Here is a 46,773-nt window from a genome sequence, read left to right as displayed (position 1 = left end):
GGGATGTGGGCTGAGGGCGCGGTTTTACAGGGATGTTACCTCGCGCCCGACCCGAAAGCCGCAAGGCATAAGCTGAGGGAACCGCGCAGCGGCGATTCTGCCGCCAGAGCGCGGGGGTGCAGGGGGCGGAGGCAATTGTCCGCCCCCTGCGCGCTCCTTGCGCCATTCAGATTATAGGGCGAGAGATAAATCAGGAGCGCAACCGGCTGGAAAGCTGAACGAAATATCACTTAACCAACTGGCATTACGGCATCTGCAGGTTGTTGTTAAAACATCGACTTGGTAGTCCACACCCGGCTACGCCAACGCCGATACATCAGCATTGCCCGCAGCCCCTCATCAATAATATAGGCCAGCCACACCCCGACCAGCCCTATCCCCAAATGTAGCCCCAGCAGCCATGAAAACGGCAGGCTAACAATCCACATCACGATAATGCCGCAGATAAAAGGAAAGCGAACGTCGCCGGTAGCATTCAGGCTGCTGATGACAATGATATTGGTCGCCCGCCCTAGTTCCAGCAAGATAGAGAACATAAACAGCCGTTTGGTAAGGGCGATAACATCCTGATTGGCGGTAAACAGTTGCATAATTGGCACAGCGCACAGGTAAATAGCGACGCTTATCGTCAACGCCACCATCAGCCCCAAACGCCAGCTTCTGATCCCCTGCTGATAGGCGGCATCAATTTCCCGCGCCCCCACCGCCCTGCCAATAATAATCTGCGAAGCCTGACCGATGGAGATGGCAAACAGCGCCACAAACTGGCTGATCGTCGAGGCGTAAACTTTAGTGGTGAGCGCTTCTGTCCCCAGCAGGGCGATAATGACGGTCACCACCAGCTGTGACCCGGCGTAAGAGAGGTTTTCTCCCGCCGACGGCAGCCCATAGCGTAAAATCGCCCCCAGCATTTTGCGTGAACACTGCCGCAGTTTTTGCCAGCGAAACGTGTAGCCAATATATTTTCGCAACATCCACGCCGAGATAAGCATCCCCGCCACGTTCGCAATACAGACAGAAATCCCCACGCCGGTGACACCAAGCCCGAGATAGCTCAGCTTGCCGTACAGAAACTGGTAGTTGAGAACGACGTTAATCACGCTGACCGTAATCGGCACCACCATCGCCTGGCGTACGAAACCGTGGGTACGAAGAATAGGTAGAATGGAAGAATAAAGGGCGATCACCACCGAAATACCGCCAATGATGCGGATAAACGGCGATCCCACGGTGACCAGCGCCTCGCTCAAACCGAGCCAGCGCAGGAAAGTGTCGCCGAGAAGGATAAAAATTAGGCTCATCGCCACGCCGAGGAAGAATGCGACCACCAATCCGTTGGTAATGACCCGCTCCACCCGCTTGAAGCGTTTTGCGCCAAGCAGCTGCGCCACCACAATCTGCACGCCGACGGTGAGAAAACCGTAGAAGATAACCGAGATCGCTAAAACCTGGTTGGCGACACCAGTAGCAGCCACGGCTTCATCCGAATAATGTCCCAGCATAAACACGCTGACGTAGCCCAACATCAACCGCAGCAATTGTTCTACAAATATCGGCCAGGCCAGGGTATATAGCCCTAACTTGACCGGAATCTCCGCGCCTGACATTAATAATAATCTCCCTTTATTCACCCAACGCCCGCATCCAACAGGGGATAATCAACCTTCGACACCGGAGACGTCTATCCGAACGTCGCGCTAGCATTCAAATTCAGAAAAACGAACGGTGGTTGGAGGAGATTCCGCGGTAAAATCGTGTTATATCCTGAGCCTATCGGGTTTGACTGAACATCTTTGGGGAGTAAATCAATGAAACGTGCATTACCGGCTCTTGCCCTGCTGCTGGCAAGCAGTTACGCGCTGGCGGACGATTGCGCTAACGACAGCACTCAGGCCGATATCAACGCCTGTGCGGCGAACCAGTATCAGGCTGCCGATAAAAAGCTGAATCAGACCTGGCAGGACGTGCTAAAACGCGCCCAGCCAGCCCAGCGTGAATTGCTGAAGAAAGCGCAAACCGCATGGATTAGCCTGCGCGACGCCGACTGTGCGTTTATCAGCTCAGCCACCGAAGGCGGCAGCATCCAACCGATGATCCACAGTCAGTGTCTGGCCGATAAAACCGAGGAGCGCGAAGCGTATCTGGCTTCTTTATTACAGTGTGAAGAAGGCGATTTGAGCTGCCCGCTGCCGCCGGCAAACTAGCGCACGCGAATTCCGTCGATGATGATCCGCTGGACGTTTTCGACGGTTTGCTGGAAGAAGGCTTCATCGCGCAGCGTTTTACCGGTCACGGCCTCCACCTGGGTGGCGAAATCCGCATAGTGTTGCGTGGTGGCCCAGATCATAAATATCAGATGATGCGGGTCGATGGGGGCAAGCTTTCCGGCGTTAACCCACGCGGCAATAATTGCTGATTTATCCGCGACCAGCGTTTTCAAATCCCCGGTCAGTTCATCCATTACCAGCGGCGCACCCTGCAGCATTTCCAGGCAGAACAGCTTTGATGCCTGCGGATAATCGCGGGAAACTTCGAGCTTCAGACGGATATACTCTTTGATTGCCACCAGCGGCGCTAAATCCTCGCGGAATGCCTTCAGCGGCGCCAGCCAGATATCGAGAATTTGCTGCATCACGGCGACGTAAAGCGCCTCTTTAGACGGGAAATAGTACAGCAGATTGGTTTTGGATACCCCGGCCTGTTCAGCCACCTGCTCGAGGCGCGTACCGTGGATCCCATACTGTGAAAAGGTATTCAGCGCGGCGGTAAGAATGGCCTGTTTCTTTGCGTTCACCGCCTGCGAACGTTTGCCACTCTTCTTTACTGCATCCTGAGCCATGCGCCCTCTCCTTTTTATTTACGGCATCAATACCTATTTTGCGGTCTGCGGGGCAAAAAAGAAACCGCCGGTATTAACCGGCGGCGTGGAGAAACGCTAACCTTTCATTCATCGCTAGCTACCGCGATGACTGCCATGGCTATTCTTTCCTCCTTTTTTGCCCGCTTCTGAGGCGCGTTGAGGATCGTTTTTAAAGTTCCCCCCGCTATGCTGGCCCCCCTTACGACCTGCTTCTGATGCTCTTTCACGGTCTTCGGCAAAATTGCCTGAACCGCCACGATGGTTTGCCATTACTGACCTCCGGTTGAGAGAACGATACAGTGCATTACGTAGATGAAAAGCGTAATCGCCCGCACGGTTGCGCAGGTACCTTTAAGGTTAGTCGTCACCGCGTCGCGCGATGGGAGTTAGTCATACTTTGTCATATTTACCGCCGGGTTTTAGTCCGACAGACAAGGCTGCCGCCATAATCGATTATTATGGCGCAGGAAACTGGGGATAAAAAAATGTGTCATTATGCGTCAGGGACAATCAGAGGGACTCATTTCAGGATGCCCAGATATTGCCCCTCTTTCATTAGCCTAACTTTGCCCGTGCGCTGGTGAAAAACGATGCGATACGGGCCGTGGATAAACACATCAGCATCGACATTGGACTCCTGCTTAGTTGCCCTCTCACCATTCACCGTCACCCGGTCGCCAAGGCGCGTGACCGTTACATCAAAACCCTGATAAACACGTTGCTTTGCTATCTGTGCATACTGTGCAACCGCCTGTACCGGCATGGAAGAACTTATCGCCAGACTTGCACCCGCCATCACTGCCGCTACCATCAATTTGCTCATTCACCTGCCTTCGTTATTGTCCTGCATTCAGACCGATTCTCGCGTAATCATCGCCCTTGATTGTTGATAACAATCAATCAAATAAATAGTTATCGTTCGGTACTATTTACGGGAATTATCAATATCCCGATTATTTTCACTTAAAAGCGGAGTCTGCTTCGCTCAAATGCTGCACATATCGTCTATTTCATGTGCAAACCGTTCCCTTTTCACCGATTTATTGCTGGCTCGATGCAGCACTCCCCCTAATTGCGACTATGCTTATTAGGGCTTGTTACGTTACCAACCAATTTGACACAGGAGAGTTAAGATGAGTGGAAATGCAAGTGTTCTGGTGCTCTATTATTCGATGTATGGACACATTGAGACGATGGCAAAAGCCGTTGCCGAGGGCGCGAACAAGGTCGATGGCGTAGATGTTGTCATCAAGCGTGTACCAGAAACCATGCAAGCTGAAGCCTTTGCGAAAGCTGGCGGCAAAGCGCAAGCCGTTCCCGTCGCGACCCCGCAGGAACTGGCAAATTACGACGCGATTATCTTTGGTACGCCTACCCGTTTCGGCAACATGGCCGGACAGATGCGGACCTTCCTCGATCAAACCGGTGGCCTGTGGGCGTCCGGTGCGCTGTACGGCAAACTGGCCAGCGTGTTTAGTTCAACCGGGACCGGCGGCGGTCAGGAACAAACCATTACCTCCACCTGGACAACCCTTGCGCACCACGGGATGGTGATTGTTCCTATCGGTTACGCAGCGCAAGAACTGTTTGATATTTCACAGGTTCGTGGCGGTACGCCTTACGGCGCAACGACCATTGCCGGCGCGGACGGTTCACGTCAGCCAAGCCCTGAAGAACTGGCGATCGCTCGCTATCAGGGCGAATACGTGGCGGGACTGGCCGTCAAAATGAAAAGCAAATAAGTTAGGGAGCAAAATATGCCCACACAAGAAGGCAAAGCACATCGTGTAGGTGAATGGGCCAGCTTACGCAACACCTCACCGGAAATCGCCGAAGCGATTTTCGAGCTGGCAAAATACGATGAGAAAGTCGCGGAACAAATCTGGGAAGAAGGCAGCGATGCGGTTCTTGAGCTGGCCTTCAGCAAAACGGATAAAGACGCACTGTTCTGGGGTGAGCAAACCATTGAACGCAAAAACGTTTGATCCATAGCGCCCAATGCGCCGACGCCCGGAAATTCCGGCGTCGGCGTTTTTTATGCCTCACGCGCAGCTACGCCGCCACTCGCCGCTGCCAACGTTTTGCCACCCGCTCCAGCCCAAAGCACAGCAGGTAATAAACCACGCCGATAAAGATAAAGATGGCCGTCGGATAGATCTGCACCCGGTTATTCACCTGCCCCGCCACGGTGGTTAACTCCGGTACGTTCACAATAAACGCCAGCGACGTATCCTTCAAAAGCCCAATGAAAATCCCCACCAGCGACGGCAGCACGTTGCGAAGCGTCTGCGGCAGCAAAATTAAGCGCAGGCTCTGCCCGGCGCTGAACCCCTGAGTTAAAGCGGCTTCAAATTGCCCCTTCGGCAAGGCTTGCAAACCAGCCAGCACCGAGTGCATCACCATAGCCGCGGTAAACCAGGCTAAAGCCAGCGTCACCGTGACCGCACCCGGCATGTCGCTACCGGTCAGCATCGGTAGCAAATACCATAGCCAGAAGATGACAAATATCAGCGGAATACCGCGAATAATTTCCGCCCACAGATACAGCAAACGCCGCACGGTGCCAGGAAACCGCCACGCCACGCAGGCTAACAAAATCCCTAACGGCAGCGCCAGTGCGCCAGCCCCGATCGCCATCATCAGCGTTAGCGCCACGCCGCCGGGTTCGCCCGCCGCCAGCCGTCCCCACAGCAGGTAGTCAAGGTTGTCGTAAATAACTGCCAGATTAGCGTTCATGCTGCATACCTCCTTGTACACCCGCCGCTTCGCTCACCCGTTTTGGCTGGCCGACCGGCTTAGGCCCCAGGCGAGTCAGCAGCAGTCCCAGCGCCACCCCGGTGAACAGATACAGCACGGTGCCCACCGCAAACGCCTCCAGCGCGTGGGCGTTGTAACTCTCAATCTGCCGCACCTGGTAGGTCAGCTCGGCAAAACCGATGCCGCTGGCAAGAGAAGAGAGTTTCATCAGGTTGAGATATTGTCCCACCACCGGTTGCCAGGCGTTTGCCAACCCCTGCGGCAGCAATACGTGGCGCAGTAGTCCCGCGGTAGAAAACCCCTGCGCCAGCGCGGCCTCACGTTGGCCGTTTGGCACGCTCTGCAGCCCGGCGGCCACCTCTTCGACCAGGAATGCTGAGGTAAACACCCCCAGCCCCCACGCCGAGCACAGAAACTCCGGCGTCAGCCACCACACGTTGCCCGGAAGAATTGACCAGTCGTGCGGGTCGTTGACAAAATCACGCAGCCCCTGTGGCAGAAAATTCCATGCGGCAAAGTACCAGAACAGCAGTTGCACCAGCAGCGGAGTATTACGAAATATCGACACCCAGCAGGCGGTGATCCCCTGCCCCAGACGGCCACCGGCCAGACGCAGCAGCAGAAATAGCATTGCCAGCACGCTGGCCAGCACCACGCCGGCCAGCGTCACCCATAGCGTGGTCAGAAAACCGGATAGAATCCATTGCAGAGGCTGCCCGCTGAGCACCCCCTGCCAGTCAAAATGCATCATCACTCGCTCCGATCCTGATGCAGCGGGTCAAGCACCTTCTGCAGAAAACGGACCGCGCGTGGATGCTGCGGACGGGCAAAGAACTCGGCGGGTGACGCCACTTCTAGCACATCGCCACCGTCGATAAACACCACTCGATCCGCAATTTCACGGGCAAACTGCATTTCATGCGTTACCACGATCATGGTGATCCCGCTGTGAGCCAGCGATTTCATCACCTGCAATACTTCGCCGATCATCTCCGGATCCAGCGCCGAGGTTGGCTCGTCAAAGAGAATGATTTGCGGCGAGGAGGCCAGAGCCCGAGCAATCGCCACGCGCTGCTGCTGGCCACCGGACAACTGGGACGGCATAGCGTCCGCTTTTTCCGCTAGCCCCACGCGGTCGAGCAGTTCCCGCGCCCGCGTTTGCGCCCTGTCGCGCTTCCAGCCGTGAACCGACTCCAGCGCCAGCGTGATGTTCTGCGCCGCCGTCAGGTGGGCATACAGGTTAAATTGCTGGAAGACGAAACCAATACGGCTGCGCAGCTGGCGCAGCGCTTTCCCGTTCAGTTGCCGGGTTGGCTTATCATCGACGAGAATTTCGCCGCCGCTCAGGGTTTCCAGCTGATTGATAAGACGAATCAACGTCGATTTCCCCGAGCCGGAAGGCCCGAGGATCGCCACCACTTCGCCGGGATTAATCGTCAAATCGATGCCGTTAAGCACCCGATGACGACCATATTCTTTCACGGCCTGACGGAACACCACGCTGGCGTTGTTCAGATGTGAAAAATCCGCGGCCCTGGCCGCGGAATGAGAGAGTAAAGCCGACAACATATTATTTTGCTTCTATGGTAAAGGAACGTGGCTGCGGGGCTTTGGTCGATGGGCCAAACCAAACATCATAGATTTTTGCCGCTTCACCGGATTTTTCCAGCGCGACCAGCTCGTCGTTTACCGCTTTCAGCAGCGCCGGCTCGCCTTTTTTCACACCCACGCCAATCTCTTCTTTGCTCAGCAATTCCGGCAGAATTTTGAATTTGGCTTTGTCCGGCGCCTCGCCCAGCAGGCCGGCCAGGATAGTGCTGTCCTGAGTGATGGCCTGCACGTTGCCGTTGCGCAGCGCGGTCAATGCCAGCGGAATATCGTCATAGGAGAGCACGCGCGCCTGCGGGAAACGCTGGTGCAGCGTCTGCTCGCCGGTGGTGCCTTTCACCGCGCCAATACGCGCTTTGCTGAAATCATCCAGTTTGTCGCCGCCGCTGGCAGGCACCAGGAACTGCTGCCCGGTCACAAAGTACGGGGTAGAGAAATCAATAACCTGCGCGCGCTCCGGGGTGATGGTGATATCGGCAACAATCAGGTCCGCCTTGCCGGACTGTAACAGCGGGATACGGTTTGCCGGGTTGGTCGCCACCAGCTCTAGCTTCACGCCCAGCGATTTCGCCAGCGCTTTGGCGAAATCCACGTCATAACCCACCAGCTCGTGGGTTTTGGCATCCACGGAGCCAAACGGCGGGTTGGCGTCAAAGGTGGCAACCTTTACCACGCCTTTGGCTTTGATATCCGCCAGTTGGTCTGCCTGTGCGGTGAATGTGGCGAGCCCGGTTGCCGTCAGGCCCACCAGCAGTGCGAGTTGTGTGAGAGTCTGTTTTGTCTTTGCCATAATTTTCTCGATACCCTGTTTTTGTATTGTCTTTTTACGCTCCCACACAGTCCTGAGCGGAACAAATAACGATTCGTTATTCCTTATAACAAAAAAGGTTATTGCCAAAGTAATTGTTATTTAAAGGTAAAATCTCACCAATACCGGTAACTTATACGCAAAAATCGCCATTGCTTCGACCGATTTCGCATTTGCAAAAACAATGGATTTACTGCTGAAATAGAGAGGGCTAATGTAAGTAACCAAGTATGATTTCACGATGTGATTGTTTCTCATCGTTACCAGCGGAAACAATAATCAGCAAGCGTCATCGACGACAAGCAACCTATGATGAACCCGGCAAAAAAGTAGGGTTTCCCCCTGTTACTTGAACGTTATGGATGATCAAAATGCTTAAATTTACCCGCACCGCTTTATTGGTTGCCACGCTGGCTGGCGCTACCTTCGCATCTCAAGCTGCTACCACCACTCCCGCACCATCACAAGACCCGATTGTTCAGCACCTGAAGCTGAGCGATGCTCAGGTTTCCAAAATCAACAGCCTGCACGATCAGATGGTCAAAAACGTCAAAGGTATCTCGCTGAAAGATGTTAAAGACGGGATGATCATCGACATGATCCAGTCCGGTAAATGGGATGAGAGCGGCGTTAAGAAACAGCTTTCTGCATTCAGTAACGTTGACCAGCAGGTCCGCTATTACAAAGTGAAGTACTACTTTGATCTGAGCCAGGTGCTGACGCCAGAACAGCGTAAGCAGGTACAGAGCGATATCGCACAGGCTGCAGCCGAATAAGTTTCCGCATTAACGCGGTGGCGAAATCCACCGCGTTTCACACAGCAGCGTCCAGTTATTCCCTCAAGGAACAATAGATACAATCCCAGCGTCGTTCATTCCCCTTCCTCACTGCCATATAGTTTCCCTCAAGTCATAACCACTGAAGGAAACAACCATGAAATCGAAATCTGTCATCGTCACCGGCGCTTCAAGCGGTATTGGGTTTGCCATCGCTCAGGCCTTTCTGAGCCGGGGTGACAACGTGGTGGCCAATGCCCGTACTCGTCAGGATCTGGAGAAAGCGGCAGAAGAATGGGGTTCACCAGAAAATTTGCTGCTGGTCGCCGGTGATATTGCGCTGCCCGACACCGCAGAAACCCTGTTCACCGAGGCCGAGGCGCGTTTTGGACAAGTCGATATTCTGGTCAACAACGCCGGGGTATTCATTTCCAGACCGGTCGCCGACTATACCGAGCACGATGTCGAAACCATGCTGGCCGTCAATATGAAGGGATTTTTCTACCCCGCTCAAAAGGCGGCAGAGCATATGCGCGCCCATGGCGGCGGTCATATCATGGCGATTACCGCAGCCATTGCCATGCAGCCTAATATCGATGTTCCCGCCCTGCTCCCTGTCATGGTGAAAGGTGGGCTTAATCATGCGGTGAAAGGTCTGGCGCTGGAACTGGCCGATGCGGGGATCATGGTCAACGCCATTGCCCCCGGGATTATCGCGACCCCAATGCACTCGCAGGATCCGCAAACTCTGGAAGCGCTAAAAAACATGGCGCCGACGCATCAGGTTGGTAACGTGCAGGATATCGTCAATGCCGTGATGTATCTGGCCGACTCGCAGTTCGTCACCGGCACCATTATGGCAGTGGACGGCGGTTCAACCGCGGGCAAGTGGTAATCCGGGGGAAATATGCCTTACATCAATATTAAAATCACCGATGAAAAGGTCACTGCATGGCAAAAACAGCAGTTGATTGAAGGGGCTACGCTATTGCTTGAACAGGTGTTGAATAAGCCACGGTCTACGACGTATGTGGTCATCGATGAGATCAATACCGACAACTGGGGCGTGGGCGGCGAGACCGTCACCGCGCTGCGCCTTAAAGCGGGGTCGCCATCACCCCAGGTGTGACTCTCGTCGCTCGTCGTATATCATGACATACGCCCCGCCCGTCGTTAAGGACACCGAACAACTATGACGCAGCGTTTGAACGACATCATGATCAGCAGTATCGATCTGTTTTGCCTTGCCGCAGAGCACCAGAGCTTCACCGTTGCAGCCCAGGCCGCAGGCATTTCCCCTGCGGCCGTCAGCAAAACCATCTCGCGACTGGAAGAGCGTCTGGGTATTCCGCTGTTTATCCGCTCCACCCGGCAGGTCAGGCTGACCGATGCCGGGCGGCAATATGCAGCACAGTGCCGCGCAGCGATGACTTTACTGCACAACGCAGAGCTACAGGCAACCGGAAAGCAGGAAGCCCCTTCCGGCACCGTGCGTATCAGCTTGCCTGCCGCCTACGCGCACTGGCGGCTATTTCCCCTGATCCCCCTGTTTCAGCAAAGATACCCTCTGGTTAAACTGGAATTTCACGTCAGCAACCGCTGCGTCAACTTCTCGCGTGATGATTACGATTTGGCTATCCGCGGCAACGAACTGGACGACTCCAGCCTGATTGCCCGTAAACTGGAAGATGCCGAACTGCTGATGGTGGCCTCTCCCGGCTATCTGCGACAACATCCGCCGCTGAAGAGCCTTGACTGTCTCTCATCGCATCAGTGTATTCAGTTTGTGCTGCCCGGCAGCGGGCGACAGGCGGGATGGCTGGTACGCATCGGAGAAAAACGCAAAGAAATAGCCCTGAAGGGCAATTTGCTCTGTTCGGAGGATTATCTGGCGGGAGTTTCGCTGGCGAAACATGGTGCTGGGATTTATCAGATATATCGTTTTGTCGTCGCTGACGCGCTGGAACGTAATGAGTTACAAGAAGTATTGCCTGAAATGAATCGCGCAACACGCCCCTTCTATCTGGTTTACCCGCAGGCCCAGCATATGCCACACAGAATTCGGGTATTTATTGAGTTTATTATCGACAATCTGCGGCAGACTGAGTCTGCTATCGTTGGGCGGGCATAAAACGCACCGCCTAGCCCTGAGTCTCTCTCCCAGGGCCGGGCAGTTCTCATCAGCCAATGACGCCGTTCAGCCACTGGTGCAGGTTTTCCACCGACAGCTGTGCCGGGGCACGGTCGGTTGGCTGCCCCTGTTTGATGATCAGCAGCGTCGGCAACCCGCGTACGCCAAGGCGGGTGGCCAGTTCCTGATGCAGGTCGGCATCCAGATAGCGGGTTTCCAGCGGCGCAATCTGCCGCGCGAGTTTCTCATGCGCCAGCAGTTGCCAAAGCTTGCGGCAATGCACGCAACGCTCGGCACCGACAAACAGCAATATCGTGCTTTCACTCACCAAATCATCCGCTGAGCTTACCGGCGTAAAGGCACTTTCCGCCACGCGAAACAGCTTAGGGCTGCGGCGTAGGGTATCGTTGTCGGTCGCCACGCACAGCGCATCGGCGCTTTTACTGTACGGTTGCACGCCCGCTACGCGCACCACGCTTTGTGCCGTCCCGGCTGCCGCGCCCGGCTGGCGCAGCGTGCGTACATCCACCGGTACGATTGGCGTCTCCTGCGGCAGCGCCAGCTGCGGGATCCAGGCGTAAGGGATACGATAGGCGCGATAGACCATATTGTTGTTCAAGGTCTTGCCCCAGTAAGGCGAAATATATTCCCAGACAATTTCGTGGTCATGCGTGACTTCAAAGATACGCCCGTTCGAGCCTTCGTTAATCAGCGTGTTGCCGTTTTCCAGACGCTGCATATTGCTGATATACGGGCTGTAGAAACGGTAAGAGTCGGTCGGCTGCGGCAGATCCGCTTCGTAAGGCGAGTAGCGCCATTCAATGTCCAGCGTCAGCGGGTTAATCTCGAGGATCCGCGAATAGTCGCGCCAGGCGTTTTTCACCCCATCCGCTGAAGCCGGGTTCGGTGCGCCATATCCGGCCCAGCCGCCGTTATCGAAAATCAGGATATTGCCCGCGCCCGGCAGCCCCTGCGGGATCATATGCGCGTGGTGCTGACCGATAATCCAGCCGATGTGCTTGAGCTCCGGTTTGCTGTAATCCGGGCCAAGCTGCCAGACGATTTTGCCGCTGGGTTTATCGATGATGGCGATAATATTAGACTCGCGGGCATCCCAGATAATGTTATCGGGATGGAAACGCGCATCCCCCGCGTCATACCATTTATTCGGCCCCAGCGCCGACATCGAGTTGATGTGCATCCAGTCGCCCATCCCGCCACCGCTGGCACGCATATTGGGGTTGTTATACAACGCGGTCCGCGCCGCATCGTCAAAGCCCAGCTCGTGGAAATGGTCGCTGCAGCGCCACTCCCACACCACGTTCCCCTGCCAGTCGACCTCAATAATGGTGTCATCGAGCAGCAGCTTGTCAGAGATGTCTTCGTTCACCAGGTTGGTGTGGGCGAGAATCAAGGTATTCCCCCCTTCCACCTGCGGCTCCAGCCCCGGCGCATAGTAGCCCACCGGGTTGCCCGCACGCTGATAGTCGTGATGCGCTCGCGCCATCCAGCGCGTTTCATTGCCCGGATCGCTCACCTTCTCGTAACGGTCGAATGACCAGGTGACGTTGCCTTCCCAATCGACCTGGATGAGGTCGAGCATATCCTGCATGCCGTAGCGCGGATCGCGCTCGCCGCTGTGGCCAAGGATGGCGCCACCGGGCAGAATTTTATTCGGAAAACCGTGCAGTTCCGGCCATTCACGCACCACCTGGCCGTTCATATCCACCAACACCGCGCCGTGTTCGGTGGCCTGAAAAAGGGTGTAACCGCTCCAGGCGCGCTTTGGATCGTAAAGAGTCGCGCCGGTCGGATAAACGGAAGGAAATCCCATGTTGTTGCTCCTTAAAGATAAAAATCAGGCAGAAGTAATCAGATTGCGAATATGCCGACAGGCGGCGGTATACGAGGCGTCGTCACGCTGGCGTGGATGCGGCAGCGCGAGGCTGACGATCTCTTTGATTCGCCCCGGCCGCGGCGACAGCACCACCACCCGGTCGGCCAGCGCCACCGCCTCTTCCACGTCGTGGGTCACCAGCAGCGTAGTGGTTCCCGCGCTTTGATGAATGTGTAAAAGTTCCTGTTGCAGGGTATGGCGCGTCAGGGCGTCCAGCGCGCCGAAAGGTTCATCCAGCATCAGAATTTGCGGCCGGGCGACCAGACCTCGCGCAATGGCCACCCGCTGGGCCATACCGCCGGAAAGCTGCGCGGGCAAGGCGCTGGCAAACTCGGTGAGCTGCACGCGGTCGAGCATTTCCAGCGCCCGCTGGCGCTTCGCCCCACGGCTCAGTTTTTCATCCGCCAGCCCCAGCATCACGTTGTCGACCACGTTCAGCCATGGAAACAAGCGCGGTTCCTGAAACACGATGCCGCGCTCTTTACCGACGCCGGTCACCGGTTCGCCGTTAATACGAATATCGCCCTGAGTAACGGATTCCAGGCCAACCAGCATTCGCAGGAGGGTCGATTTCCCGCAACCGCTACTGCCCACCAGCGCCACCAGTTCACCGGCGGCAATGTCGAGACTGAAATTGTGCACGGCCGTCACCTGTTGCCAGGATTTACGCACATGCTGAAAAGAGACCAAAGTCGATGTGGTCATCGTTGCTCCTGTTGACGCCAGCGGGTGGCGCGAAATTCCAGTAAACGTCCGGCTTTATCCAGCGCCGCACCGGTCAGGCCGATAAGCACCATGCCGCAGAGAATGGTTGGCATATCCAGCAGCTGTTGGGCATTGATCATCAGGCTGCCGATACCGATGCCGGAGGACATGAAGTATTCGGCACCGATGTTGCCAAGCCAGGCGTAAATCAGCGCCAGCCGAAGTCCGGAAAAAATCCCCGGCGCGGCACCGGGAAGGATCAGCCGACGCAGGCGCGTCAGGCCGCTTAAGCGCAGCACCTGGGCCACTTCATCGAGCTGCGGGTTACGCTGGAGCACCGCCTGAAGCGTGCTAAAGAACATCGGGAAGAACGATGCCAGCGCAATAAAGACGATTTTGCCGCCGTTATCGTTGCCGACCCAGGCGGTCAGCAGCGGCAGCCAGGCAAACAGCGCGATATGGCGCAGGACGTTAAGGGTGGGCGTGAAAATCTGCCCGGCGCGTGGACGCAGCGCCAGCAGCAACCCGCACAGCAGTCCGCTGGCGATACCGATAGCGCCACCAACCAACGCCCTACCGAGGCTTGCCAGCATCGCGGCGCTAAGCTCGCCATTGGCCACGCCCTGCACAAAACGCTCGCCCACCGCCAGCGGCGACGAGAATAATGCCCCATCAATCCAGCCCCACTGGGTCGCGAGCTGCCACAGCACCAGCAGAACAAGGGGTAATTGCAGCGCGCGCCAGCTGGCCTGCGGTTTCCACGCCAGACGACCCGCTGCCGGCTGCGGCCAGAACACCAGCCGCGAATAGGCGCGGTTTGCCGCCCACTCCATCAGCATGCCGCTGAAGCCAACGACCGCGATGGTGACGAAGACAATATCCAGCTGAAACAGCTGACGCCCCCAGAGCATCAGGTAGCCAATCCCTTCCGATGAGGCCAGCAGTTCAACCACGATAAGCGAAACCCACGCCTGCGACAGCGCCAGCCGCAGGCCGGTAAACCAGCCGGGCAGACTCGCCGGGAGCACCAGCCAGCGCAGCCGCTGCCAGCGGGAAAAATTCATCACCCGCCCCGCTTCACTGAGCGCCAGCGGCACGCTGGAGACCGCCTGCTGAGTGTTGATGGTCATCGGCACCACGGTGGTTTTCACAATCACCGCCAGCTTGAGGCCGTTATCGATACCGAACAGCACCATAAACAGCGGGATCCACCCAAGCGTTGGGATCTGCGCCAGCGCATAAAACAGCGGCTCGACTCGCTGGGCGGCTGCCGGGACCAGACCAAACAGCGCGCCAAGCAGCGTGCCGGCTATCGCCCCCAGCAGCAGGCCAAGCGCTAGGTGCTGAAGACTAAATCCCCACTGCGCCAGCAGATCGCCGCTTAACAGCGACCACGCGGTCTCGGCGACCACCGACGGCGCGGGCAGGATTTGCTCCGGCATCCAGCGCTGCTGCGCGGCGACGAACCACAGCAACAGCACCAATACCGGCAGCAGCCACGGCCAGCCGTTAAGCCTGACGCTCGGCCTACCGGTCATGCCTGTTCTTAAAATCATCTGCGACATATTGGTCCACTTATCGGCAAGTTATGTCGCTATAAAAACGTGCCTTGCGCCGCGCCGCCATTGCGTTAAGCGAATAATCCCGATGCAACGAATGCATTTCAGCCTGCCGGGCACGCCGCCTCTGATTTAGCTTTTTTTCACCCATTCTTTGCGAATAAAAGCATTTAACAGTTTGCCCATTGGCTTATTAGGGTGAGAAAAAACTCACTGGAGCAATAACTTATGATGAAAGCATTTTTTAGCCGTACCTCGCTGGCGCTGGTTGCCGTGTTTGGCCTGCTGGCCAGCGCTCAGGCCGAGGAGCTGCGCACCATTCGCATCGGCGTGCCGGACCAAAGCGCCGGAAGCCAGCCGTTTATCGAGGGGCCGGTCGGGATGGCCTATATTCGCCATCAACTGGAAGAGGTGTTTAAGCCGCAGGGCGTGGAAGTGAAATGGCAATTTTTCAAAGGCGCGGGCCCGGCGGTGAATGAAGCCTTAGCCAACCAACAGCTCGATTTCGTTTATCTTGGCGATCTGGCGGCGATTATTGGCAAAGCCAACGGCCTGCCGACGCGCCTGCTGCTGGGCAGCCGTGGCTCCGAATCGTATCTGGCAGCGACCAAAGCCTCGGGGATTAAAACGCTGGCGGACTTGAAGGGCAAAAGGGTGGCGGTATACCGCGGCACGGCGGATCAGTTGGCTTTTGACCGCGCGCTGGCGACCGTTGGCCTCAATGAGCGCAGCCTGCAGGTGATTAACCTCGACTGGACCGCCGGTAAAGCGGCGCTGGCGGCCGGGCGCGTGGATGCAGTGTGGGGCGGCGTCTCCCTGCTGGCGCTGCGCGGCGATAAGATTGATGTGGTGGTGAAAAGCGGTGATTCGGGCCGCCAGAACACCACACAGGCGGCGTTCCTCGGCACCCAGACCTTTATCGAAAGCTGGCCGCAGGCGACCCAGCAGATTATTAACGTGCTGGTGAAAAATGCGGCTGAGATCAGCGACCCGGCCAATACTCAGGCCTGGTCCGCCGAGATGGCCAAACAGAGCCAGATCCCGCAGGCGCTGTTCCTTGAAGAGTTAAAACCGCAGGAACTTAACTTTAGCACCTCGCCGCGCATCGACCCGTTCCTGGCCGACAGTTTTAGCAGCAGCGTAGAGCAGGCGAAAGCGGGCCGTCTTATCCGCAGCGCATTTGACGCTAGCCAGTGGGCCGACGGCCAGTTTGTTGAGCAGGCGCTGAAAACCCAGCAACTGGAAAAACAGTGGCCGCAGTACGATAGCAAAGGCCACCCCGCCAACGCCGGTTAAGCCCCTTCCCCCTGCGCCAGCCTCAAACTGTGATGCTGGCGGTCAAGCAGGAGGATAATCTCAATCAGCTTTTCCACCAGCGGTGGCTGCACCGCATGAACCGGGGAGATAATCGCAAACCGGGTCTGCATCAGCCGCCACTCATCCGGCAAATCGCTCAGCTCCAGCTTCACCAGCCGATGACTGTGCTGGCACAGTGCGAAGCCATCTTCGCTGGCAAAACTTATCGCATCGGTATGGGCTAACGTCGAAAGCAGCGCGTAGATATGATCGCACTGGATCGCCGGGGTAAAGTCCTGCTGCTGGCTTAGCGTGGCCAGTACCTTGCGCACGCCCGGCGGTAAATACGGCGCGGCGAAGGGATAACGCAGCATGGTCTGAATGGAAACCGGCCCCTGCTGCGCCAGTGGATGCTCGGCGTGGCAGACAAAAAAGCAGCGCTGTGGGCTGAGCGGCTGAACGCGCAGCTGCGGGTCCAGTTCGGCCTGCCAGCTATCGGCCACCACGAACGGATACTGCTGGGTGGTCAGCGCATGATGCAGGGCAAACCAGTTATCGATATGAAAGCGCACCCGCGCCTGCGGGAGCTGTCGGTGAAACTCGCCGACGGCCGCTGGAATCAACCGCGCCCCCGGGGCCGGGCCGCAGCCAAAGGCCACCTCACCGTTTTGCGCATCGTCCGCTTCACGCAGCTGGCTGCTGAGTTCAACGTTGAGTTCCTGAAAGCGCCGCGCGTAGGGCAGCAGCTTTTGCCCATGCAATGTGAGCGTCGGGAGCTTACTTTGTCGGTCGAATAACGGATGACCGACGCTCTGCTCCAGCGCCTGAATGCTGCGGCTGAACGCCGACTGCGACAGACAGACCGCTTCCGCCGCACGATTAAAACTGCCGTATTCAACCAGCGCGACGAAGTTGCGTAGTTGGCGAAAATCCAGATGCATATGCCCGCTTTATGATTATTTTATTTCCAATAACACTACTGGATTGATACCGGGTTAGGCAATGGCGGTCGTTTATCCGTCGCGATGAGGAAATAGCCTCTACAGATTGATAGCCATATCGATACAGGGCAAACCTTCCGGAATCAGTCGCGACGGAGAGATATTTTGCTGGATAAAATGAAAACCATGGCGTTCATAAAAAGTTTGCGCGTTCGGCGTTGCGCAGAGGGTTAATTGTTTAAATCCCCGACTCCGCGCTTCATTTTTAATGGCTGTAATAATCTGGCTGGCCAATCCTTTACCCGTAAAATCCGGCAGAGTAAAAATCGCCTCCACGGTGCCCGCCGACACATCAAGATAGCCCGTAGCTACCAACCCAACGTTGGTAATATCAACGGCAAAGAAGGGGTTTTCCTTTATCACCACTCGGTAACCTTCCGGCATCTCTTCCGGCGTCCAGGCCGTGAGGACCTCCTGGCTATAGCTAGTTTGACAGCCCTGCCGAATAGAGAGATTACGAATCTTCCAACAGGCTTCCGCTTCTTCAGCTGAGACGAGTCTTATCTTCATTTTTATCGGTTTCCATTTTGCCACCATCACCCAAGTAGATTTATCATAAACGGGAACAATTTCGATATCTCCTCTCTGGGAAGTTAACAGCGGACTGACTCAGGAGACCAATTGTATTGGCGTATTATCCGGGCGAAATCCCCCCTTTATTTCATAGCGGCCAGAGAACAACAGCCGTAGCTATTATTAAAACGAGTCACACATGGATAAGAGTAAAAAGTCAGAATATATAAAATTAGCGGTGGTTCTGTTTATCGCCTTTGTGGTCATTAAAGCCTGTACCGATAGCGACAATAGCGCACCGCCTTCCGCATCAAGTACACAGGCGGTACCGGTTGCCGCAACCACTGACACCACGCAGGATAAGACCGCGGCAGATAGGCCACCTGCCGTTGATACCGGCTACACCCGCAAAATAGCCGAATACGCCTTCGACGATTACACTCCCGACCAATTTCCAATGCTGAACAAAGCGCTGGGTAAAAAGGGATTAGCCGAAGCCGCAAAAGGAACCCACTCCGCCGCCTTCCGCGTGGCGCAATCCCCGGACTGCGACCAGGTAGAAACAGCCGCCATCGTGAATGAATCGACGAAGAAAAACGTGCGTTATTTCGTTAACTGCGCAAATAACAACCAATGGCACTTCAAAGCATCGGAATTGAAAGACAGCGCTGGAAAATGGTATACCGCCGAAAATGCTCCCGCCGTGGGGATGAGCGACACCGCCCGCCGCGCCGCAGAACGTGAAAACCTGGAGAAAAATGCGCCGGGAAGCATGGGGGAATGCGTCCAGTTGCTTAAATCCCGTCTAAAACATCCGGACAGCGCGGATTTTCATATCCTGATGGGATCAGCCGACTTTATTAACCAGGATGATGAACGCACTATCCAGGTCGAATTTGAGGCGAAGAACGGTCTGGGTAATGAGCTAACCTACACCGGGCAATGTGTGTTCCACAAAAACGGTAAAGTCGCCGTCGATATTTTTGACCGTTAACCTCTGCCCCTGCGCAATGCCGGGTTTTAGCTCGCAAACGGTAAAGTAAAACGCTTTTAAGGGTGCTAAAAATGCGCCCTTAAAAGTCATTAGCGCCAGCCAAAAGCCCCCCTTTTATTTCTGCTGCTCGCTCAACAACCGCACAATCAAGCACATCGCGATACCCGGGTGTGCCAGGCTGACTGTGTTTAAATCGTGATGAAACAGCACCTACCGAGTGCGCCCCTGGCGAAACGGCACATTGAGGAGAGCGGAATGATTACATTATGCAAAGCCTGCGGGACGTCCTATGAGATAGCCGATACTCATCCCACACATTGTCCTATCTGTGAAGATGAACGCCAGTATGTTCCCGCAAGTGGTCAACAATGGGTCGATTTTGACGCCCTTCGCGCTTCGCACACCAATAAGTGGCAACAGCACGACGATTCGCTCCTCAGCTTCCGTACCGTGCCTGATTTTGCTATCGACCAACGCGCATTTATTCTCCGCACGCCAGAGGGCAACATTTTGTGGGACTGTATTCCCACGCTCGATGACGCCACCAAAACGCTCATTCACTCTCTCGGGGGGCTTAAGGCCATCGCCATATCACATCCTCATTACTACAGCACCATGCAGGATTGGGCCGCGGAATTTAACGCCCCCATTTACCTTCATGACAATGACCGCCAGTGGGTCATGCGCGACAGCCCGTGGATACGTTTTTGGCAAGGCGACGCCCTTAAGCTGACCCGCGATGTCCGGGTGATCCGCCTCGGCGGTCATTTTGCGGGCGGCTGCGTTCTGTACTGGGCGCGAGATGAAGGCGTGATACTTTCCGGCGACATCGTGCAGGTCACTCCCGGCGCACGTGCCGTCTCGTTTATGTGGAGTTACCCTAACCTCCTGCCGCTGCCAGCCGCGACGGTTCGCGACATCATCCAGCGACTGAGTACGGTGAAATTTAAGCAACTCTACGGCGCGTTTGAAGGGAAAGATATTACGCAGAATGCCGATGAGATAGTGCAAATTTCGGGGGAGAAGTATATTTCTTGTCTTGGGGATATGGGCGGTGAGTAGCTGGCCGTTAATTACTGGACTGCCCTCTTGCATAAATAGCGGTTACTTCTTTTTTTGAAGCGTATTTCGAGAGGCTGAACTTGCAGGTGCTCCTTTATTCTCTCTTATCGGAGAGTTAGGACCAGGGGCTTCAATTAATATAATTTCTTTTGACAGACGGCCTTTTATCTATTTTTATAAACAGTATATCTGGTCAGAAGATATACTGTTTATAGCAGCTTTATCATTTAAAAAGCTGCCATGATGACAGCTCTTTAATTAAAGATTGGCAACGTTATGATAGACTTTTTGAACATCATCGTCAGCTTCAAGCGCATCAACGAGACCTTCAAAGATTGCTAAATCTTCTTCTGAAAGTTCAATTTCTGCTTGAGCAATCATTTCTAATTCTGTAGATGTGAATTCAGTAATGCCCGCTGCTTTCAACGCGGCAATACCTTTGTGAAGATCGGTAGATTCGGTATAAATAATGATGTTCCCTTCTTCTTCGGTAACATCACGAACTTCGACTTCAGCATCCAGCAAAATTTCAAAAATACGGTCAGGGTCAGTACCTGCAAATACAATCACACCGGTATTGTCAAACATATAGCTGACAGAACCAGCCGCGCCGATATTGCCGCCTTTTTTATTGAAGATGTTGCGGACATTGGCAATCGTGCGGTTAACGTTTGAAGTCAATGTTTCAGCGATGACCATTGAACCATTTGGCCCAAAGCCTTCATAACGGCCTGGCACAAACGTTTCGTCTCCGCCGCCTTTGGCTTTATCAATGGCTTTATCAATAACGTGCTTTGGAACCTGGGCTTGTTTTGCGCGTTCAATAACGAATTTTAACGCTGAGTTTGATTCTGGGTCTGGTTCACCTTGTTTAGCAGCGGCATAGATTTCTACACCGAATTTTGCATATACGTTAGACGTTGCACCGTCTTTAGCCGTTTTTTTAGCAACGATATTGGCCCATTTACGTCCCACTGGAACAGTCTCCTCAAAAATGTATTTACATTAACGGCAGCTTAATAAAGCGACACGTTTTTCTGTCCCATTATATCATGACATGCAAATTCTCGTCTATGAGAAATGAAAAAGAGAAATATTACGTAATGTTACTTTAAATTCATTAGTAGTTAACATTATGGATAAATCACTCTAAACCCCTCTTGTGATTCTTTTACTTTTTATTCTCAATATTGAACTACAACAAAAAAAACATATAAGAAAAGAAGAGCAAAATGCGGGCTATGTTAGGAAAAATACAAAAGATGGGCCGGGTGATATAAAAGACTTTCGCTAGTGCGTTCGCTTAATAGCTATCGATATTGCTGGGCTTGACATTATGTAAGCAACGGACGGAGTCAGGCCCTGTAGGTTGTCCGATCAAGTGGCAATTATTATAAATGCCACCCTGACCTTTTATATAGAATGCTCACATCTGATTCTGGAATGGAACGGACAAACCAAATTGGCTGGAGGTCTGCTATGAGTGAGGTGCGGACAATGGGTAATCCTTTCTTTTGCCGGTGTTTTATGTTTCCCTTCGCTTAGACAGCGGACTTAGGAAATCACCGTGAAAATCTACTGGACCTTAAAAAGTATTACCGAACTCAAAGATTTATCTTTTCGGGAGCGCGGAAGACGGTGGCGGAGCGCGTATAAATCGGCCTTCCGGCACTGGCAAACATGGGCCGGTCTCGCCCTCTGCGGGGCTTTCAGCGGCGTGGGAGCACACTTTGGCGGCATAACCGGCACCGTAATATTTGCTGGGCTGGGTGGCTTTATTTACGGCCAAATCGTGACACACGTTGTCCTGAAACATTATCGGCACCGACTGCAGGGCTAAGCCAACTGTTCTTTCAGGCCTGAAGGCTTCCAGTCTCATCAAGCGGCAAGTGACAGGTCTTCGTTCAGCGCGTCTCCACCCGGGATCAGCTCATAGTCAGCCAGCTTTGCCGTACTGGTCTCCCTACGCTGTGGGGGAAAAGACCTATGGAGTAGGTGAGCTATGGGTCAGGAAATGGTCAATCGAGTCGATTACGCCGGGAGCTAAGGGGAGCACTGGTTCAGCGTATGTCGCGATATTCGCCTTTCGATCGTCCGATGTCACCTCTTTCATAACATGGTTCATATTGGGCAATATCACCAGGGATGCTTGAGGATTAGCGGCTTTAAGCAGTCTTGCATCTGTTTCTTCCACCTGGAGATCGCGTTGCCCTTGTAGCACTAGCACGGGTTTGGAAATGGTCGAAATGAGATGGCCTGGATTATATGAAAACGCATCGATCAAAAATCCCTGAACAGCAGGATTAAAGAGAATTTGCAGCGCTGGAGGCATATTCGTAATATCGACCCGCCGCCGATGTTCCAGAGCATCAATTATCGGCAATGCCTGTTTTAATAACATTTCGTTTTCCGGATTAGCTTTAAGTTGCCTCCTCAACATCTCGCCCATCGGCCTCCCGGGTGTTGCGATAAGAACCACGCCGCACACGTCCTCTTCTTGAGCCGAAGCAAGCGCGACCAGGCCTCCTTCGCTATGTCCCAAAATCCAAATACAGGGAGTGTGTAACTGACTTCTAAGTACTTTTATCCAGGAGCGAACGTCGTCAACATAGTCAGAAATCGTCACTGCATTGGCATCCTCTACGGCCATTGCGCTAGAGAACATTCCACGTTTGTCGATACGAAGCGTTGCAAAACCTTTTTCAGCCAGGCCTTCAGCAAGAAGTCGGTAAGGCGATGCATTCACACCAAACGGGTTGTTTCCATCCCGATCGGTCGGCCCGGATCCTGGAACAATAAGAACAACAGCGGTTGGTTTTGAATTTGGAGTGAGTAACGTACCTTTCAAAGAACCTTTTGGCCCGGCGGCATCCAGGACAGTTTCGGAAAAGGTCGCCGGCACTGCCGCCAGACTCACAAATGGGCAAGCGCTCAAAAGGGCAATGGAGGCGGTAATATTCATCGGTGATGTTCCTGTAAAGCTCTGCGTGCCCGCCATTTTATATTATAGATATGACCTGCTCTCCATTGATTTTTTGCGACGATGCTTGTGGGGATGGTGGCGTTTTCAGGTCTGAGCTATTTTTTGCTGTGATATGTTCCCTCTTCTCCCGGGAGAGAGGATGTTATCGACGACCGCACTATTTTTGTATCACCCATTATCAAAATCCAAATACCTGCAATACAAATGCAAATATCATATTTGCGCCCTGTTCATCGCCTCTGTAATTTGTGTTTTATATAAATGCAATAATTTCAGGGCGCTATTGTTTCATATGATAAAACTCGAAAACATAAACAAAACGTACCCTGGTAGTACGCACGCCGCGATCGGAAAATTAAATATCGTTATCAATGAAGGTGAATTCTGCACATTCGTTGGCCCCAGTGGCTGCGGGAAAACCACGATATTACGTATGATTAATCAACTGGATATCCCGGATGCCGGTGCGGTTTATGTTCAGGGAATTAAAATCGCCGATGCCGATATTATTCAGGTGCGCCGAAAAATAGGTTTTGTGATGCAAAGTGCAGCCTTATTCCCGCACCGGACTGTTTCCCAAAATATCGCCACGGTTCCGCGCCTTCTTGGCTGGAATAAAAAGCATATTCAGGCACGGATTGATGAATTGGTTGAGATCATGTCCCTCGACCCGAGCCTGCTTGCACGCTACCCCCACCAGCTTTCTGGCGGGCAGCAAGGACGTGTGGCGATTGCCCGTGCGCTGGCGGCCGATCCTCCTATTCTGTTAATGGATGAACCCTTTGCGGCCATCGACCCGGTCGTGCGAGAAAAGCTCCAGGACGAGCTGTTGCAACTCCAGCAACGCCTGCACAAAACTATCGTGCTCGTCACCCATGACATCAACGAAGCCATTCGCCTGGGCGATAAAATTGCCATCTTTCAGGAAGGGGGTATCCTGGCTCAGTTTGATACGCCCGATAATATCCTCACCCAGCCAGCGAGCGAGTTCGTGGCGCGATTCATCGGGCCTGAGCCCAACTTAAAACGCCTTGCCCGGCTTCAGGTTGGGCAGCTGCCGCGTCACGATGTTCCCCTGGTGGACGAGACGCTAACCCCAATTTTCAGCCAGCACCCGGTGGTTGCCAGCCCGCTGCGGCTGGTGCTGGATAAACAGCAGCGCCCGTTGTACTGGCTCGATCCTGAGCGGCGCACCACTCTGCCCGTTTCACTCACCCTGAAGGCGCTTCACTCCCTGCGTTTCGCATACAGCGCACTTCTGGATGCGCCGGGCGGGGTGCTGGTGCACGTCAACGGCGACGGTCAGTATCAGGGAAGTATTTCCCACGGGCTGCTCCAGCACGTACTGAACGGGCATGTGGATGTTCGCCGCTATGATTGACTGGCAATGGATTGCGGATAATCAGGGCTCGATTGCCGCCCTGCTCTGGCAGCACACGCTGCTGGTGGCGGTATCGCTCTTTTTCGGCACGGTTCTCACCGGGATATTGATTGGCCTGACCCTGCGCTGGCCCGCGTCGGCTCCGGCACTGCTCGGTCTGTGCGGGGTGCTGTTTACCATCCCTTCGCTGGCGCTATTTATTCTGTTGATCCCGTTTACCGGCCTGTCACTCACCACGTCAGCGATCGGCTTGACGCTCTATTCACTGCTGATCCTGCTACGAAACGTGGTCGCCGGGATAGAAAAGCTGCCGTCGGACGTGCTCGAATCCGCCCGCGCGCTGGGCTACACGCGCTGGTACCGGTTTGTTGACGTTGAGCTGCACCTGATTATCCCGTCTTTGTTTGCTGGGCTGCGTATTGCCTCGGTCACGCTGGTCGGGCTGGTCACGGTCACGGCGCTCATTGGTCAGGGCGGTCTTGGGCAACTGCTGCTGTCGGGCTTTAACCAGGATTTCCTTACGCCGATTGTGGTGAGCGTGGTGCTGAGCCTGGTGCTGTCGTTTATTTTTGACTCTCTGATAGCGCGTCTGGGCTATTGGATTACTCCGTGGGCACGCTAATGGACATCTTAACAGCAACCTGGCACTGGTTAATTCAGCCAGACCACTGGCTCAGCGATACGGGGATCCTGCTGCGCTTACGCGAGCATCTCTGGTATGTGCTGGTGAGCATGGTTATCGCCTCGGCCATTGCGTTACCTCTGGGGGTGGCGCTGGGCTACTGGCGCAAAGGGGCTTTCCTGGTCATCAACCTGTTCAACATTGGCCGGGCGATCCCCTCTCTTGGCCTGATTTTATTGTGCATTATTCTGTTTGGTTTCAGTGATGTGCCGGTATTTCTTGCGCTAATCGCCTTGTCTGTCCCGCCGATCCTGACCAATACCTGGGTGGGGATTTACCACGCCGATCGCACCCTTTGCGACGCCGCCACCGCGTTTGGTATGACGCCCGTACAGAGCCTGTGGCAGCTGCGCATCCCGCTGGCGATGCCCTTGATCTTTGCCGGAATACGCACCGCGCTGTTGCAGCTTATCGCCACGGCGGTAGTCGCCGCCTATGCCGGGCTGGGCGGGCTGGGCCGCTTCCTGATTGATGGTCTTGGGCAGCGCGATATACCGCAGGTCATTTCCGGCTCCCTCGTGGTAACGCTGCTGGCACTTGCCTGCGAGGGGATATTTTCACTTATCAACAACGTGTTATTTCAGTCAAAGGCCGCACCCGCAATAACTGAATCATGATAATAACCACCTGCAAAAAAGAGGCACTATGAAGCAATCATTATGGCAAGCGTTTAACCGCCGTGGATTTAAGTTATCCCTTCTGGCGGCAGGATTATTCAGCTTAAGTTTTACCACCCTGGCGGAAACCGTCACCATTGGCGGGGCGAACTTTACCGAAAGCTCAATTCTTGCCAATATTTACGCCAGTGCATTAAAGAAAAATAATATTGATGTTAAAACCCGGCTTAATCTGGGCAACCGCGAAATTATTATTCCGGCCCTGCAAAGCGGCGAAATAGATATTGTCCCGGAATATCTCGGCGCACTGCTGAATTATTATGACACTAAAACCCTGGCGACCACCCAGAGCGACGTCAGTGCCGGGCTTGCAAAAGTGCTGCCGGCAGAATTCACGCTGCTCACCCCCTCTCCCGCCAGTTCGGTCACGGCCTGGGCCGTCCGCGCCGAAACGGCCAAAAAATACGGGTTAAGCAAACTCTCCGATCTGACGCCTGTTGCACACGAGATGGTGATCGGCGGCCCACCGGAATTTCCGGTTCGCGCCCTCGGTTTGCCGGGCTTAAAGCGCGTCTACGGGCTGGAGTTTAAAGAGGTGAAATCCCTCGACATGGGCGGGCCGCTGTCCCGCCTGGCGCTGAACTCCGGAAAAATTGATGTGGCAACGGTGATATCCACCCAGGGATCGCTCGCCAAAGAGGATTGGGTGGTACTGGAAGATGATAAACACGAGCAGCCAAGCCAGAACGTTGTCCCGCTGGTACGCAAAGCGGCGCTGACGCCAAAAATCGACGGCATCCTCAATCAGGTGTCTCACAAGCTGGATAACACCGCCCTGGTCGAGCTGAACAAGCAGGTCGACCTCCAGCACAAAGATCCGGCTGCCGTGGCACAACAATGGGTCAACACCAATCTTTAACGCTTTTCATCATTCAATGGCCAGGGAGCGGCCACAACCTGACGCAGGCCCCACAATGTCGCACAACACCATGATCCTGAACCTGTTCTTTTTCAATCCGCAGGGTGATTATCGGTTCTCATGGCGTCACCCGGACGCACCCGAACACGAGGTTTTCACCCTCAGTTACTACACCGCCCTTGCCCGCAAGGCCGAAGCCGCTACGCTTGACGCCTTGTTCATTGCCGATCATACCGGGATCTGGGACAGCGGCCTTGCCCATTACGCCAATGCCCGCCTTGAACCGCTGACGCTACTCTCGGCGCTGGCAGCCGTAACCGACAATATTGGCCTGATGGCAACCGCTTCAACGTCCTACACCGAACCCTATAACCTGGCGCGCTACTTCGCCTCGCTCGATTTCCTGAGTAACGGACGTGCAAGCTGGAATATTGTGACCTCCTGGCTGGAAGAAGAAGCCGCCAATTTCGGTCTGGATCAGATCCCGCAGCATGGTAATCGTTACCAGCGCGCCGGGGAGTTTATCGATGTGGTCACCCATTTGTGGGACTCATGGGAAGATGGCGCGCTCCTGTTTGATAAACAGCGCGGCCTGTTTGCCGATGCCGACAAAGTGCATCGTCTTAACCATCACGGAGATTTCTTTAAGGTGCGTGGCCCGCTTAATGTGCCACGTCCGCCGCAGGGGCATCCTGTTCTTGTGCAGGCTGGCTCTTCGGACGCCGGTAAACAACTCGCCGCCAGCAGGGCGGATATGCACTTTGTGTTTATCAAGTCCATCGAGCAGGGAAAAGCCTACCGCGAGGAGATGAATCAGCGCCTGAAAGCGCTCGGACGTTCACCTGAAACCTTTAAAATCATCGCCGGGGTGTTGCCGGTGGTGGTGAATTCCGAAGCCGAAAAAGCCGAGCGCCAGCAGCTTAACGCGCAGTTGATGAGCGATCGGATGGCTATCGATCTGCTGTCGGCTTATCTGAAGCTGGATCTGAGCCCTTATCCCTACGATAAACCGCTGCCGCCGCTGCCGGACGAAGCAAACTTCGACGGTATTCGCACCGTGCTGCAACTCATCCGGGATTACGACCCTGCCCTGTCAATTCTCGAGCTGGGTCGTCTGTTGCTGCAAAGCTCCGACAGCTGGCTGGTGATTGGCAGTGCGCAGGAGGTTGCCGACACGCTGGCGGACATCTATCTTTCCGGGGCCGCAGACGGCTTTAACCTGATGTTCCCGCTGCTGCCAGGGGATTTTGACAGCTTCGCTGAACAGGTTGTCCCGATTCTAAAAGCCAAAGGGGTGATGAAAGGCGAATATGCGGCGGGAACGCTGCGGGAAAAACTCGGCCTTCCACTGGCCAGAAATAACTTTGCCTGAAAAGCTACAGCCGGGTGACACCGGCTGTTTGCGCCGCCCTACGCCAGTCCAGTAACGACGAATAAGACTCACGAGACACCTCACTAAACCCGCCAATCAGCAGCGCGGCACAAATTTCCCGGTATTGCGCCGCCGTCACCAGCGTATGCAGTGCCTCACGCAGCGCAGCAAGCGTGTCGGCAGAGGTTTCCCCGGCGGTGATGAGCGGTAATCCAGGCGCCAGCGGGCTGTGGTCGATAATCGCCAGCCCGTCCAGTAACGCGGGTTCATGACGTTGTAATAGCGCCCAGGTTACGCAGTCGATGGCCGCGATATCCCCTTCACCGCGCTTCACATCATGAAGTGACTGACGATGGCTGCCGCTCAGGACAACGCGCGAGAAGAAGCGCCCGTTCATCGCCAGTGGCGTCACCATTTTCATCAGTACGTTGTAACCTGACTGCGAATCGGTGGAATTGCAGACCACCGGTCGGCCGCGAAAATCAGCAAAGGTTTGCTGCTTATCCTCTTCACGCACCACCAGCACGCTGCGGTAATAGATGTTCTCGCAGCCCGGCGCGGTGTAGTGAAAACACCCGACCACCTGAACGTCCAAAAGCTGCGTTACAAGTGGGTAACCGCAGGTCTGGCTCAGGATCAGCTGCGGGTTTTGCCAATGTGCCGCCAGCGCCTCCTGTGGCAACACTGGCGTGAGGCTCCCTACCGGCACGCCACGGGCAACCAGCAGTTTCTACACCGCCAGCCACAGGGCATCGGTGTCGTGGCGGTTAACGGCGTACATCGGGAATGCCAGCGGATCACTCATGACCTTCTCCTTTATAACTCCCCGGATGCACCGTCACATCCACCGGTTTCCCCCAGAAATGGCGTAACCATTCACCGTATCCCTTCACCAGAAAACCGTGGTTGCGCTGCTGATAGGCATCGCGGTTGTGCAGGTAAACGGCCTTCAGCCCATACCAGGGCACACCCGGCAGATCGTGATGTACAGAATGATAGTTAAGATTCAAAAACAGGACCCGCCAGAACAGCCCGGCCTCGTTGATGACCGAACGCGCCAGCGGATCGTCCGCCGCCCGATGCTCAAAAAAAGATCGCACTTTGGTCAGCGCCAGCGCGGGGTAACTCACCGCCAGAACAAACCACAGCGGGGAGAAGCCAAGGTGCGACATCCAGCCAAAAAGCACGGCGAGTAAGGCCCCGTGGATGACCCACATCAGCATGGCGGCAACCTGTACGCGGCGAAACGCGGCCCAGGCGCTGCCCAGCGTCTGCACAATATCTATCAGCGGCGCCAGCAACAGCCGTCCGATAAAGGTGTTACGCAGATGAATCACCCGCTTCTGCCACGGCCGAAACCGCGCCCAACTTTCATCGCTAAAGTAATAAGACTCAGGATCGTCCACCGGGACGGTTAGATGATCATTACGGTGATGCGCCAGATGGGAGTCGCGGTACAGGCCATACGGATACCAGACCGCCAGCGGCAGTGTGCCAAAAAGCTGGTTCAGCCGGGGATATCGGGTGGGATGTCCGTGGATCAACTCATGCTGTAGCGACATGTACCAGGCGGTAAAGCCGATAAGCAGCACGGTGGCGGGATATAACCCCAACGCCTGCCAGTTCACCAGGGTCGCAAACCAGCCGCCATAAATGGCTACCATGATTATCCAGGTCGGGAGTTCGCTGCGCCACAGGATGCTGGTTGAAAGCTGGTGAATATGTTCTCGTTGCTGTTGGTGCAAATAGAGGGAGTTTCGTTTACCCATTCCTTCAGACGCCCTTTCCGCCAGTGAATATAGGGTATGAAGATCCGGGATAACGCCTGAAATAACAAAGAATTTAAATCGCTATGCTTTGCCAGAAAAACAGGGGCTGCGCCGCTGCAACATCGGGTATCCACCAGACGCTATCAGGCGATGCGCGCCCTTTTGCAGCTCACCTGTAAGCAGCCCGGCTGGGCTTCGGGTTAGCCTATGCCCCTGTGGAACGGGTCACAGATGGTTCAGAGCACGGTAAGCTTATCAGAGTGTTGCAGCGTAACAGCCCGCGAATGGAAGGATTGTTTCTCTATTATTCTCATCGCAACATCTCCCCCGCCCTGTGGATAGTCATTGATATATTGAAAATATGAACGTTAACGATGAGCGACTCTTCACCGTGCAGAATTGTGTTGGGGTGTTTTTCTGCTTTTAATTCCTGGGGGGCCGCTGTGAGCGAAAAATCGACGGCCATAAACGTTAGAAAAAAGCCCTCGGTCAGAAACAGAGGGCTACTTGGTTTGCTTATTTTGCAGTTTCAATTTTTGGCGGCTGCCAGGTTCCGTCAATTATCGATTTCTCACCCCAGTATGCGCGAATGTAGAGTGAGAAGGTGCCATCAGGCGCTGGCAGCCAGTTGTTAATTTTGTCTTCCGCAGGACGGGTTTTGCTGACATAAAGCGTCAGAGAACCATCATCGTTAAACTTCAGATTCTTGTTTTTGGTCCCCAATGAATAGCGGTTAAGCTCATTAGGGCTGAACAGATGTTTGCTGTTATACAGCGTCAATGACCAGAAGCCCTTCACCGGCGGCAGTTCACCTTTCGGGAAGGTGACGGTGTAGCTCTTATCACCCGAGAGCTGCGTACCCGCTGCATCATCATCCGTGTAGAAATACTGGGTTTCGTTCGGTTTATTGTCGAACATATTCGATTTTGCCGTACCGGTACGGTTGTAGTAATCGACGCCAAACTCCGCGTTATGCTTCGAACGGTTCCAGCCATTACCCGCCGGAACGCCGTTATTTTTCCATTTGAAGAACTCAGAAATTACCGTTTTGTCGGTTTCAACGGCGGTTTCATCCATCCATTTGCGAATGTCCGGGTTCTTCTTACCGGCTTCAACCAGGTGACGGAACTGAGCATACATCGCCTCTTCACCCGGCAGCGGCGGAACTTTATTCAGCACGTTGGCAAACTGATCGAAGAATTTTTCCGGAATGACCCATTTGGTTTCGCCTGAGCTGGCGTCTGGTTTATCACCAATAGCCGGTATTTTGGAATATTCATAGGATTTCATCTTCCCATCGAACTGGCTAAGCGGATAGGTCATCACCTCTTTGATAGGAGCCTGAATCGCTTTGCGGTCCTCCGGGGTATCGTCCATTTGGATACGCGGGATTATGTTCGCCATTTCGGTAGAGGAGCGAATGACACCGTTAATGCCTTTTGGCGTTTCCCCTTTCCAGTCTGGCCCCACCAGCAGGTAAAAGCCCGGCTTGGTTCCGTAAGGTTTACCGACATTACCAATCTGATTGGTACGGGCATCATAAATGGCATATACCCAGAAACGATCGCCGAAATCAGGTACCTGAATCACGATCGGCCCTTTTTCCAGCTCAAAGAAGCCAAGGCCGTAGGCCACATCCTGGTTTGGGCAGGTCACGAAGGTCTCTTCTGGCTTGATGTAGTCGGTGAGCATACTGAGCTGCCCCATCGGGGCAACCGGCACCATTCCGCCGTTAAGCGCCGGGTAAGGTGCCTTCGTGATAGTTTCACGGCGGTTGAACTGGTTCACCATCGGCCAGCCCCAGATGTAGGCCTGCTGTGCTATTGCCTTGACATATGCTTCAGGCATGGTGACATCGGCTGACGGCTGCGCTAGCTCGTCAAACTTGGTCGGATGCGGGATAGTCAGAGGTGCGCTTTGTGCAAACGCCCCCGCACTTACTGTCAAAGCGGTAAATAAAGCCAGGTATCTCACTTTCATCTTATATCTCGCTATTATTTATTAGTCTGAACCAAATCATCCGGTACCCAGGTCTGGTCATAGAAACCGTCTTCTGTACCATAAAGGCGTAATGCAACGAGGAAATTCCGTCCGGACACCGTTTTAATAAACGCACTGTCCGCCACGCCTTCAGGTTTGTTCGGCCCAAACCACAGATCGATAGAGCCATCCTGATTTTTAGGAATGTTGTAATAACCATTGGTCGAAGGCAGCAGTTGATCGGTTTCAGGCATGGTGCCATCGGTAATGTTATAGGCAGTAACGGCCCAGAACAGCGCGGCCGGTGGGTTTGGCGGTAGGTGCAATTTGTAGGTGTTGCTGCCGTCGAGGAATTTGCCGGTATTGTCTTTCGTGGCGAATGGATATTTGGAACCCGCCCCTGTGGTGTGCATCACCATTGCAGCGGCACTGGAGTATGCAATCTGGAAGAATGCCGCGCGCTGGTTTGCATCCAGCGTACCGTATTGCATCCACTCGGCGGTAGCACCTGCCCATGACGTTTCCCACTGACGATCTTTGTAGTAAAGCTGGCGTTGGTCGTCGCGGCCAACCTGACGACGAGCGAGGATCATGCGCGGCGCCGCTTCAACCGCCTTCTTCAACATCTCCTGCTGTTTAGCGGTAGGTGCGAATGGTTTGCCTTTGACAATCCCGATGCTCAACAATGCGCTGCGGGTTGCGTCAGGGATCGCCGTCAACGGCTCGTAATCCACAAAGTCTTTCACCTTTTTCCAGTAGCTGGCGTCCGTCGGATACATCATATTGACGCGCTTACCGCTGGCATCCGGGAACTGCATCGGCTTGACTTCTTTTTCGACATCCCACAGCGGATAAACGCGCGTGGTCTCGGCATTTTTCACCGCCGGAACCGGATCGGGTTTGCCATCGCCTTTACCCATGATGGTTCGGAAAAAGAGGAATACATTGTAGGTCGATGATTTGAATGCGTAGTAACCCTGCGGTACTGGCCCTTCATAGTCCGGCGGCAGCAACAGATAGAGTCCGCCACGCGCACGGTCCGGTCCAATCGCGCCAACGTCGGTAATCGTTTTTTGGAAGAAGTCGGTAAACATGCCGATAACGTTCGGCGGCGCTTTGATGACCAGCGGGCCCGTTTCTTTAAGATCCAGGTAACTCATCGAATAGATTACGTCACCGTTCGGCGTTGGCACTACCGCACGGCTGTCCATACGCTCTTTCCAGATAGGCAGAACATTATAGCCTTTCCCAAATGCAGCTTCAGAACCATCACGTAAACCAATGGTATTCAGCAGGGGTAACGTTTGAATATATGCCTGGATAGCATCCTGATAATACAATTCGTCGCTGAGCGACTGTGCCTCATCCTGAGCCAACCAGTTGCCGTTATTGAGTTGTTTCATCAATGGCGAAAGGGGGGCATCAGTTGCGTAAATAGGCGGCGAGAATGTCAGTGCCAGCAAGACAGCGGATGCTATGACGTGAACTTTCATAAGACTTTCCTGAATGAGTAGGCGGAAAGGCCAGCGGTATATGTCTTATAAAACCTGAAGCATATCCTCGGCTGGCACTGAATAGGACCAATGCCTTTTAAGGATAGTTAAAGTTACAAAAATGTAATCTTTAGAATTGTTTATTAATAAACTTAGGTAACGAACAGAGATAGCCCCGCCCCGGTAGTCGAGCCAGTCTTATATTTGAAATAACTTCGACTTTTTCTGAAACGCTTTCGTCTGCTGTTGGCACCTAACAGCCCTTCAACACATTAGAAAGTTGGTCTCCCACTTCAACTAGCGCTGAGACCAACCTTTCCCTCACCTACCGCAACAACACTTTGCCAATCAAATAGGTCGTTGCCTGGCCACCAATATGCACCCGTTCGCCCAGCAGCTGGCAGCGGAGATCGCCGCCACGGGCGGAGACCTGCCTCGCCAGCATTTGCGTTTTGTTGAGTTTTTCCGCCCAGTAGGGGATCAGCATGCTGTGCGCCGAACCGGTGACCGGGTCTTCGGCGACGGCCTCTCCTGGGCAGAAGAAGCGGCTAACAAAATCATAGTCTCCTTCACCCGGAGCAGTAATGCAGACCATTTTACCCAGCGGTTGCATGCCGTGGATATCCGGGCTGGCGGCTTCAACCTGCTGCTGAGTCTCCAGCACCACCATATAATCCCGCGCCGCGCGCACCTCTTTATATTGCGTGATGCCCAGCGCCTCCAGCAGTAGAGCCGGTGGCGTAACGGGCTCGGTGCGCCATGCCGGGAAATCGAGCGTTAACCAGTCGCCGCTGCGCGTCACCGCCAGTGGGCCGACAAAGCGGGTGTCGAAGCGAACCGTGGCGTCCGGATAATCGAGGTATTCAAAAATCACGTGGGCGGCGGCAAGGGTCGCATGGCCGCAGAGGTTAATTTCCCCCTGGGTGGTGAACCAACGCAGCTCAAAACCGCTGTCGGTAGTCACAAAAAACGCCGTTTCCGACTGGTTATGCTGCTGCGCCATCTTTAATAATGTCGCATCAGGCAGCCACTCGATGAGCGGGCAGACTGCCGCAGCATTACCACCAAAGGTGTCGGAGGTGAAGGCATCGACCATATAAAAATCAATTTCTTTCATTACTTAAGCCTCTCATTATTCTTATGACTACTCACCCTCTACCATGCCACGACATCACCCAATATCGAATAATTTTCTATTGCATCTGCCCTGTTATAAATAGCAGGTCTCCGCGCCGTTAAAGAACGATGAATCGGTGAGAATTTCGCCCACAACAGGTTATGGATATAAATGTCGCGACTGCGTCATTTTTCATCTCTTCGGCCTGCATTGCCGAAATACTTCAGTACATCCCCCTATTTATACGACAATTTGTGACCCGCCACGCATTAACCATATTCATGATAAGGACATCCTCATGCCTTTGATCGCTATCAAAAATCTACATACCGTCTGGTCGGTATGATTCACCACATGAATACCGAAGTGCAGCACCGCAAAAAAGACCCGGTCCGCTTACACCAGCAGCTGCTGGAGTCAGCGGCGATGATTGCCGGTCGTGATGGTATCGCCGCCCTGTCGCTGAACGCCGTGGCCCGCGAGGCGGGCGTCAGTAAAGGGGGGCTAATCCACCACTTCCCCAATAAGCAGGCGCTGATATTTGCCCTTTTTGCCCGACTGCTGGCAATTATGGAAGAAGCGATCACCGCGCTGATGCAGCAGGACAACGTCAGCTACGGGCGATTTACCCGCGCCTATCTGAACTACCTTGCCGACCTGACGGATACCCATGAAAGCCGTCAGCTGATGGTGCTGTCGCTGGCGATGCCCGACGAACCGGTGCTGCGAAAATGCTGGCGTGACTGGATGCTGGATCACCTGGCGCGCGGCGATGAACTGGATAACAGCCCAATCGGCACGCTGGTGCGCTATACCGCAGACGGTATCTGGCTGTCTGAGTTGACGGAAGGGATAACCATGAACGCGGAACATCGCCGGACGCTGGTTGCCTCTCTTAATAAGATGACGCTTCCCGCGTGAAGCCCACTGCTGAGGCCGCGATGCGCTACAACATCAATGCCCGTTTTATTTACGATGCCACCGACGGCACGCTCACGCTGCCGCAAAGCGATGAGCCGGATAGCCAACTGTCGATCACCGCCAGCGCCCTGCTCAATTATTTTCTGCGCAACACCGGCATCATCAGTCGTGATGAAGTACTGAAAAAAGTCTGGGATGACAATGGATTAACCTCATCCAACAGCAACCTTAACCAGTATCTGAGCATGCTGCGCAAAACCTGTCGCCACTACGGTATCGACAATATTATCGTCACCGTCTCGCGCGGTTATTTGCAGCTTAACCCCGATGTGGTTATCCAGCCGATGGATGAATCCCCTGTCGCGGCACAGGAACCCATTGTCAACGAAGCAGAGCGCGCCGCTTCTGAGCCGCAAGCGCTGGAAGCCGCAACGCCGCCCGCGCAAACGCCGCATGCGCGCGGCATGTGCTGGTACATCGCCGGTGCCTGTTTATTGACCATCGCCCTGCTGCTGGTGGCGTTTAGCCTGGTGGGGAGCGGCGAATCGCGGCCGATCCGCCTGACGCAGATAACGCATAGCCAGTGTGAACTGCTGGCGAGCGATGAAATGCTGCGTTCGGCCAGCGGCTACGGCAAGAATTTCGACAACGTGCGCCAACGGCTAAACGTCGAGTGTAAGCCGGGCGAGCGTTTTTTGTTTTTCTACGGCGACCGGCTCGAGACCAACGGCCTGGGCCGCGTATTTCTCGCCCACTGCGCGATGCACGAAGACAACCCATTTAGCTACTGCGATAACTACTTTTACTACTCCTGGAAGCCGCAATGAGACTTGCCCCGCGTCCCTTCTTCGCCCTTTGTCTGCTGCTGTTTATCGCCGCTGGCGCATTTTGTGCCTGGCGTTTGCTGCCCGCAGAAAATGACGGCGCGATGAGCTGCTCCACCAAAGCCATCATGCGCTTTGAAAACATGAATAAAGAGAACGTGAACGGCAATATCCACTTCACCTTCGGCGGGAACGGCAAAGGGTCGATGGTGGTGGAGGGCTATACCGATTCTGCCGCCGGCTGGCTTTATCTCCAGCGCTACGTCAAATTCACCTACAGCAGCAAACGCATCTCCGCCACCGAGCGCCACTACCGCATCAACAAATGGGAATCCAGCGCCTCGTCGATTGATGAATCACCGGACGTGATTTTCGACTACTTTATGCGCGAGATGTCCGACAGCCACGACGGGCTGTTTTTAAACGCGCAGAAGCTTAACGACAAAGCCATTTTGCTAAGCTCCATCAACTCACCGCTGTGGATTTGTACCCTCAAATCCGGCAGTAAGCTGGAATAACGCCTCACGCATCGTAAAACACCATCCCGGCATAGGGCCGCTGCCGGCAGGCGGCCAGCCGCTGAGCGAGGCTGCCGACGTGCAGTTCGAGCTTATGGCCGTCCGGGTCGAGAAAATAGTACGACTCCCCTTCGCTGCGATTCGCCTTCCACACCACGACCCCGTTTTCCGCAAGCTTGGCGCAGACTTCAGCAAACTGTTCCGCCGCCACGCTGAAGGCGTAGTGGGTATAGTCGCTCTCCTCCGGCGCGGTTATTCGCCGCTGGGCGTCGAGCGACAGGCACAGCCATAACGCGCCGCAGGAAAGATAGGCGCCGCCGTCCCAGCGGGCATGTAACCGCATTCCGGGAAGCTGCTGGTAAAACGCCACGCTCGCCGGCAGATCGCTCACGGCAAGGGTAAGATGATTCAGTCCACTTAGCATTGATTCCCGCTCTTCGATTGAGGTTCCACCTGCGCCGCTGCACGTCGGAGTGTGATCCGCCGCGCGCGGCCATTTTCCTGACTGCCTATGCCGGACAAAAACCGCATCTTTTGCGTTTAGCTCCAGCGGCAAAACTTGCGCCGTCCCACAGTTAGCCTCGCGCCACGTCACCTGATCTTCTTAATTTTTTAGCAACTTAGCAACATTCTTAAACCCTTTGACAAACGGCTAAAAAACCGCCACACGCAACGCCAAATACCCCTCAACAAAACAGCATAAACAGATAAATAGAACGCTAAAAATAGCTAAATGGCAGAGCAATATTCTAATTACATAATCTATTCGGATTTAAATTCCACCTTACTTGCCAGCCTCTATAGTGACCTTCGAACGCCGCTGCCGTGGGTTAACGCCGTGACGCGGACGGTTTTCCGGTAATCACACAACCTGTCCAGAGGAAAGAACCATGGGTGATGCATTAGGGCTTATCGAAACCAAAGGTCTGGTGGCCTGTATTGAAGCCGCGGATGCGATGTGCAAATCCGCCAACGTTGAACTGATTAGCTACGAGAACATCGGCTCCGGCCTCGTCACCGTGATGGTGAAAGGCGACGTCGGTGCGGTGAAAGCGGCGGTCGATTCCGGCGTGGAATCGGCGCAGCGCATCGGGGAAGTGGTGACGTCGCTGGTGATTGCGCGTCCACACAACGACATCAACAAAATCGTCATTAAACACAAGGCGTAAGGCCGGGAGAACGCAAATGGGTGATGCATTAGGTCTGATTGAAACCAAAGGTCTGGTGGCCTGTATTGAAGCCGCGGATGCAATGTGTAAAGCCGCCAACGTTGAGCTTATCGGCTATGAAAACGTCGGCTCCGGCCTTGTCACTGCGATGGTCAAAGGTGACGTCGGCGCGGTAAAAGCAGCGGTCGACTCCGGCGTGGAATCGGCGCAGCGCATCGGCGAAGTGGTCACCTCGCTGGTGATTGCGCGTCCGCATAACGACATCAGCAAGATTATCTCGCACTACAAAATTAGCGAATAAACCGGAGAAAACATGATGAAAGAAGCGCTTGGCTTAATCGAAACCAAAGGCCTGGTGGCCTGTATTGAAGCGGCAGATGCGATGTGCAAAGCCGCCAACGTCGAGCTTATCGGCTATGAAAACGTCGGTTCCGGCCTCGTCACCGCGATGGTCAAAGGCGATGTTGGCGCGGTTAACGCGGCGGTGGACTCCGGCGTGGAAGCGGCAAAACGCATCGGTGAAGTGGTCACTTCTCGCGTAATTGCCCGCCCGCACAACGACATCGAAAAAATTGCGTCGCAGCACAAAGCATGACTGAGCGGGTACGCCCCGTCTGCACTCTTTTAGTCTGATGAAGGATAGACTCATGATTGAACTGGATACCGATTTGCTCTCCCGCCAGAACGCGAGAGAACTGGTGCGTAACGCCAAAAAGGCACAGGCGATAATGGCCACCTTTTCGCAACAGCAAATCGACGCCATCGTGAAGAACGTGGCCCAGGAAGCGGCGCATCACGCCGAGTCGCTGGCGAAAATGGCCGCGGAAGAGACCGGCTTTGGCAACTGGCAGGATAAAGTCCTGAAGAACCGCTTTGCCTCGCTGCGCGTTTACGACGCCATCAAAGATATGAAGACCGTCGGCATCATTCATGACGATCAACAGAATAAAGTGATGGACGTGGGCGTACCGCTGGGCGTGATTTGCGCGCTGGTGCCATCAACCAACCCCACCTCAACGGTGATCTACAAAACGCTGATTGCTCTCAAAGCCGGCAACGCCATTATCTTCTCACCGCATCCGGGCGCACGTCAGTGCAGTTGGAAAGCGATTGAGATCGTCAAACGCGCGGCGGAAGCGGCCGGTGCTCCGGCGGGTATCGTCGATGGCGTCACCGAACTGACGCTCGAAGCCACCTCTGAACTGATGCACAGCAAAGACGTATCGCTGATTCTGGCCACCGGCGGCGAAGGCATGGTGCGCGCAGCGTACGCCTCTGGCACGCCAACCATCAGCGGCGGCCCGGGTAATGGCCCGGCGTTTATCGAACGCAGCGCCGATATCCACCACGCGGTGAAAGATATCATCACCAGCAAAACCTTCGATAATGGAGTGATCTGCGCTTCAGAGCAGTCGATCATCGTCGAACGCTGCATTTACGACGAAGTCCATCGCGAGCTGGAAGCCCAGGGCGCGCACTTTATGAGCGAAGCCGAAGCGGCGAAAATGGCGGCCCTGCTGCTGCGTCCAAACGGCACGATCAATCCGAAAGTGGTGGGTAAAACCGCCCTGTACTTAAGCCAGATGGCGGGCTTTTGCGTCCCGGCCAGCACCCGTGTGCTGATTGCCGAGCAGACCAGCGTTTCACCGAAAAATCCCTACTCTCGCGAAAAGCTGTGCCCGGTACTTGGCCTGTATGTCGAAGAGGACTGGAAAGCCGCCTGCCACCGCGTGGTTGAGCTGCTGACCAACGAAGGCCTTGGCCATACGCTGGTCATTCATACCCGCAATCAGGACGTGATCCGCCAGTTCTGCCTTGAAAAACCGGTGAACCGCATTCTGATCAATACGCCCGCGGCCCTCGGTGGCATCGGCGCGACCACCAATATCACCCCGGCGCTAACGCTCGGCTGTGGTGCGGTTGGCGGCGGTTCCAGCTCCGATAACGTCGGTCCGATGAATCTGCTGAACATCCGCAAAGTGGGCTATGGCGTGCGCTCCATCGATGAGCTGCGCGCACCGGGCACACGCGTGGAGCCACAGCCAACCATCGTCGCGTCCGCCCCTGTTGCCGATCCGCGCCGCAGCATTCTTGACGACGCCCGTTTCGCCTCCCCCGCTCCGGTGAGCCACGCAAGCCACGCCGATGACCGCTTTGCGGCAGCCACCGTGGCAAACGTTGAAGGCGAGATCAGCGAACAGAACGTGGAGCGCGTCATCCGCCAGGTGCTGGAACGCCTTGGTAAGTAACACATTGATATAAGGCGATATAAACAATGATTCTCGCAAAGGTAGTCGGACATGTGGTGGCCACGCAGAAGTGCGATGAGCTCCGTGGCAGCAATCTGCTGCTGATCTGCAAATTAGATGACCAACAGCAGCCGATGCAAAACCAGACCTGGGTCGCCATCGATAGCGTGGGCGCCGGTATGCACGACATCGTGCTCGCCGAAGAGTACCTGGCGCTGAACAAAGACCGCTATCGGGCCATGTCGGTGGTTGCCATTGTCGAGAACGTGTTTCGAGACGCTTAAGGAGTCAATAACCCAATGAGTGAATTTTTGCTGAAACCCCGGATCCGCTTTGGCCAGGACGCGCTGGCGGCGCTGGCCGAAGTGCCCGCCCATAGCGTACTGCTGGTGACCGATCAGGCGATGGTTAAATTTGGCCTCGCCGAGCGCGTGATAACCATCCTGCGCCAGCGCAATGTCCCGTTCCAGATTTGGGACGATGTGGTCGCTGACCCGGATATTACCACCGTGGTGCGCGGGATGAAGCTGATGGATAGCCACTATCCGGATCTGGTTATCGCGCTGGGCGGTGGTTCGGTGATTGATGCAGCCAAAGCGGTTATTTTCGCCCTGGCGCAAACTCGTCCGGACACCCGCCGCGAACGCCCGTGCTTCGTGGCTATTCCGACCACCAGCGGCACCGGATCCGAAGTCACCAGCTTCTCCGTGGTGAAAGCCCACGCCGAGAAACTGGTGCTGGTTGACCCGTCGCTGCTGCCGGATATCGCCATTTTGGATCCAACGCTTGTGGCCTCGGTGCCACCGGCTATCACCGCCGACACCGGAATGGACGTGCTGTGCCACGCGCTGGAAGCCTACGTTTCCCGCGCCGCCAGCGACTTTTCCGATGCGCTGGCGGAGAAAGTGGTGCAGCAGGTGTTCCGCTATCTGCCGGCCTGCTGGCGCAACGGCCAGGATCTGCAGGCGCGCGAAAAAATGCACAACGCCTCCTGCATGGCGGGCATGGCATTCACCAACGCCTCACTGGGTATCACCCACAGTCTGGCCCACGCCCTCGGCGGCGTATTCCGCGTGCCACACGGCCGCGCCAACGCCCTGCTAATGGCCGATGTGGTGACATGGAACGCTGATTTCAGCGGACAGTGCGATACCGCCGCCGCCCATAAATATGCCCGTCTGGCTCATCTGTTGGATTTGCCGGCGCATACCACTCGCGAAGGCGTAGCCGGCCTGCTCGTCGCCATTACGGCGCTGAAAGATGAAATGAACATGCCTGCGGGAATTGCCGACACCGGCGTTGACGCCATCGAGTTTGACCGCCGATTAGCCGAGATGGTGGCTCAGGCGCTGCGCGACGGCTGCACCCCGACCAACCCGCGCGCGCCGGACGCGCAGGCATTAACCGAACTTTATCGCCAGGCATGGAGCGGCAGCGCCGTTCACCGCCACGGATAACAAGAACTGGAGAAACCTTACCTATGGCACACTACAGCTTAACGCCGCGCGTCAAAGTGCTGGCTGATCGTTTACAGGCACACGCCAGCACGCTGTGCACCGAGCACGCAACGGTTCTGCATTCACTGGATGGCGATATTGCCGGCATTCCGGCCGCCGTCAAACCGGCGCGCCGCTTCTACGAACTGATGCGTCAGCTCCCCCTGACCATCAGCGCCGATGAACTGATTGTCGGCAACCAGACCCGCAAACCGCACGGCGCGATTTTCCACGACGAAAGCGCGGGCCAGCGCCCTTGCGCCTTCCAGTTCCTCAATCTCAACAGCGCTATCGATTCACCGGACTACAAGCTGGTGGTGGAAAAAGGCGTGCTGGCGATTAAACACCAGTTGGAAGAGAAAACCCGTTCCCTGGGCAGCGCGGTTAGCCGCAGCGGCATGGATGAAGTTAACGGCTGTCGCGCGGCCATTTACGCCTGCGACGCGCTGATGGCGCTGGCGCAGAATCTGGCCACCAGCGCCGAGACGCTTGCCGCCGCCGAAACCAACGCGTTCCGCAAAGCCGAACTGTTAGAAAGCGCGGCTATTTTGCACCACGTTCCGGCACACCCGGCGCGCAGCTTTAAAGAGGCCTGCCAGGCGTTTTATCTGTTCCAGCTAGCGCTTCAGCTCGATAACGGCAGCTACGCCGTCAACCCGGAAGGCGCCGACAAAGCGCTGCTGCCGTACTACCAGCATGACGTCGCCAACGGCACCTTAAACGAGGCCCAGGCGTATGAAATCGTCGAATGCCTGTGGTTCAAGCTGGCCGAACTGAGCGAAGTACGCGCCGCCAGCGCCATCGACGGCTATCCGATGTTCGATGCCTTGCTGCACGGTGCAAGCCTTGAAAAAGCCAATATTAATGCCCTGTCAGCGATGTTCCTCAGCGCCCAGCAAAACCTGAGCGCCCTGCATCTGCCGGTGCGTCTGTTCAAAGGCGTACAGGCCGTTTCCAGCGCACCGTTTGCTGCCACCAGCGCTACCACCACGGCGGAAGGCTTAACCCCGCGCATGCAGCGCCTGCGTAACCACTATCTGACCGTGCGCCCAAGCGTGTCAATTTACCGCGCGCTGGCGTTTACCGAAGTGGTCAAGGCCAACCCGGGCATGCCAACCATTCTGCTGCGCGCCAAAGCGTTCCGTCACGCCTGCGAAACCGCGCCGATTCTGATTCAGGACGATGAGCTGATCGTCGGCCATCCGTGCGGTAAACCGCGCGCCGGTGCCTTCTCGCCGGATATCGCCTGGCGCTGGGTACGCGACGAACTCGACACCATGAGCACGCGTCCGCAGGATCCGTTTGAAATCAGCGAAGAAGACAAGAAAACCATCCGCGAAGAGATCGTGCCGTTCTGGGAAGGCCGTTCGCTGGATGAGATTTGCGAAGCCCAGTACCGCGAAGCGGGCGTGTGGGCATTCAGCGGCGAAACCTTCGTCAGCGACCTCTCCTACCACCAGATCAACGGCGGCGGCGATACCTGCCCAGGCTACGACGTGCTGCTGTTCACCAAAGGGATGAACGGGATCAAAGCCGATGCCGAAGCGCACCTTGCTAATCTGAGCATGGAAAATCCGGAAGATATCGACCGCATTTACTACTACAAAGCGGCGATTGAAACCTGTGAAGGGGTGATTAACTACGCCCACCGCATCGCGGCACATGCCCGTGAACTGGCGGCCGTTGAGCAAAACGCCCAGCGTCGCGCCGAACTGCTGACCATCGCGGAAGTGAACCAAAACGTCCCGGCCAATCCGCCGAAGACCTTGCAGGAAGCGCTGCAAAGCATCTGGACCGTGGAATCGCTGTTTGAAATTGAAGAGAACCAGACCGGCCTGTCGCTGGGTCGCGTTGACCAGTACTGCTACCCAATGTTCGAAGCCGATATCCGCGAAGGCCGCCTGACCCACGACAGCGCGCTGGAGATGATGCAGGCCTTTATCATCAAATGCGCCGAACTGATGTGGATGTCCAGCGAGCTGGGGGCGAAATATTTCGCTGGCTACCAGCCGTTTATCAACCTGACCGTAGGTGGACAAAAGCGTTCCGGCGGCGATGCCTGTAACGATTTGACCTATCTGATTATGGATGCCGTGCGCTTTGTGAAGGTCTACCAGCCGTCGCTGGCCTGCCGTATCCACAACCAGTCGCCGCAGAAGTACATGGAAAAAATCGTCGACGTGGTAAAAGCGGGTATGGGCTTCCCGGCCTGTCACTTCGATGACTCGCATATCAAGATGATGCTGCGCAAAGGTTTTGATTTCGAAGATGCGCGCGACTACTGCCTGATGGGCTGCGTTGAGCCACAGAAATCTGGCCGTATCTATCAGTGGACCTCCACCGGCTACACCCAGTGGCCAATCGCCATCGAGTTCGTGCTAAACCGCGGCCGGATGGTGCTGTTCGATAGCTATCAGGGGCTGGATACCGGCGACCTGCGCGACCTGCACACCTTCGAGCAGTTCGATGCGGCGGTGAAACAGCAAATTGCCCATATTGTGCGCCTGTCGGCGATCGGTACGGTCATCAGCCAGCGCGTTCACCGCGATGTGGCGCCAAAACCGCTGATGTCGCTGCTGGTGGAAGGCTGCATGGAGAAAGGCAAAGATGTCGCAGCCGGCGGTGCGATGGTCAACCACGGACCGGGGCTGATCTTCTCCGGCCTTGCAACCTACGTCGACTCACTCGCCGCCATTCGCAAACTGGTGTACGAGGATAAAAAATATACCCTCGAGCAGATGCGCGACGCGATGCTGGCCAACTTTGAAGGTTATGAAGGCCTGCGCCGCGACTGCCTGAACGCGCCGAAGTACGGCAACGATGATAACTACGTAGACCAATATGCGCTGGATATCACCGAGTGGACCGAGCGCGAGTGCCGCAAATACAAAATGCTCTACTCCACCCTGAGCCACGGCACCCTGTCTATTTCCAACAACACGCCGATCGGCGAGCTGACCAACGCCACGCCAAACGGCCGTCTGGCGTGGATGCCACTCTCCGACGGGATCAGCCCAACTCAGGGCGCGGATAAACAAGGTCCAACGGCAATCATCAAGTCGGTCAGCAAGATGAACGTCGAAACCATGAACATCGGCATGGTGCACAACTTCAAGTTCCTGCAGGGCTTGCTCGATACCCCAGAAGGTCGCTATGGCCTGATTACGCTGCTGCGCACCGCGTCGATTCTCGGCAACGGCCAGATGCAGTTCAGCTACGTCGATAACGAAGTGCTGAAAAAAGCGCAGCAGGAGCCGGAAAAATACCGCGATCTGATCGTCCGCGTGGCGGGCTACAGCGCCTACTTCGTGGAACTGTGCAAAGAAGTTCAGGACGAGATCATCAGCCGTACGGTGATTGAGAAGTTCTGATAGACGCAACGCGATGGGACAGGGATGTCCGACGTTTTCAGGAGACAAGCGTGATGGGCAAGACTCAAGAATTAACCGGTCGAATTTTTAATATTCAGAAGTATTCAATCTATGACGGTGATGGCATTCGCACGCTGGTGTTTTTCAAGGGCTGCAATATTCGCTGCCCGTGGTGCGCTAACCCGGAAGGGCTGAGCAGCCAGTTTCAGGTGATGTTCTCGCAGGACAAATGCATCAACTGCGGTGATTGCGTCAACGTCTGTCCGGCGGGAATTCACTACCGCGTGGAAGAAAACGGCGAGATGAAGCACTTCGTCAACCGCAACAAAGACTGCATCGGCTGCCGCAAGTGTGAAGAGATTTGTACCCAAAACGCGCTGGATATTATGGGCAAAGACGTCACCGTCAGCGAGCTGATGGACATCATCATGCAGGATTACGATTTCTACATCTCCTCCGGCGGCGGCGTGACCATCGGCGGCGGCGAGATGAGCCTACAAACCGATTTTGCCGTCGCCCTGTTCAGCGAATGCAAAAAGATGATGCTCAACACCGCCGTCGAAACCCAAGGAACCACCCCGCTGGCGAACTATCAGAAGCTGGCGCCGGTTACCGATACTTTCTTATTTGATATCAAGCAGATCGACAGCGACCACCATAAAACGCTGTTCGGCATTGGTAACGAAGGCGTTCGCCGCAACCTCGAGTGGCTGGTGGACTCAGGCGCTAACGTGATTGTGCGTATGCCGCTGGTACGCGGCTATAACGATTCGTGGGAAGCCATCACCGGGGCGATTGACTATGTTCAGAAGCTAGCGAAACGCGGCAACGTTCGCCGCATCGATATGCTGCCGTACCACCAGCTCGGGCGCAAAAAGTATGAACGCCTCGAGATGCCCTACCCGATCTTAAAGGATCCGACCTACAGCGTCGAAGAGCTGGACAAACTGGAGACATTTTTCGCCCAGTTTGATTTTGATATTCGCTTAGTGCGTCATTAAAGGAGCCGATAATGAAAAGTTTAGGCGTTATTGAAACGCGAGGATTAGTTGCCGCCATTCAGGCCGTCGACGCGGCCTGTAAAGCCGCAGGCGTTACCTGCATCGGCTATCGTAAGGTCGGTTCAGGGTTGGTGAGCGTCTGTTTTGAAGGCGAGATCAGCGCGATTCACACCGCCATTGAACGCGGCGTTGCGGTGGCTTCCGCCAGCGATACGCAGGTGCATTCGCTGGTCATTGCCCGGCCGGAGAATTGCGTCGTCGAGGCGCTTAGCAATCTGAAAGGTCACCCGCCGCGGGCCAATGCCGCAGTGGCGGCAAAAGCGGAGGAGGAAGCACCTGCCGCTCCGGTTGCCATCCCAGAGGAGAAAGCCCCCGTTCCCGCTTCAGCTCCAACCGCTAACGATAAGAAAGGGAAAAAGGCATGATTGACGCCCTGCTACAGGAGAAAATCAGCGCCCGACTGAGCGAAACCGCGCAGGGGATCCCGGTTGGGATCTCTAACCGCCACGTCCATCTTTCGCAGCAGGACGTTGAGGCGCTGTTTGGCAAAGGCTATGCGCTGACGCCCTTTAAGCCGCTGCGCCAACCGGGCCAATTCGCCGCCGAAGAGTGCGTCACCATCGTCGGCCCGAAAGGTTCGCTGACCAACGTGCGCGTGCTCGGCCCAACGCGTCCCGTTAGCCAACTGGAAGTGTCGCGCGCCGACTGTTTCGCGCTGGGCATAAAAGCCCCGGTGCGCGAATCCGGCCAGTTGGACGGTGCGGGAAGCGCGCTGCTGGTTGGCCCGAAAGGTCACGTCGAACTGCACTCGCAGGTTATCTGCGCCTGGCGGCACATTCATATGTCACCAGCGGATGCCAGACGCTTAAACGTCAGCAACGGGCAGAAGGTCAGCGTGCGCAGCAATGGCGAACGTCAGTTAACCTTTGATGAGGTGGTGGTCC

At 55.2% G+C, this 46,773-nt stretch carries 50 protein-coding genes and 1 pseudogene (1 of these 51 running past the window's edge); 30 read left to right on the top strand and 21 right to left on the bottom strand.

Features of this window, described 5'->3' with window-relative positions; genetic code table 11:
* Positions 1 to 266 precede the first annotated feature (266 nt).
* Positions 267 to 1,607: an MATE family efflux transporter gene (locus KCR01S_RS04140; protein ID WP_061280002.1), complete on the bottom strand. Its 1,341-nt coding sequence runs from the start codon at positions 1,605 to 1,607 to the stop codon at positions 267 to 269.
* Positions 1,608 to 1,808: 201 nt separating this feature from the next.
* On the opposite strand from KCR01S_RS04140, the gene KCR01S_RS04135 reads away from it, so the two are divergent.
* Positions 1,809 to 2,204 carry a lysozyme inhibitor LprI family protein gene (locus KCR01S_RS04135; protein WP_061280000.1) on the top strand — a complete coding sequence of 132 codons (396 nt, stop codon included), beginning with the start codon at positions 1,809 to 1,811 and terminating at the stop codon, positions 2,202 to 2,204.
* Here the strand turns inward: KCR01S_RS04135 and rutR are convergent.
* The 3 genes from rutR to KCR01S_RS04125 form a co-directional block, all read right to left on the bottom strand.
* Complete coding sequence (rutR, locus tag KCR01S_RS04130; RefSeq protein WP_061279999.1) at positions 2,201 to 2,839, bottom strand: HTH-type transcriptional regulator RutR; 639 nt, start codon at positions 2,837 to 2,839, stop codon at positions 2,201 to 2,203. The genes KCR01S_RS04135 and rutR overlap by 4 nt on opposite strands.
* A 114-nt stretch (positions 2,840 to 2,953) precedes the next feature.
* Entirely contained in the window at positions 2,954 to 3,130 is a 177-nt protein-coding gene (locus KCR01S_RS23870) for a con-10 family general stress protein (protein WP_035896676.1), read from the bottom strand.
* 250 nt (positions 3,131 to 3,380) lie between these two features.
* The gene (locus KCR01S_RS04125; protein ID WP_061279997.1) at positions 3,381 to 3,683 is read right to left on the bottom strand and encodes a hypothetical protein; all 303 of its coding nucleotides are present in this window, start codon (positions 3,681 to 3,683) and stop codon (positions 3,381 to 3,383) included.
* Between the two features lie 310 nt (positions 3,684 to 3,993).
* On the opposite strand from KCR01S_RS04125, the gene wrbA reads away from it, so the two are divergent.
* Positions 3,994 to 4,602: an NAD(P)H:quinone oxidoreductase gene (gene wrbA, locus KCR01S_RS04120; RefSeq protein WP_061279995.1), complete on the top strand. Its 609-nt coding sequence runs from the start codon at positions 3,994 to 3,996 to the stop codon at positions 4,600 to 4,602.
* 15 nt (positions 4,603 to 4,617) lie between these two features.
* Positions 4,618 to 4,845, top strand: a complete 228-nt coding sequence (locus tag KCR01S_RS04115; protein WP_061279993.1) for a YccJ family protein — start codon at positions 4,618 to 4,620, stop codon at positions 4,843 to 4,845.
* A 67-nt stretch (positions 4,846 to 4,912) separates the two neighbouring features.
* Here the strand turns inward: KCR01S_RS04115 and KCR01S_RS04110 are convergent, their stop codons facing one another.
* From KCR01S_RS04110 to KCR01S_RS04095, 4 genes are read right to left on the bottom strand one after another with little or no spacing between them, the layout of a single operon-like run.
* On the bottom strand, positions 4,913 to 5,596 hold the full coding sequence (locus KCR01S_RS04110) for an amino acid ABC transporter permease (RefSeq protein ID WP_061279991.1): 684 nt from the start codon (positions 5,594 to 5,596) through the stop codon (positions 4,913 to 4,915).
* Positions 5,586 to 6,368, bottom strand: coding sequence for an amino acid ABC transporter permease (locus KCR01S_RS04105; protein ID WP_061279988.1), 783 nt, complete (start codon positions 6,366 to 6,368; stop codon positions 5,586 to 5,588). The genes KCR01S_RS04110 and KCR01S_RS04105 overlap by 11 nt, the downstream gene beginning before the upstream one ends.
* Entirely contained in the window at positions 6,368 to 7,186 is an 819-nt protein-coding gene (locus KCR01S_RS04100) for an amino acid ABC transporter ATP-binding protein (protein ID WP_061279986.1), read from the bottom strand. The genes KCR01S_RS04105 and KCR01S_RS04100 overlap by 1 nt, the downstream gene beginning before the upstream one ends.
* A gap of 1 nt (position 7,187) precedes the next feature.
* On the bottom strand, positions 7,188 to 8,015 hold the full coding sequence (locus tag KCR01S_RS04095) for an ABC transporter substrate-binding protein (protein ID WP_061280031.1): 828 nt from the start codon (positions 8,013 to 8,015) through the stop codon (positions 7,188 to 7,190).
* Between the two features lie 389 nt (positions 8,016 to 8,404).
* Between KCR01S_RS04095 and KCR01S_RS04090 the strand changes: the two genes are divergently transcribed.
* The 4 genes from KCR01S_RS04090 (at position 8,405) to KCR01S_RS04075 (ending at position 10,940) form a co-directional block, all read left to right on the top strand.
* Positions 8,405 to 8,809, top strand: coding sequence for a Spy/CpxP family protein refolding chaperone (locus KCR01S_RS04090; RefSeq protein ID WP_061280029.1), 405 nt, complete (start codon positions 8,405 to 8,407; stop codon positions 8,807 to 8,809).
* A gap of 157 nt (positions 8,810 to 8,966) precedes the next feature.
* Positions 8,967 to 9,704 (top strand): SDR family NAD(P)-dependent oxidoreductase, encoded by a 738-nt coding sequence (locus KCR01S_RS04085; RefSeq protein WP_061279983.1) that lies wholly within the window; start codon positions 8,967 to 8,969, stop codon positions 9,702 to 9,704.
* Between the two features lie 12 nt (positions 9,705 to 9,716).
* Positions 9,717 to 9,938, top strand: a complete 222-nt coding sequence (locus tag KCR01S_RS04080) for a 2-hydroxymuconate tautomerase family protein (RefSeq protein ID WP_061279979.1) — start codon at positions 9,717 to 9,719, stop codon at positions 9,936 to 9,938.
* Positions 9,939 to 10,001: 63 nt separating this feature from the next.
* The gene (locus tag KCR01S_RS04075) at positions 10,002 to 10,940 is read left to right on the top strand and encodes a LysR family transcriptional regulator (RefSeq protein ID WP_061279977.1); all 939 of its coding nucleotides are present in this window, start codon (positions 10,002 to 10,004) and stop codon (positions 10,938 to 10,940) included.
* Between the two features lie 49 nt (positions 10,941 to 10,989).
* Here KCR01S_RS04075 and KCR01S_RS04070 read toward each other — a convergent pair whose 3' ends face one another.
* The 3 genes from KCR01S_RS04070 to KCR01S_RS04060 are packed head-to-tail and all read right to left on the bottom strand — an operon-like array spanning position 10,990 to position 15,107.
* On the bottom strand, positions 10,990 to 12,774 hold the full coding sequence (locus KCR01S_RS04070; RefSeq protein WP_061279976.1) for an aryl-sulfate sulfotransferase: 1,785 nt from the start codon (positions 12,772 to 12,774) through the stop codon (positions 10,990 to 10,992).
* A gap of 24 nt (positions 12,775 to 12,798) precedes the next feature.
* Entirely contained in the window at positions 12,799 to 13,542 is a 744-nt protein-coding gene (locus KCR01S_RS04065; RefSeq protein WP_061279974.1) for an ABC transporter ATP-binding protein, read from the bottom strand.
* Entirely contained in the window at positions 13,539 to 15,107 is a 1,569-nt protein-coding gene (locus KCR01S_RS04060) for an ABC transporter permease (RefSeq protein ID WP_061279973.1), read from the bottom strand. Before KCR01S_RS04060 ends, KCR01S_RS04065 begins: the two co-directional genes overlap by 4 nt.
* A 222-nt stretch (positions 15,108 to 15,329) precedes the next feature.
* Between KCR01S_RS04060 and KCR01S_RS04055 the strand changes: the two genes are divergently transcribed.
* The gene (locus KCR01S_RS04055) at positions 15,330 to 16,397 is read left to right on the top strand and encodes an ABC transporter substrate-binding protein (RefSeq protein WP_061279970.1); all 1,068 of its coding nucleotides are present in this window, start codon (positions 15,330 to 15,332) and stop codon (positions 16,395 to 16,397) included.
* Here the strand turns inward: KCR01S_RS04055 and KCR01S_RS04050 are convergent.
* Positions 16,394 to 17,338: a LysR family transcriptional regulator gene (locus tag KCR01S_RS04050; RefSeq protein WP_061279967.1), complete on the bottom strand. Its 945-nt coding sequence runs from the start codon at positions 17,336 to 17,338 to the stop codon at positions 16,394 to 16,396. The genes KCR01S_RS04055 and KCR01S_RS04050 overlap by 4 nt on opposite strands.
* A 99-nt stretch (positions 17,339 to 17,437) precedes the next feature.
* Positions 17,438 to 17,908, bottom strand: coding sequence for a GNAT family N-acetyltransferase (locus KCR01S_RS04045; RefSeq protein ID WP_061279964.1), 471 nt, complete (start codon positions 17,906 to 17,908; stop codon positions 17,438 to 17,440).
* A 202-nt stretch (positions 17,909 to 18,110) separates the two neighbouring features.
* On the opposite strand from KCR01S_RS04045, the gene KCR01S_RS04040 reads away from it, so the two are divergent.
* Positions 18,111 to 18,905, top strand: a complete 795-nt coding sequence (locus tag KCR01S_RS04040) for a hypothetical protein (RefSeq protein WP_061279963.1) — start codon at positions 18,111 to 18,113, stop codon at positions 18,903 to 18,905.
* 255 nt (positions 18,906 to 19,160) lie between these two features.
* A complete protein-coding gene (locus tag KCR01S_RS04035; protein WP_061279961.1) occupies positions 19,161 to 19,967 on the top strand; it encodes an MBL fold metallo-hydrolase in 807 nt (268 codons plus the stop codon).
* A gap of 258 nt (positions 19,968 to 20,225) precedes the next feature.
* On the opposite strand, the gene KCR01S_RS04030 is transcribed toward KCR01S_RS04035, so the two are convergent.
* Positions 20,226 to 20,942, bottom strand: coding sequence for a YebC/PmpR family DNA-binding transcriptional regulator (locus tag KCR01S_RS04030; protein WP_052282617.1), 717 nt, complete (start codon positions 20,940 to 20,942; stop codon positions 20,226 to 20,228).
* 592 nt (positions 20,943 to 21,534) lie between these two features.
* Between KCR01S_RS04030 and KCR01S_RS23865 the strand changes: the two genes are divergently transcribed.
* Positions 21,535 to 21,807, top strand: coding sequence for a hypothetical protein (locus KCR01S_RS23865; protein WP_072277081.1), 273 nt, complete (start codon positions 21,535 to 21,537; stop codon positions 21,805 to 21,807).
* A gap of 144 nt (positions 21,808 to 21,951) precedes the next feature.
* On the opposite strand, the gene KCR01S_RS04025 is transcribed toward KCR01S_RS23865, so the two are convergent.
* The gene (locus tag KCR01S_RS04025; RefSeq protein ID WP_082767929.1) at positions 21,952 to 22,929 is read right to left on the bottom strand and encodes an alpha/beta hydrolase; all 978 of its coding nucleotides are present in this window, start codon (positions 22,927 to 22,929) and stop codon (positions 21,952 to 21,954) included.
* Between the two features lie 313 nt (positions 22,930 to 23,242).
* On the opposite strand from KCR01S_RS04025, the gene KCR01S_RS04020 reads away from it, so the two are divergent.
* Genes KCR01S_RS04020 through KCR01S_RS04000 form a run of 5 tightly spaced genes read left to right on the top strand, consistent with a single transcriptional unit; the run spans position 23,243 to position 27,921 of the window.
* Complete coding sequence (locus tag KCR01S_RS04020; RefSeq protein ID WP_061279959.1) at positions 23,243 to 24,331, top strand: ABC transporter ATP-binding protein; 1,089 nt, start codon at positions 23,243 to 23,245, stop codon at positions 24,329 to 24,331.
* Complete coding sequence (locus KCR01S_RS04015) at positions 24,324 to 24,953, top strand: ABC transporter permease (RefSeq protein WP_061280025.1); 630 nt, start codon at positions 24,324 to 24,326, stop codon at positions 24,951 to 24,953. The genes KCR01S_RS04020 and KCR01S_RS04015 overlap by 8 nt, the downstream gene beginning before the upstream one ends.
* Positions 24,953 to 25,630, top strand: a complete 678-nt coding sequence (locus tag KCR01S_RS04010) for an ABC transporter permease (protein WP_061279957.1) — start codon at positions 24,953 to 24,955, stop codon at positions 25,628 to 25,630. Before KCR01S_RS04015 ends, KCR01S_RS04010 begins: the two co-directional genes overlap by 1 nt.
* A 28-nt stretch (positions 25,631 to 25,658) precedes the next feature.
* Positions 25,659 to 26,549 (top strand): ABC transporter substrate-binding protein, encoded by an 891-nt coding sequence (locus tag KCR01S_RS04005; RefSeq protein ID WP_061279955.1) that lies wholly within the window; start codon positions 25,659 to 25,661, stop codon positions 26,547 to 26,549.
* A 55-nt stretch (positions 26,550 to 26,604) separates the two neighbouring features.
* Positions 26,605 to 27,921, top strand: a complete 1,317-nt coding sequence (locus tag KCR01S_RS04000) for an LLM class flavin-dependent oxidoreductase (RefSeq protein ID WP_061279953.1) — start codon at positions 26,605 to 26,607, stop codon at positions 27,919 to 27,921.
* A 4-nt stretch (positions 27,922 to 27,925) separates the two neighbouring features.
* Here the strand turns inward: KCR01S_RS04000 and KCR01S_RS03995 are convergent, their stop codons facing one another.
* Together KCR01S_RS03995 and KCR01S_RS03990 are read right to left on the bottom strand one after the other, a co-directional pair.
* The gene (locus KCR01S_RS03995; protein ID WP_244886188.1) at positions 27,926 to 28,648 is read right to left on the bottom strand and encodes a phosphate/phosphite/phosphonate ABC transporter substrate-binding protein; all 723 of its coding nucleotides are present in this window, start codon (positions 28,646 to 28,648) and stop codon (positions 27,926 to 27,928) included.
* A 70-nt stretch (positions 28,649 to 28,718) separates the two neighbouring features.
* A complete protein-coding gene (locus KCR01S_RS03990; RefSeq protein WP_061279950.1) occupies positions 28,719 to 29,690 on the bottom strand; it encodes a fatty acid desaturase in 972 nt (323 codons plus the stop codon).
* 179 nt (positions 29,691 to 29,869) lie between these two features.
* Between KCR01S_RS03990 and KCR01S_RS23860 the strand changes: the two are divergent.
* Positions 29,870 to 30,055, top strand: a pseudogene (locus KCR01S_RS23860) (LysR family transcriptional regulator); the annotation flags it as partial.
* 151 nt (positions 30,056 to 30,206) lie between these two features.
* On the opposite strand, the gene KCR01S_RS03985 reads toward KCR01S_RS23860, so the two are convergent.
* The 3 genes from KCR01S_RS03985 to KCR01S_RS03975 form a co-directional block, all read right to left on the bottom strand.
* Complete coding sequence (locus KCR01S_RS03985) at positions 30,207 to 31,670, bottom strand: DUF1254 domain-containing protein (RefSeq protein ID WP_061279948.1); 1,464 nt, start codon at positions 31,668 to 31,670, stop codon at positions 30,207 to 30,209.
* A gap of 14 nt (positions 31,671 to 31,684) precedes the next feature.
* Positions 31,685 to 33,163 (bottom strand): DUF1254 domain-containing protein, encoded by a 1,479-nt coding sequence (locus KCR01S_RS03980; protein ID WP_061279945.1) that lies wholly within the window; start codon positions 33,161 to 33,163, stop codon positions 31,685 to 31,687.
* Between the two features lie 325 nt (positions 33,164 to 33,488).
* Entirely contained in the window at positions 33,489 to 34,280 is a 792-nt protein-coding gene (locus tag KCR01S_RS03975; protein ID WP_061279943.1) for a PhzF family phenazine biosynthesis protein, read from the bottom strand.
* 342 nt (positions 34,281 to 34,622) lie between these two features.
* On the opposite strand from KCR01S_RS03975, the gene KCR01S_RS03970 reads away from it, so the two are divergent.
* Genes KCR01S_RS03970 through KCR01S_RS03960 form a run of 3 tightly spaced genes read left to right on the top strand, consistent with a single transcriptional unit; the run spans position 34,623 to position 36,543 of the window.
* Positions 34,623 to 35,201, top strand: coding sequence for a TetR/AcrR family transcriptional regulator (locus KCR01S_RS03970; protein WP_061279940.1), 579 nt, complete (start codon positions 34,623 to 34,625; stop codon positions 35,199 to 35,201).
* A gap of 20 nt (positions 35,202 to 35,221) precedes the next feature.
* A complete protein-coding gene (locus KCR01S_RS03965) occupies positions 35,222 to 36,028 on the top strand; it encodes a winged helix-turn-helix domain-containing protein (protein WP_061279938.1) in 807 nt (268 codons plus the stop codon).
* Positions 36,025 to 36,543, top strand: a complete 519-nt coding sequence (locus KCR01S_RS03960) for a FidL-like protein (protein ID WP_061279936.1) — start codon at positions 36,025 to 36,027, stop codon at positions 36,541 to 36,543. Before KCR01S_RS03965 ends, KCR01S_RS03960 begins: the two co-directional genes overlap by 4 nt.
* A 4-nt stretch (positions 36,544 to 36,547) precedes the next feature.
* On the opposite strand, the gene KCR01S_RS03955 is transcribed toward KCR01S_RS03960, so the two are convergent.
* A complete protein-coding gene (locus KCR01S_RS03955) occupies positions 36,548 to 36,967 on the bottom strand; it encodes a FosA family fosfomycin resistance glutathione transferase (protein WP_061280023.1) in 420 nt (139 codons plus the stop codon).
* Between the two features lie 466 nt (positions 36,968 to 37,433).
* On the opposite strand from KCR01S_RS03955, the gene KCR01S_RS03950 reads away from it, so the two are divergent.
* The 10 genes in view from KCR01S_RS03950 to KCR01S_RS03905 are tightly spaced (at most 53 nt apart) and all read left to right on the top strand, a layout consistent with a single transcriptional unit that may run on beyond the window.
* Complete coding sequence (locus tag KCR01S_RS03950; protein WP_010634659.1) at positions 37,434 to 37,712, top strand: BMC domain-containing protein; 279 nt, start codon at positions 37,434 to 37,436, stop codon at positions 37,710 to 37,712.
* A gap of 16 nt (positions 37,713 to 37,728) precedes the next feature.
* Positions 37,729 to 38,013, top strand: a complete 285-nt coding sequence (locus KCR01S_RS03945) for a BMC domain-containing protein (protein WP_061279934.1) — start codon at positions 37,729 to 37,731, stop codon at positions 38,011 to 38,013.
* Between the two features lie 15 nt (positions 38,014 to 38,028).
* Positions 38,029 to 38,307 (top strand): BMC domain-containing protein, encoded by a 279-nt coding sequence (locus KCR01S_RS03940; RefSeq protein ID WP_015585230.1) that lies wholly within the window; start codon positions 38,029 to 38,031, stop codon positions 38,305 to 38,307.
* A gap of 52 nt (positions 38,308 to 38,359) precedes the next feature.
* Positions 38,360 to 39,961 (top strand): acetaldehyde dehydrogenase (acetylating), encoded by a 1,602-nt coding sequence (locus KCR01S_RS03935; RefSeq protein ID WP_061279931.1) that lies wholly within the window; start codon positions 38,360 to 38,362, stop codon positions 39,959 to 39,961.
* A 26-nt stretch (positions 39,962 to 39,987) separates the two neighbouring features.
* A complete protein-coding gene (locus KCR01S_RS03930; RefSeq protein ID WP_061279929.1) occupies positions 39,988 to 40,245 on the top strand; it encodes a EutN/CcmL family microcompartment protein in 258 nt (85 codons plus the stop codon).
* Positions 40,246 to 40,260: 15 nt separating this feature from the next.
* Positions 40,261 to 41,418 (top strand): 1-propanol dehydrogenase PduQ, encoded by a 1,158-nt coding sequence (locus KCR01S_RS03925; RefSeq protein WP_061279927.1) that lies wholly within the window; start codon positions 40,261 to 40,263, stop codon positions 41,416 to 41,418.
* Positions 41,419 to 41,441: 23 nt separating this feature from the next.
* Positions 41,442 to 44,828, top strand: coding sequence for a choline trimethylamine-lyase (cutC, locus tag KCR01S_RS03920; RefSeq protein ID WP_061279925.1), 3,387 nt, complete (start codon positions 41,442 to 41,444; stop codon positions 44,826 to 44,828).
* 53 nt (positions 44,829 to 44,881) lie between these two features.
* Positions 44,882 to 45,829, top strand: a complete 948-nt coding sequence (gene cutD, locus KCR01S_RS03915) for a choline TMA-lyase-activating enzyme (RefSeq protein ID WP_061279922.1) — start codon at positions 44,882 to 44,884, stop codon at positions 45,827 to 45,829.
* An 11-nt stretch (positions 45,830 to 45,840) separates the two neighbouring features.
* Positions 45,841 to 46,254 (top strand): BMC domain-containing protein, encoded by a 414-nt coding sequence (locus tag KCR01S_RS03910; protein ID WP_061279918.1) that lies wholly within the window; start codon positions 45,841 to 45,843, stop codon positions 46,252 to 46,254.
* Positions 46,251 to 46,773 carry the 5' portion of a phosphate propanoyltransferase gene (locus KCR01S_RS03905; RefSeq protein WP_061279915.1) on the top strand. Its footprint extends 98 nt past the window's final position, so 523 of the gene's 621 nt are visible here — the first part of the coding sequence; it begins with the start codon at positions 46,251 to 46,253; its stop codon lies off the right edge, out of view. The genes KCR01S_RS03910 and KCR01S_RS03905 overlap by 4 nt, the downstream gene beginning before the upstream one ends.

The sequence above is a fragment of the Kluyvera cryocrescens NBRC 102467 genome (assembly GCF_001571285.1).
Lineage (GTDB): Bacteria > Pseudomonadota > Gammaproteobacteria > Enterobacterales > Enterobacteriaceae > Kluyvera > Kluyvera cryocrescens.
This window is presented reverse-complemented; position numbering and strand designations above follow the sequence as displayed.

Excerpts from the sequence above, each read along its gene's own strand:
- KCR01S_RS03975 (WP_061279943.1), bottom strand. The coding sequence starts at position 34,280 with ATGAAAGAAATTGATTTTTATATGGTCGATGCCTTCACCTCCGACACC.
- KCR01S_RS03985 (WP_061279948.1), bottom strand. The coding sequence starts at position 31,670 with ATGAAAGTGAGATACCTGGCTTTATTTACCGCTTTGACAGTAAGTGCG.
- KCR01S_RS04075 (WP_061279977.1), top strand. The coding sequence starts at position 10,002 with ATGACGCAGCGTTTGAACGACATCATGATCAGCAGTATCGATCTGTTT.
- KCR01S_RS03960 (WP_061279936.1), top strand. The coding sequence starts at position 36,025 with ATGAGACTTGCCCCGCGTCCCTTCTTCGCCCTTTGTCTGCTGCTGTTT.
- KCR01S_RS03945 (WP_061279934.1), top strand. The coding sequence starts at position 37,729 with ATGGGTGATGCATTAGGTCTGATTGAAACCAAAGGTCTGGTGGCCTGT.
- KCR01S_RS04005 (WP_061279955.1), top strand. The coding sequence starts at position 25,659 with ATGAAGCAATCATTATGGCAAGCGTTTAACCGCCGTGGATTTAAGTTA.
- KCR01S_RS04055 (WP_061279970.1), top strand. The coding sequence starts at position 15,330 with ATGATGAAAGCATTTTTTAGCCGTACCTCGCTGGCGCTGGTTGCCGTG.
- KCR01S_RS04085 (WP_061279983.1), top strand. The coding sequence starts at position 8,967 with ATGAAATCGAAATCTGTCATCGTCACCGGCGCTTCAAGCGGTATTGGG.
- KCR01S_RS03925 (WP_061279927.1), top strand. The coding sequence starts at position 40,261 with ATGAGTGAATTTTTGCTGAAACCCCGGATCCGCTTTGGCCAGGACGCG.
- KCR01S_RS04050 (WP_061279967.1), bottom strand. The coding sequence starts at position 17,338 with ATGCATCTGGATTTTCGCCAACTACGCAACTTCGTCGCGCTGGTTGAA.
- KCR01S_RS03930 (WP_061279929.1), top strand. The coding sequence starts at position 39,988 with ATGATTCTCGCAAAGGTAGTCGGACATGTGGTGGCCACGCAGAAGTGC.
- cutC (WP_061279925.1), top strand. The coding sequence starts at position 41,442 with ATGGCACACTACAGCTTAACGCCGCGCGTCAAAGTGCTGGCTGATCGT.
- KCR01S_RS03980 (WP_061279945.1), bottom strand. The coding sequence starts at position 33,163 with ATGAAAGTTCACGTCATAGCATCCGCTGTCTTGCTGGCACTGACATTC.
- KCR01S_RS04110 (WP_061279991.1), bottom strand. The coding sequence starts at position 5,596 with ATGAACGCTAATCTGGCAGTTATTTACGACAACCTTGACTACCTGCTG.
- KCR01S_RS03950 (WP_010634659.1), top strand. The coding sequence starts at position 37,434 with ATGGGTGATGCATTAGGGCTTATCGAAACCAAAGGTCTGGTGGCCTGT.
- KCR01S_RS03970 (WP_061279940.1), top strand. The coding sequence starts at position 34,623 with ATGATTCACCACATGAATACCGAAGTGCAGCACCGCAAAAAAGACCCG.
- KCR01S_RS04020 (WP_061279959.1), top strand. The coding sequence starts at position 23,243 with ATGATAAAACTCGAAAACATAAACAAAACGTACCCTGGTAGTACGCAC.
- KCR01S_RS03990 (WP_061279950.1), bottom strand. The coding sequence starts at position 29,690 with ATGGGTAAACGAAACTCCCTCTATTTGCACCAACAGCAACGAGAACAT.
- KCR01S_RS04140 (WP_061280002.1), bottom strand. The coding sequence starts at position 1,607 with ATGTCAGGCGCGGAGATTCCGGTCAAGTTAGGGCTATATACCCTGGCC.
- KCR01S_RS03965 (WP_061279938.1), top strand. The coding sequence starts at position 35,222 with ATGCGCTACAACATCAATGCCCGTTTTATTTACGATGCCACCGACGGC.
- KCR01S_RS04125 (WP_061279997.1), bottom strand. The coding sequence starts at position 3,683 with ATGAGCAAATTGATGGTAGCGGCAGTGATGGCGGGTGCAAGTCTGGCG.
- KCR01S_RS04025 (WP_082767929.1), bottom strand. The coding sequence starts at position 22,929 with ATGAATATTACCGCCTCCATTGCCCTTTTGAGCGCTTGCCCATTTGTG.
- KCR01S_RS04000 (WP_061279953.1), top strand. The coding sequence starts at position 26,605 with ATGTCGCACAACACCATGATCCTGAACCTGTTCTTTTTCAATCCGCAG.
- KCR01S_RS03935 (WP_061279931.1), top strand. The coding sequence starts at position 38,360 with ATGATTGAACTGGATACCGATTTGCTCTCCCGCCAGAACGCGAGAGAA.
- KCR01S_RS04080 (WP_061279979.1), top strand. The coding sequence starts at position 9,717 with ATGCCTTACATCAATATTAAAATCACCGATGAAAAGGTCACTGCATGG.
- KCR01S_RS04010 (WP_061279957.1), top strand. The coding sequence starts at position 24,953 with ATGGACATCTTAACAGCAACCTGGCACTGGTTAATTCAGCCAGACCAC.
- KCR01S_RS03940 (WP_015585230.1), top strand. The coding sequence starts at position 38,029 with ATGAAAGAAGCGCTTGGCTTAATCGAAACCAAAGGCCTGGTGGCCTGT.
- KCR01S_RS03955 (WP_061280023.1), bottom strand. The coding sequence starts at position 36,967 with ATGCTAAGTGGACTGAATCATCTTACCCTTGCCGTGAGCGATCTGCCG.
- KCR01S_RS04070 (WP_061279976.1), bottom strand. The coding sequence starts at position 12,774 with ATGGGATTTCCTTCCGTTTATCCGACCGGCGCGACTCTTTACGATCCA.
- KCR01S_RS04035 (WP_061279961.1), top strand. The coding sequence starts at position 19,161 with ATGATTACATTATGCAAAGCCTGCGGGACGTCCTATGAGATAGCCGAT.
- KCR01S_RS04045 (WP_061279964.1), bottom strand. The coding sequence starts at position 17,908 with ATGAAGATAAGACTCGTCTCAGCTGAAGAAGCGGAAGCCTGTTGGAAG.
- cutD (WP_061279922.1), top strand. The coding sequence starts at position 44,882 with ATGGGCAAGACTCAAGAATTAACCGGTCGAATTTTTAATATTCAGAAG.
- KCR01S_RS04065 (WP_061279974.1), bottom strand. The coding sequence starts at position 13,542 with ATGACCACATCGACTTTGGTCTCTTTTCAGCATGTGCGTAAATCCTGG.
- rutR (WP_061279999.1), bottom strand. The coding sequence starts at position 2,839 with ATGGCTCAGGATGCAGTAAAGAAGAGTGGCAAACGTTCGCAGGCGGTG.
- wrbA (WP_061279995.1), top strand. The coding sequence starts at position 3,994 with ATGAGTGGAAATGCAAGTGTTCTGGTGCTCTATTATTCGATGTATGGA.
- KCR01S_RS04040 (WP_061279963.1), top strand. The coding sequence starts at position 18,111 with ATGGATAAGAGTAAAAAGTCAGAATATATAAAATTAGCGGTGGTTCTG.
- KCR01S_RS04015 (WP_061280025.1), top strand. The coding sequence starts at position 24,324 with ATGATTGACTGGCAATGGATTGCGGATAATCAGGGCTCGATTGCCGCC.
- KCR01S_RS04060 (WP_061279973.1), bottom strand. The coding sequence starts at position 15,107 with ATGTCGCAGATGATTTTAAGAACAGGCATGACCGGTAGGCCGAGCGTC.
- KCR01S_RS04135 (WP_061280000.1), top strand. The coding sequence starts at position 1,809 with ATGAAACGTGCATTACCGGCTCTTGCCCTGCTGCTGGCAAGCAGTTAC.
- KCR01S_RS03910 (WP_061279918.1), top strand. The coding sequence starts at position 45,841 with ATGAAAAGTTTAGGCGTTATTGAAACGCGAGGATTAGTTGCCGCCATT.
- KCR01S_RS04095 (WP_061280031.1), bottom strand. The coding sequence starts at position 8,015 with ATGGCAAAGACAAAACAGACTCTCACACAACTCGCACTGCTGGTGGGC.
- KCR01S_RS04090 (WP_061280029.1), top strand. The coding sequence starts at position 8,405 with ATGCTTAAATTTACCCGCACCGCTTTATTGGTTGCCACGCTGGCTGGC.
- KCR01S_RS04115 (WP_061279993.1), top strand. The coding sequence starts at position 4,618 with ATGCCCACACAAGAAGGCAAAGCACATCGTGTAGGTGAATGGGCCAGC.
- KCR01S_RS04100 (WP_061279986.1), bottom strand. The coding sequence starts at position 7,186 with ATGTTGTCGGCTTTACTCTCTCATTCCGCGGCCAGGGCCGCGGATTTT.
- KCR01S_RS04105 (WP_061279988.1), bottom strand. The coding sequence starts at position 6,368 with ATGATGCATTTTGACTGGCAGGGGGTGCTCAGCGGGCAGCCTCTGCAA.
- KCR01S_RS23870 (WP_035896676.1), bottom strand. The coding sequence starts at position 3,130 with ATGGCAAACCATCGTGGCGGTTCAGGCAATTTTGCCGAAGACCGTGAA.